General features: G+C 70.3%; 52 protein-coding genes and 2 tRNA genes (2 of these 54 running past the window's edge). 38 read left to right on the top strand and 16 right to left on the bottom strand.

The genetic code is table 11. The features are described from left to right. The 8 genes in view from MTS1_RS13995 to MTS1_RS13960 are tightly spaced (at most 55 nt apart) and all read left to right on the top strand, a layout consistent with a single transcriptional unit that may run on beyond the window. Positions 1–307, top strand: partial view of a Gfo/Idh/MocA family protein gene (locus MTS1_RS13995; RefSeq protein ID WP_036305895.1) — the 3' end only. 878 nt of this gene lie to the left of the window's left edge; the window shows 307 of its 1,185 coding nt (coding positions 879–1,185); the start codon falls outside the window, past its left edge; its stop codon occupies positions 305–307. Beyond that, the gene (locus tag MTS1_RS13990; RefSeq protein ID WP_023955099.1) at positions 304–1,011 is read left to right on the top strand and encodes a ThuA domain-containing protein; all 708 of its coding nucleotides are present in this window, start codon (positions 304–306) and stop codon (positions 1,009–1,011) included. Before MTS1_RS13995 ends, MTS1_RS13990 begins: the two co-directional genes overlap by 4 nt. Then, on the top strand, positions 984–2,078 hold the full coding sequence (locus MTS1_RS13985; protein ID WP_023955097.1) for a Gfo/Idh/MocA family protein: 1,095 nt from the start codon (positions 984–986) through the stop codon (positions 2,076–2,078). Before MTS1_RS13990 ends, MTS1_RS13985 begins: the two co-directional genes overlap by 28 nt. After that, positions 2,075–3,592: an alpha-N-arabinofuranosidase gene (locus MTS1_RS13980; RefSeq protein WP_023955095.1), complete on the top strand. Its 1,518-nt coding sequence runs from the start codon at positions 2,075–2,077 to the stop codon at positions 3,590–3,592. Before MTS1_RS13985 ends, MTS1_RS13980 begins: the two co-directional genes overlap by 4 nt. Before the next feature lie 42 nt (positions 3,593–3,634). After that, positions 3,635–4,570, top strand: a complete 936-nt coding sequence (gene truB, locus MTS1_RS13975) for a tRNA pseudouridine(55) synthase TruB (protein ID WP_023955093.1) — start codon at positions 3,635–3,637, stop codon at positions 4,568–4,570. Beyond that, positions 4,567–4,935, top strand: a complete 369-nt coding sequence (locus MTS1_RS13970; RefSeq protein WP_023955091.1) for a hypothetical protein — start codon at positions 4,567–4,569, stop codon at positions 4,933–4,935. The genes truB and MTS1_RS13970 overlap by 4 nt, the downstream gene beginning before the upstream one ends. A gap of 55 nt (positions 4,936–4,990) precedes the next feature. Beyond that, on the top strand, positions 4,991–5,422 hold the full coding sequence (locus MTS1_RS13965; RefSeq protein ID WP_023955089.1) for a hypothetical protein: 432 nt from the start codon (positions 4,991–4,993) through the stop codon (positions 5,420–5,422). After that, positions 5,419–6,390, top strand: coding sequence for a bifunctional riboflavin kinase/FAD synthetase (locus tag MTS1_RS13960; RefSeq protein WP_036306095.1), 972 nt, complete (start codon positions 5,419–5,421; stop codon positions 6,388–6,390). The genes MTS1_RS13965 and MTS1_RS13960 overlap by 4 nt, the downstream gene beginning before the upstream one ends. A gap of 42 nt (positions 6,391–6,432) precedes the next feature. Here the strand turns inward: MTS1_RS13960 and deoC are convergent, their stop codons facing one another. Next, the gene (gene deoC / locus MTS1_RS13955; RefSeq protein ID WP_023955085.1) at positions 6,433–7,149 is read right to left on the bottom strand and encodes a deoxyribose-phosphate aldolase; all 717 of its coding nucleotides are present in this window, start codon (positions 7,147–7,149) and stop codon (positions 6,433–6,435) included. A gap of 92 nt (positions 7,150–7,241) precedes the next feature. On the opposite strand from deoC, the gene MTS1_RS13950 reads away from it, so the two are divergent. From MTS1_RS13950 to MTS1_RS13935, 4 genes are all read left to right on the top strand, one after another. Beyond that, positions 7,242–7,454, top strand: a complete 213-nt coding sequence (locus MTS1_RS13950; RefSeq protein WP_023955083.1) for a heavy-metal-associated domain-containing protein — start codon at positions 7,242–7,244, stop codon at positions 7,452–7,454. Beyond that, entirely contained in the window at positions 7,454–9,772 is a 2,319-nt protein-coding gene (locus MTS1_RS13945) for a cation-translocating P-type ATPase (RefSeq protein WP_023955081.1), read from the top strand. The genes MTS1_RS13950 and MTS1_RS13945 overlap by 1 nt, the downstream gene beginning before the upstream one ends. 26 nt (positions 9,773–9,798) lie before the next feature. Next, positions 9,799–10,443, top strand: a complete 645-nt coding sequence (locus MTS1_RS13940) for a hypothetical protein (RefSeq protein WP_023955079.1) — start codon at positions 9,799–9,801, stop codon at positions 10,441–10,443. A gap of 219 nt (positions 10,444–10,662) precedes the next feature. Then, on the top strand, positions 10,663–12,816 hold the full coding sequence (locus tag MTS1_RS13935; RefSeq protein ID WP_023955077.1) for a DEAD/DEAH box helicase: 2,154 nt from the start codon (positions 10,663–10,665) through the stop codon (positions 12,814–12,816). Positions 12,817–12,875: 59 nt separating this feature from the next. Here the strand turns inward: MTS1_RS13935 and MTS1_RS16660 are convergent, their stop codons facing one another. Beyond that, positions 12,876–13,034, bottom strand: coding sequence for a hypothetical protein (locus MTS1_RS16660; protein WP_023955075.1), 159 nt, complete (start codon positions 13,032–13,034; stop codon positions 12,876–12,878). Between the two features lie 185 nt (positions 13,035–13,219). Here MTS1_RS16660 and MTS1_RS13930 point away from each other — a divergent pair, with 185 nt between their 5' ends. Continuing rightward, positions 13,220–14,248: a 6-phosphofructokinase gene (locus MTS1_RS13930; RefSeq protein ID WP_023955073.1), complete on the top strand. Its 1,029-nt coding sequence runs from the start codon at positions 13,220–13,222 to the stop codon at positions 14,246–14,248. A gap of 81 nt (positions 14,249–14,329) precedes the next feature. Here MTS1_RS13930 and MTS1_RS13925 read toward each other — a convergent pair whose 3' ends face one another. Next, entirely contained in the window at positions 14,330–15,721 is a 1,392-nt protein-coding gene (locus tag MTS1_RS13925; RefSeq protein WP_023955070.1) for a threonine/serine exporter ThrE family protein, read from the bottom strand. A 154-nt stretch (positions 15,722–15,875) separates the two neighbouring features. Here MTS1_RS13925 and MTS1_RS13920 point away from each other — a divergent pair, with 154 nt between their 5' ends. Both MTS1_RS13920 and thrC read left to right on the top strand, forming a co-directional pair. After that, entirely contained in the window at positions 15,876–17,162 is a 1,287-nt protein-coding gene (locus tag MTS1_RS13920; RefSeq protein ID WP_036305893.1) for an aspartate kinase, read from the top strand. Between the two features lie 93 nt (positions 17,163–17,255). Then, positions 17,256–18,659, top strand: coding sequence for a threonine synthase (gene thrC / locus MTS1_RS13915; protein WP_023955066.1), 1,404 nt, complete (start codon positions 17,256–17,258; stop codon positions 18,657–18,659). Positions 18,660–18,787: 128 nt separating this feature from the next. On the opposite strand, the gene coaBC is transcribed toward thrC, so the two are convergent. After that, positions 18,788–19,999, bottom strand: coding sequence for a bifunctional phosphopantothenoylcysteine decarboxylase/phosphopantothenate--cysteine ligase CoaBC (gene coaBC / locus MTS1_RS13910; RefSeq protein ID WP_023955064.1), 1,212 nt, complete (start codon positions 19,997–19,999; stop codon positions 18,788–18,790). Between the two features lie 70 nt (positions 20,000–20,069). Here coaBC and MTS1_RS13905 point away from each other — a divergent pair, with 70 nt between their 5' ends. From MTS1_RS13905 to MTS1_RS13880, 6 genes are all read left to right on the top strand, one after another. Continuing rightward, the gene (locus MTS1_RS13905) at positions 20,070–20,786 is read left to right on the top strand and encodes an NRDE family protein (protein WP_023955062.1); all 717 of its coding nucleotides are present in this window, start codon (positions 20,070–20,072) and stop codon (positions 20,784–20,786) included. Positions 20,787–20,880: 94 nt separating this feature from the next. After that, positions 20,881–21,939 (top strand): aspartate-semialdehyde dehydrogenase, encoded by a 1,059-nt coding sequence (locus MTS1_RS13900; RefSeq protein WP_023955060.1) that lies wholly within the window; start codon positions 20,881–20,883, stop codon positions 21,937–21,939. Positions 21,940–21,960: 21 nt separating this feature from the next. Next, positions 21,961–23,469 (top strand): malate:quinone oxidoreductase, encoded by a 1,509-nt coding sequence (locus tag MTS1_RS13895; RefSeq protein ID WP_023955058.1) that lies wholly within the window; start codon positions 21,961–21,963, stop codon positions 23,467–23,469. A gap of 5 nt (positions 23,470–23,474) precedes the next feature. Beyond that, entirely contained in the window at positions 23,475–24,089 is a 615-nt protein-coding gene (locus MTS1_RS13890) for a thymidine kinase (protein ID WP_023955056.1), read from the top strand. A 101-nt stretch (positions 24,090–24,190) separates the two neighbouring features. Further along, positions 24,191–24,910: a FadR/GntR family transcriptional regulator gene (locus MTS1_RS13885; RefSeq protein WP_023955054.1), complete on the top strand. Its 720-nt coding sequence runs from the start codon at positions 24,191–24,193 to the stop codon at positions 24,908–24,910. 48 nt (positions 24,911–24,958) lie between these two features. After that, positions 24,959–26,242: an alpha-hydroxy acid oxidase gene (locus MTS1_RS13880; RefSeq protein ID WP_023955052.1), complete on the top strand. Its 1,284-nt coding sequence runs from the start codon at positions 24,959–24,961 to the stop codon at positions 26,240–26,242. A gap of 99 nt (positions 26,243–26,341) precedes the next feature. Here MTS1_RS13880 and MTS1_RS13875 read toward each other — a convergent pair whose 3' ends face one another. The 4 genes from MTS1_RS13875 to MTS1_RS13860 all read right to left on the bottom strand — a co-directional run bounded on the left by MTS1_RS13875 (position 26,342) and on the right by MTS1_RS13860 (position 30,759). After that, positions 26,342–27,106 carry an HAD-IIB family hydrolase gene (locus MTS1_RS13875; protein WP_023955050.1) on the bottom strand — a complete coding sequence of 255 codons (765 nt, stop codon included), beginning with the start codon at positions 27,104–27,106 and terminating at the stop codon, positions 26,342–26,344. Between the two features lie 61 nt (positions 27,107–27,167). After that, positions 27,168–27,241: transfer RNA gene (locus MTS1_RS13870), tRNA-Pro, on the bottom strand. A gap of 48 nt (positions 27,242–27,289) precedes the next feature. Next, the gene (locus tag MTS1_RS13865; protein WP_023955048.1) at positions 27,290–28,219 is read right to left on the bottom strand and encodes a metallophosphoesterase; all 930 of its coding nucleotides are present in this window, start codon (positions 28,217–28,219) and stop codon (positions 27,290–27,292) included. After that, entirely contained in the window at positions 28,219–30,759 is a 2,541-nt protein-coding gene (locus MTS1_RS13860) for a transglycosylase domain-containing protein (protein WP_023955046.1), read from the bottom strand. The genes MTS1_RS13865 and MTS1_RS13860 overlap by 1 nt, the downstream gene beginning before the upstream one ends. A gap of 107 nt (positions 30,760–30,866) precedes the next feature. Between MTS1_RS13860 and MTS1_RS13855 the strand changes: the two genes are divergently transcribed. From MTS1_RS13855 to MTS1_RS13845, 3 genes are all read left to right on the top strand, one after another. Then, on the top strand, positions 30,867–31,088 hold the full coding sequence (locus MTS1_RS13855) for a DUF4177 domain-containing protein (protein ID WP_023955044.1): 222 nt from the start codon (positions 30,867–30,869) through the stop codon (positions 31,086–31,088). Then, positions 31,085–31,552, top strand: a complete 468-nt coding sequence (locus MTS1_RS13850; protein WP_023955042.1) for a RidA family protein — start codon at positions 31,085–31,087, stop codon at positions 31,550–31,552. Before MTS1_RS13855 ends, MTS1_RS13850 begins: the two co-directional genes overlap by 4 nt. A 102-nt stretch (positions 31,553–31,654) precedes the next feature. After that, positions 31,655–33,394 (top strand): Na+/H+ antiporter, encoded by a 1,740-nt coding sequence (locus tag MTS1_RS13845; RefSeq protein ID WP_023955040.1) that lies wholly within the window; start codon positions 31,655–31,657, stop codon positions 33,392–33,394. Positions 33,395–33,416: 22 nt separating this feature from the next. Here MTS1_RS13845 and acs read toward each other — a convergent pair whose 3' ends face one another. Next, positions 33,417–35,381, bottom strand: a complete 1,965-nt coding sequence (gene acs, locus MTS1_RS13840) for an acetate--CoA ligase (protein WP_023955038.1) — start codon at positions 35,379–35,381, stop codon at positions 33,417–33,419. Between the two features lie 415 nt (positions 35,382–35,796). On the opposite strand from acs, the gene MTS1_RS13835 reads away from it, so the two are divergent. The 9 genes from MTS1_RS13835 (at position 35,797) to MTS1_RS13795 (ending at position 45,136) form a co-directional block, all read left to right on the top strand. Then, a complete protein-coding gene (locus MTS1_RS13835; protein ID WP_023955036.1) occupies positions 35,797–36,819 on the top strand; it encodes a TadA family conjugal transfer-associated ATPase in 1,023 nt (340 codons plus the stop codon). Beyond that, positions 36,816–37,715 carry a type II secretion system F family protein gene (locus MTS1_RS13830; RefSeq protein ID WP_023955034.1) on the top strand — a complete coding sequence of 300 codons (900 nt, stop codon included), beginning with the start codon at positions 36,816–36,818 and terminating at the stop codon, positions 37,713–37,715. Before MTS1_RS13835 ends, MTS1_RS13830 begins: the two co-directional genes overlap by 4 nt. A 96-nt stretch (positions 37,716–37,811) precedes the next feature. After that, positions 37,812–38,012: a DUF4244 domain-containing protein gene (locus tag MTS1_RS13825; protein ID WP_023955032.1), complete on the top strand. Its 201-nt coding sequence runs from the start codon at positions 37,812–37,814 to the stop codon at positions 38,010–38,012. After that, positions 38,009–38,347, top strand: a complete 339-nt coding sequence (locus MTS1_RS13820) for a TadE family type IV pilus minor pilin (RefSeq protein ID WP_023955030.1) — start codon at positions 38,009–38,011, stop codon at positions 38,345–38,347. Before MTS1_RS13825 ends, MTS1_RS13820 begins: the two co-directional genes overlap by 4 nt. Beyond that, positions 38,347–38,664, top strand: coding sequence for a hypothetical protein (locus MTS1_RS13815; RefSeq protein WP_023955028.1), 318 nt, complete (start codon positions 38,347–38,349; stop codon positions 38,662–38,664). Before MTS1_RS13820 ends, MTS1_RS13815 begins: the two co-directional genes overlap by 1 nt. A 350-nt stretch (positions 38,665–39,014) precedes the next feature. Then, positions 39,015–41,720 (top strand): type I DNA topoisomerase, encoded by a 2,706-nt coding sequence (gene topA, locus MTS1_RS13810; RefSeq protein ID WP_023955026.1) that lies wholly within the window; start codon positions 39,015–39,017, stop codon positions 41,718–41,720. Next, a complete protein-coding gene (tmk, locus tag MTS1_RS13805) occupies positions 41,717–42,355 on the top strand; it encodes a dTMP kinase (protein WP_023955024.1) in 639 nt (212 codons plus the stop codon). Before topA ends, tmk begins: the two co-directional genes overlap by 4 nt. 76 nt (positions 42,356–42,431) lie before the next feature. Next, positions 42,432–43,586, top strand: a complete 1,155-nt coding sequence (locus MTS1_RS13800) for a DNA polymerase III subunit delta' (protein ID WP_023955022.1) — start codon at positions 42,432–42,434, stop codon at positions 43,584–43,586. After that, positions 43,583–45,136: an alpha/beta hydrolase gene (locus tag MTS1_RS13795; RefSeq protein WP_023955020.1), complete on the top strand. Its 1,554-nt coding sequence runs from the start codon at positions 43,583–43,585 to the stop codon at positions 45,134–45,136. Before MTS1_RS13800 ends, MTS1_RS13795 begins: the two co-directional genes overlap by 4 nt. 88 nt (positions 45,137–45,224) lie before the next feature. On the opposite strand, the gene MTS1_RS13790 is transcribed toward MTS1_RS13795, so the two are convergent. From MTS1_RS13790 to MTS1_RS13775, 4 genes are all read right to left on the bottom strand, one after another. Then, on the bottom strand, positions 45,225–46,031 hold the full coding sequence (locus tag MTS1_RS13790) for a nucleotidyltransferase domain-containing protein (protein ID WP_023955018.1): 807 nt from the start codon (positions 46,029–46,031) through the stop codon (positions 45,225–45,227). Between the two features lie 145 nt (positions 46,032–46,176). Continuing rightward, positions 46,177–46,836, bottom strand: a complete 660-nt coding sequence (locus tag MTS1_RS13785) for a methionine ABC transporter permease (protein WP_023955016.1) — start codon at positions 46,834–46,836, stop codon at positions 46,177–46,179. After that, positions 46,829–47,866: a methionine ABC transporter ATP-binding protein gene (locus MTS1_RS13780; RefSeq protein ID WP_023955014.1), complete on the bottom strand. Its 1,038-nt coding sequence runs from the start codon at positions 47,864–47,866 to the stop codon at positions 46,829–46,831. The genes MTS1_RS13785 and MTS1_RS13780 overlap by 8 nt, the downstream gene beginning before the upstream one ends. 68 nt (positions 47,867–47,934) lie before the next feature. Next, entirely contained in the window at positions 47,935–48,831 is an 897-nt protein-coding gene (locus MTS1_RS13775; RefSeq protein ID WP_023955012.1) for a MetQ/NlpA family ABC transporter substrate-binding protein, read from the bottom strand. Positions 48,832–49,061: 230 nt separating this feature from the next. Between MTS1_RS13775 and MTS1_RS13770 the strand changes: the two genes are divergently transcribed. Beyond that, a tRNA-Thr gene (locus MTS1_RS13770) sits at positions 49,062–49,137 on the top strand. Positions 49,138–49,205: 68 nt separating this feature from the next. On the opposite strand, the gene MTS1_RS13765 is transcribed toward MTS1_RS13770, so the two are convergent. Further along, positions 49,206–50,333 carry a Gfo/Idh/MocA family protein gene (locus tag MTS1_RS13765; protein ID WP_023955011.1) on the bottom strand — a complete coding sequence of 376 codons (1,128 nt, stop codon included), beginning with the start codon at positions 50,331–50,333 and terminating at the stop codon, positions 49,206–49,208. Beyond that, positions 50,330–51,094, bottom strand: coding sequence for a sugar phosphate isomerase/epimerase (locus MTS1_RS13760; RefSeq protein ID WP_181405603.1), 765 nt, complete (start codon positions 51,092–51,094; stop codon positions 50,330–50,332). The genes MTS1_RS13765 and MTS1_RS13760 overlap by 4 nt, the downstream gene beginning before the upstream one ends. Positions 51,095–51,282: 188 nt before the next feature. Here MTS1_RS13760 and MTS1_RS13755 point away from each other — a divergent pair, with 188 nt between their 5' ends. Genes MTS1_RS13755 through MTS1_RS13740 form a run of 4 tightly spaced genes read left to right on the top strand, consistent with a single transcriptional unit; the run spans position 51,283 to position 55,172 of the window. Next, entirely contained in the window at positions 51,283–51,861 is a 579-nt protein-coding gene (locus MTS1_RS13755; protein WP_036306088.1) for a TetR/AcrR family transcriptional regulator, read from the top strand. A gap of 27 nt (positions 51,862–51,888) precedes the next feature. Then, positions 51,889–52,326, top strand: a complete 438-nt coding sequence (locus tag MTS1_RS13750) for a hypothetical protein (RefSeq protein WP_023955005.1) — start codon at positions 51,889–51,891, stop codon at positions 52,324–52,326. 60 nt (positions 52,327–52,386) lie between these two features. Next, on the top strand, positions 52,387–54,591 hold the full coding sequence (locus MTS1_RS13745) for an efflux RND transporter permease subunit (RefSeq protein ID WP_023955003.1): 2,205 nt from the start codon (positions 52,387–52,389) through the stop codon (positions 54,589–54,591). After that, positions 54,588–55,172 carry an isochorismatase family protein gene (locus MTS1_RS13740; RefSeq protein ID WP_023955001.1) on the top strand — a complete coding sequence of 195 codons (585 nt, stop codon included), beginning with the start codon at positions 54,588–54,590 and terminating at the stop codon, positions 55,170–55,172. The genes MTS1_RS13745 and MTS1_RS13740 overlap by 4 nt, the downstream gene beginning before the upstream one ends. Before the next feature lie 4 nt (positions 55,173–55,176). On the opposite strand, the gene MTS1_RS16725 is transcribed toward MTS1_RS13740, so the two are convergent. After that, positions 55,177–56,121: the 3' portion of a serine/threonine-protein kinase gene (locus MTS1_RS16725; RefSeq protein WP_023954999.1), read on the bottom strand. Its footprint extends 678 nt past the window's final position; only the last 945 of its 1,623 coding nucleotides appear in the window; the start codon falls outside the window, past its right edge — the gene reads right to left on this strand; it ends in the stop codon at positions 55,177–55,179.

The following is a 56,121-nucleotide window of genomic DNA, read 5'->3' as shown; positions in this document are numbered from 1 at the left end:
CTCGCACCTCAACGACCTGCTCTTCGCCGACGCGACACTCCCCGCCGGCGAGCAGGGCTTCCGGCGCATCGACGCGACCGAGCCCGAGCACCCCTACGCGGGAGCCTGGTGGCCAGCGGGGCACGGGCTCGGCTACGAGCACCTGTTCACGCATCAGAGCGTCGACTTCGTCCGCGCCGTCGCCGGTGAGATCGACGCGCATCCGTCGTTCGCCGAGGCCGCCGGGGTGCAGCGCGTGCTCGCGGCGGTCGAGGAGAGCGCGGCATCCGACAGCAGAAGCATCCGAGTGGAAGGGGTCAGCTCATGACCGCGAGACAGGCGCTCATCGTCCGAGGCGGCTGGGAGGGGCACAAGCCCGTCGAGGCCACCAACCTCTTCGTCCCGTTCCTCGAGGAGAACGGCTTCGAGGTCCGCATCGAAGAGGACAACGAGGTCTACACCGACCGGGAGACGATGGAGCGCACCGATCTGATCGTGCAATCGGTGACGATGTCGAAGATCTCGCGCGAGGCCTTCGCGGGCCTCCGCGACGCGGTCGAGCGTGGAACAGGACTCGCGGGCTGGCACGGCGGCATCGCCGACTCGTACCGCGACAACTCCGACTACCTGCAGCTCATCGGCGGGCAGTTCGCGACGCATCCCGCGAAGCACCCCGATGCCCGGGTCGGCGACGAGACCGATAACTACCTCTGCTACACCGTCGACCTCACCGACGCGGGGCGCCGGTCGCAGATCATGGCCGGTCTCGAGGACTTCACGCTGCGCACGGAGCAGTACTGGGTGCTCTGCGACGACCTCAACGACGTTCTCGCGACGACGACGCACCCCGTGCAGCCGTACCACCCGTGGCACCGCCCCATCACCTCGCCCGCCGTCTGGACGCGCGAGTGGGGACAGGGGCGCATCTTCGTCGCGACGCCGGGGCACAGTCTCGTCGTCCTGCGCGACGTCAACGTCCGCACCATCATCGAGAGGGGGATGCTGTGGGCGAGCCGCACGGCATCGGTGTAGTCGGCCTCGGGGTCATCTCGGGCCAGTATCTGGAGACGCTGGGCGAACACCCCGCCGTCCGTATCGCGGCGACGGCCGACCTCGACGCCGACCGCGCCCGGTCGGTCGCCGAGCGGTTCCCGGGGGCGCGGGCGCTGTCGGTCGCCGAGCTCGTCGCCGACCCGGCGGTGCAGACCGTGGTGAACCTGACGATCCCCGCCGCCCACGGCGAGGTCGCGCGCGCCGCACTCGCCGCGGGCAAGAACGTCTACGGCGAGAAGCCGCTGGCCGCGACCTTCGACGAGGCGCTCGGGGTCATGGCCGGCGCGAACGGTGCCTGGGTCGGCGGGGCTCCCGACACCGTGCTGGGGTCGGGGGTGCAGACCGCGCGCGCGGTCGTCGACGCCGGTGAGATCGGCCGGCCGGTCGCGGCGGTCGCGACGTGGCTGTCGTCGGGACACGAGGCCTGGCACCCGCATCCCGACTTCTACTATCGCGAAGGCGGCGGACCGCTCTACGACATGGGGCCCTACTACCTCACGGCCCTGTTCCATCTGCTGGGGCCCGTCGTGCGCGTATCGGGCGCGTCATCGCGGTCCCGCGACGAGCGCACGATCGGTTCCGGTCCGCGCGCGGGGGAGCGCATCCCCGTCGAGATCGACACGCATGTCACCGGCGTGCTCGAGCACGCCGGCGGTGCCCTGTCGACGGTGACTTTCAGCTTCGACGCCGCCGCGACCCATGCCGCACCGATCGAGGTGCACGGCGAGAGCGCTTCGCTGACCCTGCCCGACCCCAACTTCTTCGACGGCGAGGTGACCATGCGCCGGCCGCGGGCAGCGGAGTGGACCGCGATCGCACCGCGCGCCGGCTACCGAGGCGCGGGCCGCGGCATCGGGGTTCTCGACGTCGTGCGCGGCGGCGCCGGCGCGGGGCGTGCGAGCGGCGAGGTCGCCCTGCACGTCCTGGAGATCATGAGCGCTCTCACCCGGTCGGCGCGAGAGGGCCGCCGCATCACCCTGACCACGACCGCGGAGCGTCCTCCGCTGGTCCCGCTCACCGAGCACGAGCACTGGAGAACCACATGACCTCGTCCGCACGTGCGGTCATCGACCTCGACGTCGTCGGCGATCGCATCAGCCGACACATCTACGGGCACTTCGCCGAGCACCTCGGGCGCTGCATCTACGACGGCTTCTGGGTCGGCGAGAATTCGTCGATCCCCAATATCCGCGGCATCCGCACAGACATCGTCGATGCCCTCCGCGCGCTCGACATCCCGAACCTGCGCTGGCCCGGCGGATGCTTCGCCGACACGTATCACTGGCGCGACGGGATCGGTCCGCGCGAGCAGCGTCCGAAGATCGCGAACACGAACTGGGGCGACGTCGTCGAGAGCAATCACTTCGGAACCCACGAGTTCATGGATCTGTGCGACCTGCTCGGTACCGAGGCGTACGTCAACGGCAACGTCGGCAGTGGCACGGTGCAGGAGATGTCGGAGTGGGTCGAATACCTCACGCGTGACGACGACAGCCCGATGGCGCGGCTGCGCCGTGAGAACGGTCGCGACGAGCCGTGGCGTGTGCCGTTCTGGGGCATCGGCAACGAGCCCTGGGGGTGCGGCGGCAACCTGTCTCCCGAGTTCTACGCGGAAGAAGCACGGCGGTACGCGACCTATTGCCATGATCACGGCGAGAACCGGCTGACGCTCATCGCTGCCGGCGCCAACGAGGATGACTTCGAGTGGACGCGGGTGCTCGTGAAGACACTCGTCGAGTCGCACGCCGCGAACCTGTACGACAAGCATCCGTACCAGGCGATCTCGTTCCACTACTACACGCACACCGGATCGGGCATCAATCGCGAGGACGCGACGACGTTCACCGACGAGCAGTTCTACGACACGATGGCGTACGCTCGCGACTTCGAGCGCGTCGTCCGCGGACACGTCGCGGTCATGGACTCGTACGACCCCGAGAACCGGGTGAGCCTCGTCTGCGACGAGTGGGGCACGTGGTGGAACGCCGAGAAGGGGACCAACCCGGGGTTCCTGTTCCAGCAGAACACGATTCGCGACGCCCTCGTCGCCGGCATCCATTTCGATATCTTCCACCGCTACGCGCGGCGCATCTCGATGGCCAACATCGCCCAGACGGTGAATGTCTTGCAGGCGATGATCCTCACCGACGGTGACAAGCTCGTCCTCACCCCGACGTATCACGTGTTCGAGATGAACAAGGGGCACCAGGACGCCCGTGCGCTCGCCGCCCACGTGCTCGACGCGCCCGCGACGACGGCGCGCGGGGGAGAACTGCCGCTGGTGTCGATGTCCGCCTCGACGAAGGAGGGGGCGGCGCTCATCTCGCTCACCCACCTCTCGACGGACGACGAGTGCGAGGTGCGCATCGACCTCCGAGGCCGCGGCGCGCGCGTCACGCGTGCCCGTGTGCTGGGGGCGGACAGCGCGACGACGTACAACGACGCCGACGTGCCCGACCGTGTCGAGCCGCGGCCCCTCACGACCGCCTTCGAGGGCGGTGAGCTCGTCGTGACGATGCCGCCGCATTCCTTCGCGACCGTTGAGCTGGCGCTGGACTGACCGCGTCCGGGGCCGGCGGGGTGCCGCCGTAGGCTGGGAGGCATGCCCGAAACCGCGCCCCGCGGCATCCTGCTCGTCGACAAGGCGGGCGGGATGACCAGTCATGACGTCGTCGCCCGTGCCCGCCGAGCCCTCGGCACCCGCAAGATCGGTCACGCCGGAACGCTGGACCCGATGGCGACGGGGTTGCTCGTCCTCGGTGTGGGGCCGGCGACTCGCCTGCTGACCTACATCGTGGGGCTCGACAAGACCTACGAGGCGACCATTCGCCTCGGCGTCTCGACCGATTCCGACGACGCAGACGGCACCGTGACGGACCATGCGACGAACGAGGCACTCGCCGCGGTCGACCGCGCCGGCATCGATCGCGGCATCGCGGCGCTCACCGGCGAGATCGACCAGGTGCCCAGCCGGGTGTCGGCGATCAAGGTCGGCGGCAAGCGGGCGTACGACCTCGCGCGCGCGGGCGAAGAGGTCGAGCTGAAGCCACGTCGCGTCACCGTCTCGCGCTTCGACGTGCGCGACGTGCGCGAGGTCGCGCTCGAGGCCGACCCCGGCGCCGCCGAGGGTGGACCATCCCGCGCCGTCGACGTCGATGTCGTCGTCGACTGCACGAGCGGCACGTACATCCGGGCGCTGGCTCGCGATCTCGGTGCCGACCTCGGCGTCGGGGGACACCTCACGGCCCTGCGCCGCACCCGCATCGGACCGTTCGCGGTCTCGGATGCCGCGACCGAGATCGCCCCCGACACGCAGCTGCTGCGCGACGCGGATGTCGCGGCCGCGGTGCTCGGCGCCTTCGACGTGAGCGCCGAGGAGGCGCGCGACCTGCGCCACGGCAAGCGACTCCTCGGAGCGGCGGCGCGCCTGTCGGCGCCGCATCCGGCGGCCATCGATCCCGACGGACGACTCGTCGGCATCGTCGAGCGTCGCGGTGCCGACGTCAAGAGCCTCATGAACATGGCGGAGGACGCATGATCACGGTCTTCACCATCGTGCAGGTGGCGGTGGCGGTCGCCGCGGGCCTGCTCTGCACCGTCCTCGGCCTCGCCAACCGCCGCCCGAGCGATCTCTCGGTCGGGTCGCTCGCTCTCGTCGAGGTGCTCCTGATCGCGCAGGTCGTCGTCGCGATCATCGCGCCGCTCGCGGGGAACGCCCCGTCGGGAAGTCTCCTGGAGTTCTGGGTGTATCTCGTCTCCGCCGTGCTGCTGCCGCCCGCTGCCGTGTTCTGGGCGCTCGTCGAACGCAGTCGCTGGAGCACCGTCATCCTCGGGGTGGCCGCACTGTCGGTCGCGATCATGGTCTGGCGGATGCAGGTGATCTGGACGGTTCAGGTCGTCTGAAGCCGCCCGCGTGCCACCTATCATTGGTGAGGTCATGGATCATCCCCGCCCTCGAATGACCGGCATCGGCCGCGTTCTGGTGGTCGTGTACGCCGTCATGGCACTCGCCGCGACGGGACGCTCGTTCGTCCAGATCGTGGAGGACTTCTCGAACGCACCGCTGGCGTACTCGCTGTCGGCGGCCGCGGCCCTCGTGTACGTGCTCGCCACCGTCGCACTGGTGAAGTCCGGGTCGCGCACCTGGTACGCGATCGCGTGGGTCGCGATCTGCTTCGAGCTGGTGGGTGTCCTCGTCGTCGGCACGCTCAGCCTCGTGCTTCCCGACCTGTTCTCGCACGACGCGACCGTCTGGTCGGGCTACGGCTTCGGCTACTTCTGGGTTCCGCTCGCCCTGCCGTTCGTGGGCATCTGGTGGCTCGTGTCGCACCGCAACGGCGCTGAGGACAGCCGCGAGCGTCCGGCCGTCCTGGAGGGATCGTCATGGTGACCGTCTATCGAGACCCCGCCGAGGTTCCCGCAGACTTCGGCCCGAGCGTCGTGGCCATCGGCAAGTTCGACGGCGTGCACTCGGGGCACCGGGCGGTCATCGACCGGGCCCGGGTCGATGCCGCCGCGCGCGGCGCGCGCGTCGTCGCGGTCACCTTCGACCGCAACCCGCTGAGCCTGCTGCGTCCGGAGCTGTGCCCCGAGCCGCTCGTCGCGCTCGATCAGAAGATCGGCCTCCTCGCGGCGGCGGGGGTGGATGCCGTCCTCGTGCTGCGATTCGACGCGGAGCTCGCCGCGCTCTCGGCACGCGACTTCGTCGAGAGCATCCTCGTTCGCGCGCTCGGCGCCGTCGGGGTCCTCGTCGGCGACGACTTCCGGTTCGGTCGCGGCGGCGAGGGTGATCCCGCGGTACTCGCCGCACTCGGGCGCGAGCACGGGTTCGACGTCGACGTCGTCACGGACGTCCGTGCCCGCGACGCCGGACGGCGCGTCTCATCGACCTGGGTGCGCGATCTGCTCGCGGCCGGCGACGTCGCGGGGGCCGCCCGCCTGCTCGGCCGCCCTCACGCGGTCGAGGCCGAGGTCGTGCACGGACTCAAGCGCGGGCGCGAGCTCGGTTACCCGACCGCGAACCTCGCGACCGATGCCGCGGGGTTCATCCCGGCCGATGGCGTGTACGCCGGATGGCTCATCGACCTCGGGATGCCCGGTGCCGACGGGATGCTGCCGGCAAGCGTCATCCGTTATCCGGCGGCGATCTCGGTGGGCACGAACCCCACGTTCGACGACGTCCCGCAGCGGCAGGTCGAGGCCTATGTGCTCGACGAGACCGACCTCGACCTCTACGGTCACCGCGTCGAGGTCCGTTTCACGGCCCGCATCCGCGGGATGGTGGCCTTCGCGGGCATTCCGGCGCTCATCGAGCAGATGGACGACGACGTCGTCCGGGTGCGCGAGGCCCTCGCCTGAGGCCGGCGCCTCGCGCACCGGAGCGGGCCGCGGCCCGCGTGGTCAGTACGACGACTCGTCGACGGCGCCGGTGGCCTCGCCGCCGGCCTCGAGCCGGCGCGCCTCGCCGAGGATCGTCGCGCTGCCGCTCGTGCCGAGGCGCGTGGCGCCCGCGTCGAGCATGGCGACCGCGTCGGCGAAGCTGCGCACGCCGCCGGAGGCCTTGACCTGAACGGCCTCGCCGACGTTCTCGCGCATCAGGCGGACGTGGGGCACGGTGGCGCCGCCCCCGGCGAAGCCGGTCGAGGTCTTGACGAAGTCGGCTCCGCCGGCCTCGGTCAGGCGGCTGCCGCGGGCGATCTGCTCGTCGTCGAGCAGGCTGGTCTCGAGGATCACCTTGACGATCTTGCCCTCGGCTGCCTCGACCACGGCACGGATGTCGTCGACGACGACGTCGTCGAAGCCCGAACGCAGCGCGGCGATGTTGACGACCATGTCGAACTCGGAGGCACCGTCGGCGGCGGCCTGACGGACCTCGGCGACCTTCGCCGCCGTGGACGTCGTGCCGTGCGGGAAGCCGATGACCGTGCCGACGGCGACGCCGGTGCCGTCGAGTCGCGCGACGGCGTGCGCGATGTCGGAGGGGCGCACGCACACCGAGAAGACCCGCCATTCGGCGGCGATGTCGAGCTCGGCGTCGACCTGCTCGCGGGTCAGCTCGGGCTTGAGGATGGCGTGGTCGAGGGTCGCGGCGAGCTCGCGCTCGGAGATCGTGGACATGGTTTCAGCGTACGCCGTTCGGATGTCCAGGCATCGACGGGAATACCCCTAGGGGGTATCCTGTTGGCGTCCTCGAACGAAGAAGGAGCATCATGACGACTCAGACCTACACCGTCGAAGGCATGACCTGCGGGCACTGCGCCGCAGCGGTGACCCGCGAGCTCGGGCTCGTTCCGGGTGTCTCCGACGTCGCCGTCGACGTCGACGCCGGTACCGTCGCGGTCACGGCCGTGCAGCCGCCCGACGACGACGTCGTCTCGGCCGCTGTGGCCGAGGCCGGTTACACCGTCACCGGACGACGCTGATGAGCGCGGACACCGCCGGGCGGGAGAGCAGCCACGCCGTCCTCGACATCGAGGGGATGACGTGCGCGAGCTGTGTCGCCCGGGTCGAGAAGCGGCTGCAGCGCCTGGACGGTGTCCACGCGACGGTGAACCTCGCGACCGAATCCGCGCGCGTGGAGCATCCCGCCGCGGTCTCGGTCGACGACCTGGTCCAGGCCGTCGGTGAAGCGGGGTACAGCGCTCGGGTCCGCGCGCCGCGGGGGCGCCCGCAGGCGCACCCCTCGGGCGCGCACGACGCACCCGAGGAGCACGACGACCACGGCGCAGCGCACGACCACGGGGCGGGTCACCAGCACGACGTCGAGGACGTGCCGGGCCGGACCACCCTGCGCACCCGGCTGATCTGGGGCATCGTGCTCGCGGCGCCCGTCGTGGTGCTCGGCATGGTGCCGGCATGGCAGTTCCCCGGATGGCAGTGGGTGTCGCTCGTCCTCACCGCGCCGGTGGTGTTCTGGGCCGGCTGGCCCTTCCACCGCGCGACGTTCGCCAACGCGCGCCACGGCGCCCTGACGATGGACACCCTCGTCACGCTCGGCACCTTCGCCGCTTTCGCCTGGAGCCTGTGGGCGGTGCTGTTCGGATCTGCCGGGCGCATCGGTATCCGTCACGATGTCGTCCTCTTCGGCCCCGTGCACGATCCGACGTCGCTCGTCTACTTCGAGGTCGCCGCGGCCGTCACCGTGCTCATCCTGCTCGGCCGCTACATCGAGCAGCGCTCGCGGCGACGCGCGGGAGCCGCCCTGCGCTCCCTGCTCGAGCTGGGAGCCACCGACGTCGAGCTCGCGGACGGTCGCCGCGTCGGCATCGAGGCGCTCCGCGTGGGCGACGAGTTCGTGGTGCGCCCCGGCGAGAAGATCGCGACCGACGGCGTCGTCGTCGACGGCGCGGCCGCCGTCGACGAGAGCATGCTCACGGGCGAGTCGGTACCCGTCGACGTCGGCCCCGGTTCCGAGGTGACCGGCGGGACGATCGCCTCGGGCGGCCGCCTGCGCGTGCGCGCCACGTCGGTCGGCGACGAGACCCGTCTTGCTCACCTGGCGCGTCTGGTGGACGAGGCCCAGTCGGGCAAGAGCCGTGTGCAGCGACTCGCCGACCGCGTCTCCGCGGTGTTCGTCCCCGTCGTCATCGTCGTGGCCGTGCTGACCCTGGTCGGATGGATCATCGCCGGTGCGCCCGTGGCCTCGGGCTTCACGGCCGCCGTCGCCGTCCTCATCATCGCCTGCCCCTGCGCGCTCGGTCTCGCCACGCCCATCGCCGTTCTCGTCGGCACCGGTCGCGGTGCCGAGCTCGGGATCCTCATCACCGGACCCGAGGCCCTCGAAGCGGCCGAGCGCATCGATGTCGTGCTCATGGACAAGACCGGCACCCTCACCGAGGGGCGGATGTCGGTGGCCTCCGTCGTCACCGCGGGCGGGATCGACGGCGACGAGGCGTTGCGCGCGGCCGGCGCCGTCGAGTCGGCCTCCGAGCACCCGATCGCCCGCGCGATCGTCGCGGCAGCGGGCGCCGTTCCTCCGGTGACTGACTTCACCGGGGTTCCCGGCGGCGGCGTCAGCGGGTCCGTCGAGGGGCGCGAGGTCACCGCAGGGAGCGTCGCCTTCGTCGCCCAGCGCCTGGGCGCGCTGAGTGCCGAGCTCGATGCGGCGGCGCGCGAGGCCGCGGCATCCGGAGCGTCCGTCGTCGCCGTCGGCTGGGACGGCGCCGCCCGAGCGGTCATCGCGGTCGCCGACCGTGTCCGCCACGACGCCCGCGAAGCCGTGACGCGGCTGCACCGCACGGGAGCCTCGGTTGTCCTGGTGACCGGAGACAACGCCGGGGCCGCGGCAGCGGTCGCCAGCGAGCTCGGCATCGACGAGGTCGTCGCCGATGTGCGCCCGGAGGGCAAGCTGGACGAGGTGCGACGTCGCCAGGCCGCGGGGGAGCGCGTCGCCATGGTCGGCGACGGCGTCAACGACGCGGCCGCCCTCGCCGCCGCCGACCTCGGCATCGCGATGGGCGGCGGCACGGACGCCGCCAAGCACGCCAGTGACATCACGCTCACCGCAGGCAGCCCCCGGGCGGTGGCCGAGGCGATCGAACTCAGCCGTCGTACCCTCGGCATCATCCGCGGGAACCTCTTCTGGGCGTTCGCGTACAACGTCGCCGCCGTCCCGCTCGCCGTCGCCGGCCTGCTCAACCCGATGGTCGCCGCGGCCGCCATGGCGTTCTCGAGCGTCTTCGTCGTGCTCAACAGCCTGCGGCTGCGATCGGCGCTGCGACCCGCGCGCCGGAGCGCGTAGGGCGAGCGGCTCGTTAGGATCTCGACATGGCCGTCACGCACCGCACCGCTCTCCGCTTCATCCCGGTCGTCGCCGCGGTCGCGCTGCTGGTGACGGCATGCGCGACGCCCGCGGGGGGCACCGCGACCCCCGCTCCCGCGGAGTCGACCGCATCGCCCTCGCTCGATCCGACCCCGTCAGCGACGCCGAGCCCGATCGAGTCCCAGGCGACCGACGACGAGATCAGTCTGCCTTCGTCGTGCGACGAGCTGTTCGCGGGCGACCTGAGGGCGACGCTCGACGCGGAGATCGCACCGCTGAACGACCCCGGGGTGACGATGTACTCGACCGAGAACGCAGAAGCGCTCACGGTGCTCGAGTCCGGCGTGCCGAGCTTGCGGTGCACGTGGGGTACCCCCTCCGACCGCGGAATCGCGACCACCGTGTCGATCGTCTCGCCCGCTCAGTCCGAGCTCATCGTCGACGCACTGACGTCGTCCGGGTTCGGCTCGGAGGAGGCTTCGGGCGGGATGTACTTCCGCACGTCCCAGCGGATGCTCTCGATGGACGAGGAAGTCGTCGACCTGGGGGAGACCCATTTCCTCCGCGGCAACGTGTGGGTTGCGACGCGATGGGTCAACTACGGCCCGGATGCGTACACACCCGGCATCGTCGCCCAGCTCTGGCCCTGAGGTCGGCCCGAGCGCGCCCACCTCGCGGGCCGCGCCGGTCGTGGCATAGAATGGTCGCCGGGGACATCGTCGGGTTCGACGCCGCAGCCCGCTGAAGCGAGTGCCCGCGGCCGGCCGGCGCGATTCGCCCTTCGCTCGCATGACGCTTCGGCGTCCGTTCGAGCGGCACCCGTACGTTTCCGTCACGACGGAACTCCGGCACTCAGGCTCAGGAGGAGCATGCCGACCATGGCCACCGCCGCAGCGACCGCCAACCGCCGACGGAAGTCTTCGTCCGCCCGACGCGACGACGACGCCCCGCTCATCCCGATCCTCGCCCGCAAGGTGCGCGAGGTCGAGGCGAAGGCGCAGCGAGGCAAGCTCGGACCGACCAATCGCGTGAAGTTCCAGGTCATCGCCTTCCTGGTGCGCGAAGAGCGCGCGCGGGTGAAGGCAGACGAGAACGTCTCCGCCGCCGCCCGCGCAGAGCTGCTCAAGCGGCTCGACGGCGTCGCCACCATCCTCGCCAAGACCGCGGCGCGAGACACATCCCTCATCCAGCTGCTCGAGGTCGACCAGGCGACATCGCCGGTCGCCAAGCGGATGCGGCGCGACTGGCTGCTCGAGTCAGGCGCCGAGCTGCCCGAGGACGAGCTGATCATCACCGACGTCGTCCCGGTGCAGGCCCCCGTCGTGCCTCCGGCCCTCGCCGACCGGCAGGTCACGCCTCCGCAGGTCGTGGCTCGCCGCGAGGCGAACCCGTTCCTCGCACCCGATCCCGACCTGCACGCCCCGCACGACACACCGCGTCGTCGACTCGACGGCTGGGAGCTGATGGGGCCGCTCTACAAGGCGTTCGAGTCCGGCGCAGGCGGGGCGGCTGCCTCGATGGACCTTCCTCCCGTGCCCGAGTTCGATCGTCTGTCGCCCAAGGGCCTCGAGATCATGCCGCACCAGTCGCGGTTCCTCGAGTCGGTGCGAGCCGGTCACCGCTCGTTCCTGCTCGCCGACGAGCCGGGTCTGGGAAAGACGGCGCAGTCGGTGCTCGCGGCATCCGTCGCCGGTGCCTATCCGCTGCTGGCCGTCGTGCCGAACGTCGTCAAGATGAACTGGGCCCGCGAGGTCGAGCGCTGGACGCCCCAGCGCCGCGCGACCGTGATCTCGGGCGACGGCGACCAGATCGACGCGTTCGCCGACGTCTTCATCGTCAATTACGAGGTGCTCGACCGCCACCTCTCGTGGCTCGGATCGATCGGCCTGCGCGGCATGGTCGTGGACGAGGCGCACTTCATCAAGAACCTCAGCTCGCAGCGTTCGCAGAACGTGCTCGCCCTCGCGGGCCGCATCCGCGAGCAGGTGCGCGACCCGCTCATGCTCGCGCTGACGGGAACGCCGCTGATCAACGACGTCGAGGACTTCGACGCGATCTGGCGGTTCCTCGGCTGGACCAACGGCGAGAAGCCGGGGCCTGCGCTCATGGAGCGTCTGGACGAGACCGGCCTCACGCCGGCCGACAAGGCGTTCTATCCCGCTGCTCGCGACGCCGTCATCTCGATGGGCATCGTGCGCCGGAAGAAGAAGGACGTCGCCGCCGACCTTCCCGACAAGCTGATCGCCGACCTGCCCGTGCAGCTCGACGACGAGTACGGCCGGTCGATCCGCCAGGCCGAGCACGAGCTCGGTGAGCGTCTGGCCGCCCGGTACCGTCGCATCATCGAGGCGCGCGGCGACCGCGTGCTCATCGGCGAAGCCGACTCCGACATCGTGCGCCTCGTCGCGACGCAGGAGCTCGAGGAATCGAAGGCCGCCGGTGCCGGCGCGGAGAACGTCTTCACGATGGTCCGCCGCATCGGCCAGGCCAAGGCCGTGCTCGCCGCCGACTACGCCGCTCAGCTGCAGCGGTCGGTGGGCAAAGTCGTGTTCTTCGCCAAGCACATCGACGTCATGGACGCCGCGGAGGCCCACTTCGCGGCCGCCGGGCTGCGGACCGTCTCGCTGCGCGGCGATCAGAGCGCGACCGCCCGCCAGGAGGCCATCGACGCCTTCAACAGCGACCCGGATGTCGCCATCGCGGTGTGCTCGCTGACGGCGGCAGGTGTCGGCGTGAACATGCAGGCCGCCTCCAACGTCGTCCTCGCCGAGCTGTCGTGGACCGCAGCCGAGCAGACGCAGGCGATCGACCGCGTGCACCGGATCGGTCAGGAGGAGCCGGTCACCGCCTGGCGGATCATCGCCGCCCACACGATCGACACGAAGATCGCCGAGCTGATCGACTCGAAGCAGGGCCTCGCCGCCCGCGCGCTCGACGGAGAGGCCGTGGACCCGACCTCGAGCGACTCGGTGCAGCTGTCGGCCCTCATGCACCTGCTCCGCCAGGCGCTCGGCGCCGACTGAGCAGCGTTCTTCGGCGACGGCCGGGCCCGGTCATCGAACCGGCGCCCGGCCGTCGTTCGTCAGGGCGCCGCGGGATAGGTCTTCGCGACCGACCAGAACTCGTCCGACGGGCGGATGAAGCGGTAGGACGGGTCGTCGGTGGCCGCGGCGATCTCGGCGACGTAGTCGGGTTCGGCGCCTCCGAAGGCCGCAGCGAGGCGGTCGATGATTCTGCGCATCATCCGATCGTGTCGCAGCCGCAGCTTCCGTGCCAAGCTCGTTCGAGCAGGATGTCGGATGCGCGCGCCCGGGCCCGGCGAGTTCTCCCGGTGGGCTCGCCTGGCAGCACCCGCGCCGCGACGATAGTCTCGACCTGAGGCAGCGTCGCCACACTCCACCTTGAGCAACAACGAAGGATCTCCCCATGAAGATCGGCATCCTCACCAGCGGCGGCGACTGCCCCGGACTCAACGCTGTCATCCGAGGCGTCGTGCTCAAGGGCACCACCTCGTACAACATCGAGTTCGTCGGCATCCGCGACGGCTGGCGCGGCGTCGTCGACGGCGACTTCTTCCCGCTCACGCGCCACGAGGTGAAGGGGCTGTCGAAGGTCGGCGGAACGATCCTGGGCACGAGCCGCACGAACCCGTACGAGGGCCCCCGCGGCGGCGCCGAGAACATCGCGGCGACCCTCGACAAGCACCGCATCGACGGCATCATCGCCATCGGCGGCGAAGGCACGCTCGCTGCGGCCAACCGTCTCGCCAACGACGGCATCAACGTGCTCGGTGTGCCCAAGACGATCGACAACGACCTGAAGGCGACCGACTACTCGTTCGGCTTCGACACCGCCGTCAACATCGCGACCGACGCGATGGACCGGCTGCGCACGACCGGCGACTCGCACCAGCGCTGCATGGTCGCCGAGGTCATGGGCCGTCACGTCGGGTGGATCGCCCTGCACGCCGGCATCGCCGCAGGCGCCCACGTCATCTGCATCCCCGAGGTGCCGATGTCGATCGAGGAGATCACGGCCCAGGTCACCAAGGCCTTCGACCGTGGCCGCGCGCCGCTCGTCGTCGTGTCGGAGGGCTTCAAGCTCAAGGGCCAGGACGAGGCCTACAGCGACAAGGGGCTCGACGCGTTCAACCGTCCCCGCCTCGGCGGCATCAGCGAGGTGCTGGCCCCCGAGATCGAGCGCCTGACCGGCATCGAGACGCGCGCCACCGTGCTCGGCCACATCCAGCGCGGCGGCTCGCCGTCCGCGTTCGACCGTGTTCTCGCGACGCGCCTCGGGCTCGCGGCGGCCGACGCGCTCGTCGACGGTGCATGGGGCCAGATGGTCTCGCTCAAGGGCACCGATATCGTCCGCGTCTCGTTCGACGAGGCCCTCGGCGAGCTGAACACCGTTCCGCTGTACCGCTACGAGGAGGCCGCCGCACTGTTCGGCTGACCTCGCGCTCGCGTCATCTCGGCCGCGTCCGCGGCAGGCTCACAGCCTGCGCGCGGCGCGGCCGTTCCGCTTCTGCCGGTGTCAGCGCACCCGTGCGCGAGCACGGATGACCGACCCCAGCGACGCGCGGAGCGGCTGACCCAGGTAGATGCCGAGCGACGCGCCTACCGCCAGCGCGATGCCGACGGTCGCTGCCGCTGCGAGCGTGCTGAACCCGGTGAGCAGGGTCGCGGGACTGTCGCCCGACTCGACGACTCCGAGGAGTCCGCGGAACACCGCGGCGCCGGGGACCATGGGCAGGATCGCCGCCGTCGTGATCGCGACGGAGGGCACGTGCAGACGATAGGCGGCCAGGATGCCGACGAGGCTGCCGACGAACGCCCCGACGCCGCTCGCCGCAGCCGTCTCGAAGCCGATCGCCGCCGCCGCCACGTAGCCGAGCCACGCGACCACGCTGAGAGCGACGCTGACGACGATGATGCGGAGCCCGGCTCCGTTGATGACGGCGACCGCAAGGGCGATCAGGCCCGCGCCGAGGAACTGCAGCGGCACGGGGCCGAGGGGCAGCGCCTCCGTCGGCGCCTCGAGGCCCAGCCCGATGACCCGGGCGGTCTCGATGCCGGCGAGGATGCCGAGCACGACGCCGAGGGTCTGGGTCACGAGCTCGAGGATGCGGCCCATGGCTGTCAACGCGAACCCGTCGATGGCGTCCTGGGCGGCACCGACCACCGTGAGGCCCGCGAGCATGAGCACGATGCCCGAGGCGACGATGACGGAGGGCCGCATGGTCATCGCGGCCTCCCACCCCGTTGCGCGCAGGAGTGGGGAGGCCGCCGCGACGATCGTGAGCACGAACGCCCCGGCGATCTGGCTGAAGAAGAACGGCACGCGCGCCCGGCCCAGCAGGAACTGCGTGACGGCCGCAGACCCGGCGGCGAGGAACGAGAGCACGATGACGAGCCAGTTCGCGCCGAACATCACCGCGACCCCGACCGCCAGCAGCGCCTGCGCCGAGACGGCGACGGGCTGGTGGTATCGGAACGGTGTGCGACGGATGCCGCGGAAGCGCAGGGCTGCGGCATCCAGGGGGAGTCCCGAGCGGATCTCGGTCACGAGCGCCTGCAATCGCTGCAGACGCGCATGGTCGGGCGCCGCGCCGCGGACCACGCGCATGAGCGTGATGGGCCGGTCCTCACCGCTGCGATGGTGCGCGACGGTGATCGAGTTGTACGTGACGTCGACGTGCACGGGGTCGAGTCCGTACACACCCGCGACCCGCACGATCGTCAGCGTCACCTCGCTCGCGGGCGAACCTGCGACGAGCATCGTCTCCCCGAGCCGGATCGCCAGATCGAGGACCCGTACGGCGAAGGCGTCGTCGATGACCGGAAGCATCTCCGTCGCCGGGCCGCCGGCCGGATCGGAGGTGTGGACGAGCGCGTTCAGCGCCGTGAAGAGCGAGCGGCGTCCCATGCCTTCCAGCCTAGGTCCGTGCGCCCGCAGCCTCGCCCCCGGGCGGGTCGTCACATGGCGCTGCGCGCATGGGACGCTCCGTAAGATGGTCCGGTGGGCGCGGCATCCGGGCGCCCATAGCAATCGCGCCGGCACCGGCATCCGGGAGTCCCACATGGCATTGATCGTGCAGAAGTACGGCGGGTCGTCCGTCGCCGACGCGGAGAGCATCAAGCGGGTCGCGAAGCGCATCGTCGACACCCGTCGCGCCGGTCACGACGTCGTCGTCGCGGTGAGCGCGATGGGCGACACGACCGACGAGCTGCTCGATCTCGCGAACGAGGTCGCCCCGATCCCGGCTCCCCGCGAGCTCGACATGCTCCTCAGCTCGGGCGAGCGCATCTCGATGGCGCTCCTGGCGATGGCGATCCACTCGATGGGCTTCGAAGCCCGGTCGTTCACCGGCAGCCAGGCGGGCATGATCACAGACGCCACGCACGGCGCGGCGCGCATCGTCGACGTCACCCCGGTGCGCCTGCGCGAGGCCCTCGACGAGGGGGCGATCGTCATCGTCGCGGGGTTCCAGGGGTTCAACCGCGACACCCGCGACATCACGACGCTCGGTCGCGGCGGATCCGACACCACGGCCGTGGCGCTCGCCGCCGCCCTCTCGGCCGACGTCTGCGAGATCTACAGCGACGTCGACGGCATCTACACCGCCGACCCGCGCGTCGTGCCCAAGGCTCGCAAGCTCGGCGTCGTCTCGGCGGAGGAGATGCTCGAGCTCGCCGCGAACGGCGCCAAGGTCCTCTACATCCGTGCGGTGGAGTACGCCCGCCGTCACGGCGTCATGATCAACGCCCGGTCGACGTTCAGCTCGGGAACCGGCACGTTCGTGCTCGGTCCCGGCATGACGCTGCCCGAAGGCCGAAAGGAAGAAGAGATGGAAGAGCCGATCGTCGCGGGCGTCGCCACCGACCTCAGCCAGGCCAAGATCACCGTCATCGGCGTGCCCGACGTCCCGGGCAAGGCCGCCGAGATCTTCAAGATCGTGGCGAAGTCGGGTGCGAACGTCGACATGATCGTCCAGAACGTGTCGGCCGCTGCGACGGGACGCACCGACATCTCGTTCACGCTGCCCAAGACGGATGCGACGCTCGCGCTCCGCGCCCTCGCGGGGGAGCAGAACGAGGTCGGGTTCGAGAGCCTCGTGCACGACGACCAGATCGGCAAGCTGTCGGTCGTGGGAGCGGGCATGCGCACGCACTCGGGTGTCTCCGCGACGCTGTTCGAGGCGCTGTCGAACGCCGGCGTCAACCTCGAGATGATCTCGACCTCCGAGATCCGCATCTCGGTCGTGGTCCGCGGCGACGAGCTGGCCGAGGCCGCGCGCGTCGTGCACACCGCCTACGGGCTCGACGGCGACACCGAAGCCGTCGTCTACGCCGGCACCGGTCGCTGACCCCCTCCGATCGTCGGCACCCCGCCGTCGCCGGGCAGGCGCGGCACCTGCGAGAATCGAAAGCCGTCCCCGACCCGTCACCGAGGAGCCCGCGTGCTGTACATCTCGACCCGAGGCGGCGCTGAGCCGCTGCCGTACTGCGACGCGCTCCTCGAAGGTCTCGCGACCGACGGCGGCCTCGCCGTGCCGCAGGAGATGCCGACCGTCTCACCCGAGACGCTCGAGCGCTGGCGGGCGCTGACGTACCCGCAGCTGGCCACCGAGGTGCTCGCGCTCTTCGCGACCGACATCGAGCGCGATGACCTCGCGCGCATGACCGAGGCCGCGTACGCCCCCTTCCCTGACGCGGTCGTCCCGCTGCGCCCGATCGGCGACGGGATGACGCTCGTCGGGCTCTCCGAGGGACCGACGCTCGCCTTCAAGGACCTCGCGATGCAGTTCCTCGGGCAGGTCGTCGAGCATGCGCTGGAGCGCACCGGTTCGGTGCTCAACGTGCTCGGTGCGACATCGGGTGACACCGGCTCGGCGGCGGAGTACGCGCTGCGCGGCAAGGAGCGCATCGCGGTCTTCATGCTCTCGCCGCAGGGGCGCATGAGCCCGTTCCAGCGAGCGCAGATGTTCTCGCTCGACGAGCCCAACATCCACAACATCGCCGTCTCGGGCGTCTTCGACGACTGCCAGAACCTCGTCAAGGAGCTCGCGGGCGACCTCGAGGTGAAGCGCGAGCTGCACCTCGGCGCCGTCAACTCGATCAACCTCGCCCGTATCACCGCCCAGGTCGTCTACTACTTCTGGGCGTGGCTGCGAGCCACCGATGCCGACGGCCACGCCGAGGTCTCGATCACGGTGCCGTCGGGCAACTTCGGCAACATCCTGTCGGGGTTCTACGCCCGCGAGATGGGCCTGCCGATCCGCAGGCTCGTGCTGGCGGCGAACGAGAACAACGTTCTCGACGAGTTCTTCCGCACGGGGATCTACCGCCCGCGTTCGGCGGCGCAGACGCTGCAGACCTCGAGCCCGTCGATGGACATCTCCAAGGCGTCGAACCTCGAGCGCTTCATCTTCGAGCTCGTCGGTCGCGACCCCCAGCGCGTCGTCGCGGCGTGGCGCGAGCTCGAGACTCAGGGCTTCGCCGACTTCTCCGCCGATCTCGCGCGCTTCACGGCCGAGTTCGGCATCGTCAGCGGGACCTCGACCCACGCCGACCGTCTCGCCACCATCCGCTCGGTCCACGAGGGGACGGGCGAGATCATCGACCCGCACACCGCGGACGGCGTCACGGTGGCGCGCGAGTACGTCGAGTCCGGCGAGGTCATGCTCGTCCTCGAGACGGCCAAGCCCGAGAAGTTCGCCGAGACGATCCGCGAGGCCATCGGCGTCGAGCTGACCTACTCCGACGAGCTGCAGGCCATGCTCGATGCGCCCCAGCACGTCGTCGATCTGCCCGACGACGCCGCCGCACTTACGGCCTTCATCCGGGAGCGCGCGCTCCGCTGACACCCCGCATGGTGATACATCGGTCGGACCGGTGAGGCTGGTGAGGCCCACGCACAGCGGCGAGTGCTCAGGGGCACCACGCGTCCGACGGATGTATCGGGCTCGGGCGGGCGTCGCCTGCCGAGCGGTCAGTGCGCGGAGCGGGTGGCGACGATCGCGTCCCAGACCGCGCGGGCGACTGCGCTCTTCGCGCCCGCGGCCTCGGCGACCACCGTCCCGCCCTCACCGATCACGGCGACGGCGTTCTCGCCCGAGCCGAAACCGGCGTCCCACCCGACCTCGTTGACGACGAGGAGGTCGACGCCCTTGCGCTCACGCTTGCGCCGAGCACGCCCGAGCAGGTCGTCGTCGGCGGTCTCGGCGGCGAACCCGACGACGGTCTGACCGTCGCGGCGAGCGGCGGCGAGCCTCGCGAGGATGTCGTCGTTCGGCACGAGCTCGATCGTCTCGAGCGGACCGTCTTCCTTCCGCAGCTTGTGATCCGACACCCGTGCGGCGCGGTAGTCGGCGACGGCCGCGACCATGATGACGACCTCGGCCGCGGCGGCGGCATCCGACATCGCCTCGCCCAGTTCAGCCGCCGTCTCGACATGCCGGATCGTGATGCGCGGGTGCGCGGCGGCGGCGTCGAGGACGCCGGCGTCGACGGATGCCGCGACGAGGGTCACGGCCGCGCCGCGCCGCGCCGCCTCGACGGCGATCTCCGCTCCCTGGCGGCCGCTCGACCGGTTGCCGAGGAAGCGCACGGGGTCGAGCGGCTCTCGCGTTCCGCCGGTCGAGACCGCGACGTGCAGGCCGTCGAGGTCGGCCGGTGCCGGGGACACGAGCGCGAGGGCCGCGGCGACGATGTCCTCCGGCTCGGACATGCGACCCGGGCCGTTGTCGCCGCCGGTCAGTGGGCCGTCCGCGGGACCGACGATCAGCACACCGCGCTCGCGGAGCGTGGCGACGTTGGCGGTGGTCGCCGGGTGCCGCCACATCTCGGTGTGCATCGCCGGGGCGACCACGACGGGCGCCGTCGTGGCGAGAAGCGTGGTGCCGAGAAGATCGGATGCCAGCCCCGCCGTCATCGACGCGATCGTGTTGGCCGTCGCGGGCGCGACGATCACGAGGTCCGCGCTCTGCCCCAGGGCTACGTGCCGCACACGGGCCACGTCGTCGTGAACCGAGGTCGTGACGGGATTGCGGCTGATCGCCTCCCACGTCGTCAGGCCGATGAAGCGCAGCGAGTCGTCCGTCGGGATGACGTGGACCTCGTGCCCCTGCTGCACGAGCAGCCGTACGAGGTGGACGCTCTTGTAGGCGGCGATGCCTCCGGTGACCCCGACTACGATGAACATGCCCCCGATCTTCCCACGGCCCCGGGCGGGTGCGCGGAGCGACCGTCGGGTGCCGAGAGCGAGTGATCCCATGTGCACCGTCGTCATCCAGGTGCCCGCCGATCCGAGCCGTCCGGTTCGGCTGCTGGCCGTGCGCGACGAGGATCCGGCCCGCGCATGGGATCCGGTCGGTCCGTGGTGGCCCGACGCGTACCCCGGTGTCATCGGGGTGCGCGACCGTCGGGCGGGCGGCGCCTGGCTGGCCGCCGACCCCGCCGCGCGCCGCCTCGCGGTCATCCTCAATCGCGCCGACGTGCTGCCCGACGATGCGCCGGCGCTCTCGCGCGGCGGCATCGTGCTCGACGCGGTCGCCGGACAGCCTCCGGTGGGCGCCCCGCCCACCCACGGCTTCAACCTCGTCGATGTCTCCGCCGCGGGGGTCCGCGTGACGATGTGGGATGCCGCGACCCTGCGCACCGTCGACCTGGCTCCCGGAACCCACATGATCGCTCACGACGACGTCGACGATCCACGCACGGCCCGCATCCGTCGCTGGCTCGGCGCCTTCGCTTCGGCCGCGCCCGAGCTCGATCACGCGAACGGGCTGCAGCCCTGGCTCGACGTGCTCCAGGACACCGCGGTCACCCCGGCGACCGACGACGCGGCCATCATCCGCGACAACCGTCCGTACGGCGTGCCGACCCTGTCGCTGCTCGTCTGCACGGCGTCGGTCGGCACGGACGGGGTCGACGTGGCTTACGGCGCGCTGGCCGTGCCGGGGGAGTGGAACCGTCCCGAGATGGCGTGATTCGCACGGTCATCGGCTGTCACGTGCGTCGGCGCGGTATCGCCGCGCCGATAGAATCGCGGAAACCCGATCCCGCTTCACGCAAGGAACAGCTATGACCCGCATCTCCGATTCCGGACTCTCCGTCGCCGTCGTCGGCGCCACCGGCCAGGTCGGAAAGGTGATGCGCGAGATTCTCATCGAGCGGAACTTCCCGATCCGCGAGCTGCGCCTGTTCGCGACCGCTCGCTCGGCGGGAACCTCGATCGAGTTCGCCGGCCACGACGTGATCGTCGAGGATGTCGCCACGGCCGATCCCGCCGGCATCGACATCGCCCTCTTCTCGGCCGGTGCGACCGGATCGCGTGCGCACGCCCCGCGCTTCGCCGAGGCGGGCGCCGTCGTCATCGACAACTCCAGCGCCTGGCGCATGGACCCCGAGGTCCCGCTCGTCGTGAGCGAGGTCAACCCCCACGCGACCGTGAACCCGCCCAAGGGCATCATCGCGAACCCGAATTGCACCACGATGGCCGCGATGCCGGTGCTGAAGGTGCTCGACACCGAGGCCGGTCTCGAACGCCTCATCGTCTCGACGTACCAGGCGGTCTCGGGCTCGGGTCTCGCGGGTGCGGAGGAGCTCCTCGGTCAGGTCGAGGGGGTCCTCGCTCAGGGGCACACGCTCGATCTCGTGCACGACGGCTCGGCGGTCGACTTCCCGCAGCCCGAGAAGTACGTCGCCCCGATCGCGTTCGACGTCATCCCGTTCGCCGGCAACCTCGTGGACGACGGCGACAACGAGACCGACGAAGAGAAGAAGCTCCGCAACGAGAGCCGCAAGATCCTCGAGCTGCCCGACCTGCGGGTGGCCGGGACCTGCGTGCGCGTCCCGGTCTTCACGGGCCACTCGCTGTCGATCCACGCCGAGTTCGCGCGCGACATCACGCCCGAGCGGGCGCGGGAGGTTCTGGCCGCGGCGCCCGGCGTCGTGCTCGAGGAGGTGCCGACGCCCCTGCAGGCCGCCGGCAACGACCCGAGCTATGTCGGCCGCATCCGTGCCGATCAGTCCGCACCCGAGGGCAAGGGGCTCGTCCTGTTCATCAGCAACGACAACCTGCGCAAGGGCGCCGCGCTGAACGCCGTGCAGATCGCGGAGATCGTCGCCGAGCGCCTCTGACCCGACCACGGTGGCGGCGGGATGCCGCGCGCCGCCACCGGGATAGACTGGTGCATCGTGAGTGAAAAGGTCGACGTCGTCCTGATCGGCGGGGGCATCATGAGTGCCACGCTCGGTGTGCTGCTGAAGCAGCTCCAGCCCGATTGGAAGATCGAGGTGCACGAGCGCCTGTCGGATCTGGCGCAGGAGAGCTCGAACCCGTGGAACAACGCGGGCACGGGCCACGCTGCGCTCTGCGAGCTGAACTACACGCCCGAGGCGCCCGACGGCTCGGTCGATCCCGGCAAGGCGATCACGATCAACGAGCAGTTCCAGCAGAGCCGGCAGCTCTGGGCCTCGCTCATCGAGCGCGGCATCCTGGACGAGCCCTCGACGTTCATCAACGCGACCCCCCACATGACCTTCGTCCGCGGTGAGAAGGACGTCGCCTTCCTCAAGCGCCGCTACGAGGCCCTCAAGGACCAGCCCCTCTTCGCGGGCATCGAGTACTCCGAGGACTCGCGCGTCATCAACCAGTGGGCGCCGCTGCTGATGCAGGAGCGCCGCAAGGGCGAGCCGTTCGCCGCGACGCGGGTTCCCGCGGGCACGGATGTCGACTTCGGATCGCTGACCCGTCAGCTGTTCTCGCACCTGCAGGAGCAGGGCGTCGAGGTCATCACCGACCGCGAGGTGCGCACCCTGCGCCGCCAGAAGGACGGATCGTGGCGGGTCTTCTGGCGCAATCGCCTCGGCAAGACCCCCGGCCACACCGACGCGCGCTTCGTGTTCGTCGGCGCGGGAGGCTGGGCGCTGAAGCTGCTGCAGAAGTCGGGCATCCCCGAGATCAAGGGGTACGGCGTCTTCCCGATCGGCGGGCAGTTCCTCAAGACCACCAACCCCGCCGTCGTGTCGCAGCACAAGGCCAAGGTGTACTCGCAGGCCTCCGTCGGTGCCCCGCCGATGTCGGTTCCCCATCTCGACACGCGTGTGGTCGACGGCGAGGCGTCGCTGCTGTTCGGTCCGTTCGCGACCTTCAGCCCGAAGTTCCTCAAGAACGGGCGCATCACCGACATCGTCGCCCAGGTGCGTCCGCACAACCTGCTGCCGATGCTGAAGGTCGCGGTCGACAATCCGAGCCTCATCTCGTATCTGGTCGGCGAGCTGCTGAAGAACCACCGCAAGAAGGTGGAGTCGCTCCGCGTCTTCATGCCGACCGCGAAGGACGAGGACTGGGAGCTGATCCAGGCCGGCCAGCGTGCTCAGGTCATGAAGAAGGACCCGAAGAAGGGCGGCGTGCTGCAGTTCGGCACCGAGGTCGTGACCTCCGCGGACGGATCGATCGCCGGTCTGCTGGGCGCTTCGCCGGGCGCTTCGACGGCGGCATCCATCATGCTCGGACTTCTCAAGACGTGCTTCCCCGAGCGCATCGCGGGCTGGGAGCCCGAGCTGAAGAAGCTCATCCCCAGCTACGGTCAGCCGCTCAACCCGCGGGCCGAGGCCGCGCGCTCCTCGATCGAGGCGACCGCCGAAGCGCTCGCGATCAATCCCTGACGGGCATGGCCAAGCTCTACTTCCGTTACGGAGCGATGAACTCCGGCAAGTCGACGGCTCTTCTGCAGGCGGCTTACAACTACGAAGAGCGCGGCCAGCACGTTCTCCTCGCCAAGCCCGAGATCGACACGAAGGGCGCGGGGCAGATCGCCAGTCGGCTGGGAGTCGAGCGCGACGTCGACTTCCTCGTCGGCGCGGACGATGACCTGCGGGCCGTCTTCGGCGTTCATCGCGATCGCGTCCGTGCCGAGACCGGTTCGGATGTCGCCTGCCTCCTGATCGACGAAGCGCAGTTCCTGACATCCGACCAGGTCGATGATCTGCTGCGGACCGTCGTCGAGGAGAACGTCCCGGTGCTGGCCTACGGCATCCGTACCGATTTCCAGACCCGGGCCTTTCCCGGTTCCGCTCGGCTGATGGAGCTGGCGCACAGCCTCGAGGAGCTCAAGACGATCTGTCGCTGCGGACGGAAGGCGCTCTTCAACGCCCGTCTGGTCGGTGGACGCTTCGTGTTCGAGGGCGACCAGGTCGCGATCGACGAGCTCGCTCTCGATCGTGTCACCTACGAGTCGATGTGTGCCGAGTGCTACCTCCGCGAGTCGGGTGGTCGCCTCGCCTGACGCGACTCGCGCCTGATACGTTTCACGACGCGCCCGTCCAGCGCTTTGCGCGGTCAGACCACAAGATGTATCGTGGTCCGGCCACCAACGAGAGGGGCGTCATGGCCGACGGAACCCCGGCGCGCGCCTGGCGCGTCGTACTGGAGAAGATCGAGTCCGATCTGCTCGCCGGCAAGCTCGGTCCCGGCGACCGGCTGCCGTCCGAACGCGACCTCGTCGCGCAGCTCGGCGTCGGGCGTTCGAGCGTCCGAGAGGCGTTGCGCGTGCTCGAGGTCATGGGCCTCATCCGCACCGCGACCGGTTCGGGTCCCAGCGCCGGCGCGATCGTGGTCGCGCGGCCGACCGGCGGCATGCAGGCTCTGCTGCGCCTGCAGGTCGCGGCGCAGGGTTTCGCAATCTCGGATGTCGTGAACACGCGTCTCCTGCTCGAGGAGTGGGTCGCCGGCGAGCTCGCCGGCTCGTCCGACGTGGATCTCGAACGGGCCCGCGAGGCGCTCCACGCGATGGACGCCGCTGACCTCAGTCCCGCCGACTTCCTGGCGCTGGACGCCCAGTTTCACGTCGCCCTGGCCGAGGCGTCGGGAAACGAGGTCGTCGCCGCGATGATGGCCGGCCTCCGCTCCTCGATCGAGGACTACGTGCTCGAGGGTGCCGCGCGCATTCCCGACTGGAACAGCGCGGTCGACCGCCTGCGCGACGAGCACAACGCGATCGTGGCCGCGATCGACGAGCGGCGGGTCGCGGATGCCCGCACCGCCGTCCACGACCACATCACGGGGTACTACGCGTCAGCGAACCCCGTCCGCCCCGAATCCACCTGAATCCATCCGACCGACCCCTTCGGCCCCCGGCCGGAACAGAGGAGAGACATGGTCACCCGTCAGCTGCCCAAGATCCCCGAGCTGCTCGAACTGATGCAGTTCAAGGCCCCGGATCTGAACGGTCGTCGCCGCCGGCTCACGTCGGCCCTGACGATCGACGACCTGCGGACCATCGCGAAGCGCCGGACGCCCAAGGCGGCGTTCGACTACACCGACGGCGCTGCCGAGGGCGAGATCTCGCTCGCGCGAGCGCGCCAGGCGTTCCAGGACATCGAGTTCCACCCCGACATCCTGCGTCCGGCAGAGTCGGTCGACATGTCCACGGAGATCCTCGGCGGGCGCTCGGCCCTGCCGTTCGGAATCGCCCCGACGGGATTCACCCGCCTCATGCAGACCGAGGGCGAGAGCGCCGGAGCGTCCGCCGCGGGCGCGGCCGGCATCCCGTTCACCCTCTCGACGCTCGGAACGACCTCGATCGAGGGCGTCCGCGCCGCGAACCCGCACGGACGCAACTGGTTCCAGCTCTACGTCATGCGCGACCGAGAGATCTCGTACGGCCTCGTCAAGCGGGCCGCCGAGGCGGGCTTCGACACCCTGATGTTCACCGTCGACACCCCCGTCGCGGGTGCCCGCCTGCGCGACAAGCGGAACGGATTCTCGATCCCGCCCGCCCTGACCGTCGGCACGATCGTCAACGCCATCCCGCGCCCCTGGTGGTGGATCGACTTCCTGACGACGCCCAAGCTCGAGTTCGCGTCCCTCACGACCACCGGGGGCACCGTCGGCGAGCTGCTCAACGCCGCGATGGATCCCACCATCAGCTACGACGACCTCGAGGTCATCCGTGGCATGTGGCCCGGGAAGATCGTGGTCAAGGGCGTCCAGAACGTCGAGGACTCCAAGCGGCTCATCGACCTCGGGGTCGACGGCATCGTGCTCTCGAACCACGGCGGTCGCCAGCTCGACCGCGCCCCCGTGCCGTTCCATCTCCTGCCGCAGGTCGTGCGCGAGGTGGGCAAGGACGCGACCGTCATGGTCGACACCGGCATCATGAACGGCGCCGACATCGTCGCCTCGATCGCGCAGGGTGCGAAGTTCACGCTGATCGGGCGCGCATACCTCTACGGGCTCATGGCCGGCGGTCGGCAGGGTGTCGACCGCACGATCGCGATCCTCCGCAGCGAGATCGAGCGAACGATGCAGCTGCTCGGCGTCTCGAGCCTCGAGGAGCTCGAGCCCCGTCACGTCACTCAGCTCCAGCGGCTCGTGCCGATCGCAGGCTCAGCCCCGCGTCGCGCCCCGTCGCGCGCCAAAACCGCATCCCGAGCCTGACGACGGGACGCAAAGCAGCGGGCCCCGGTGCCGGCAGCCGATCGGCTGGCCGGCCCGGGGCCCGAGCACGTGTCGTGCGGGGTCGTCCGCTTCAGCGCATCAGCGCAGCGGAAGCGTGGGGATGAGCCGGTCGAGGAAGTCGGCGGTGTCCTCCCAGCCCTCGACCGCGTGGCAGGCCACGCCCATCGCGAGCACGGGGTAGTCGTTGCCGTTCTCGTCGAGACGGTCGCCGACGAACAGGATGTCGTCCTGGGGGATGCCGCTCTGCTCGATGAGACGGGTCATGCCGTATGCCTTGTCGATGCCGCGCTCGGTGATGTCGACCGACGTCGAGCCGCCGGCGCGCACCTCGAGGTCGGGGATGCGGTCCGCGACCGCCGCGCGCAGCGCGTTCTTCTTCTCGCCGGTCGGGTCCCACGCCATCTTCGCGTCGACGGGAGCCTGCTGACCGAGCGCCGAGAAGGTGATCTGCGATCCGCGGTCTTCGAGGATGGGACCCCAGGTCTCGGTCTCCCACAGCCCGAGGCGACGCGCCTCCTCCTCGACAGCGGCGAGGGCGCGGGTCTTCTGGTCGTCGGTCAGCGAGCGGGCGTAGATCGTCTCGATGCCGGCGGGGGAGAGGCGGTAGTACTGGGTGCCGCAGGTCGGAAGCAGGTGGAAGTGCGACAGCAGTTCGGCATCCGTCTCGGGCAGCTGGTCGACGACCTGAGCGGTGAACTGCGCGAGCTGTCCGCCGGAGATGATCGCGACCTCGACGCGGGCCGCGAGCTCGAGCAGCTGGCGTCCGATGCGCGGGTCGATGGCGCTCTTCGAGGGAGCGAGCGTGTCGTCGAGGTCGAAGGCGACCAGGCGGGGGATGGGCATCCGTGCTCCGTTCTCCGGTGGCATGAAAGAGGCCCCGCCTCGCGGCGGAGCCTCTTCGCTGTCGGGGTGACAGGATTTGAACCTGCGGCCTCGTCGTCCCGAACGACGCGCGCTACCAAGCTGCGCCACACCCCGTGGCAACCCTCCAAGCTTACCCCGATCTCGCTCGGAAGACGAATCGGCTCACGCCCGGGCGCGGAGGACGATGACGGATGCCTCCGGGCGGCATCCGAACCGCACGGGCGCGTAGATGGAGTGTCCGAGACCCGCACTGACGTTCAGCGGCACAGACGTCGGGCCCCACGAGCTCAGTCCGCGCGCCTGGTCGAGGGGGACGTCGCAGTTGGCGACGAGGGCGCGGGAGGCGAAGGGGATCCGCACCTGCCCGCCGTGGGTGTGCCCGCCGAAGATCATGTCGGCTCCCAGATCGACGAAACGGTCGAGCACGCGGCGATACGGGGCATGGGTGACCCCGAGGGTCAGGTCGGCGCGCTTGCGGCCTTCCAGGGCTGCCAGAGCGCCGGGGAGCGCGTCGAGGTCGTCCCAGTCGCGGTGAGCGTCGTCGACGCCGATGCCGTCGATCCGCAGGCCGGCCACGCGCACCGTGGCGGCGGCGTTGTCGAGCTCGGACCAGCCGAGGTCGCCTGCGAAGAACGAGTCCATCGCCGCCGTATCGAGCTTCGGCGCCGCCTTGGCGTGCTGCGACGGGCCCGTGAAGTACCGCAGGGGGTTCCGTCCGCTCGGCTCGTACACGTCGTTCGAACCGTGGACGAAGAATCCGGGCACGCCGCGCAGGGGAGCGAAGGCCCGGCGGATGCCGTCGAGGCCTCGGGTGTGGCCGAGGTTGTCGCCCGTGTTGACCACGAGATCGGGCTGCGTCTGCTCGGCGAGGTCTGCGATCCACCGCTGCTTGCGCTGCTGCCACGGCGCCATATGGGCGTCGGAGAGGTGCAGCACGGTGATACTCGGGCTACCGGCCGGCAGCACGGAAACCTCGTGACGCCGGGCGGTGAACAGATAGCGCTCGATTCCGACCCCCCACACGACCGCACCGCCGGCGCCCAAGGCGCCGGCGGTGGCGATCGTGGAGAGCGTCCTGCGGACGCCGGCCATCAGCAGGTCTTCGCGGTGTACTCGATGGTGATCTGCGTCCCGCGGCCGACCGCCTCGCCCGCGGCGGGACTGGTGCCCGTCACCGTCGGCTGCGGCGAATCGTCCTTCTCGGTGCACGCCGTCGTCACGCTGGTGAAGCCTGCCGCTCGCAGTTGGCGTTCCGCCTCCTGCGGGTTGCCCGTCACCGGCGGCACCGTTGCGCCCTGGCCGTTGCTCGGGGTGATGGTCACCGTCGTGCCGCCCGGGGCACGACCCGCACCAGGGTCCTGCGAGACGATCCGGCCCTCGGGTTCGGTCGAGTCGGTGGGCTCGGCGACGTTCACGGCGAAGCCGGCCGCCTCGAGGGTGCCGCGTGCCTCATCGACGTTCTGCCCCACCACGTTCGGCAGATCGGTCAGAACGTTCTTCGTGAGGTTCGTGTCCGGAGTCGGGAAGCGGTCTCCGCCGAACTTGGCGTTCGCCGCGCCCTGCATCTTCGGCCAGATCGCGTTTCGGATCTGATCCAGGCGCCAGCCGTTCACACGGTACTCGTTGAGCTTCGCGAAGCCGTCGACGTTGCCGACCCAGACCACGGTGGCGACCTTGGTGCTCGCGCCGTCCATCCAGGTGTGCTCGTACTCGTGGATACCGGTCTTTCCGAACACCGGCACACCATCGAAGATTCGGGCGCCCTGACCCGTCGCGTTCATGACGCCCTCGAGCGCGAACGCGGCTGTGGCGGCGACGTTGGCCGAGATGGCCTGGTCGCAGCTCGTCTGCGGCGTGATGTCCTCGCCCGCGGAGTTCACGGCGCGGTCGATGACCTTCGGCTCGCACCGCATGCCACCGCCGGCGATCGCGGCGTACGCCTCCGCCATGTCGATGGGAGCGACCGCGGCGGACCCCAGCACGTCGTAAGGGTTGTTGTTGATGTCCAGCGGCTCGCCGTTGGACTGCATGACGCCCATCTTCATCGCGACCTGGTTGGTCGAGCAGACCGAGATGCGCTCGGCCATCGCGAGGAAGCCCGAGTTCAGCGAGTCCTCGGTGAACTTCTTGATCGTGCCGGAGTAGCCGTTGCTGCTCTGGAAGTTGCCGATCTCGTTCGCGCGGCCGCTGTTGCCGGTGCGGACGTTCTGCGTCGCGCCGTCGCAGCTCGTTAGCACCCGCTTGTTCCCGACGCGGCCGTTGAGCACCTCATTGACGGAGTGACCCTGCTCGAGCCAGTTGATGAGGCTGAACACCTTGTAGGTCGAGCCGGCGGAGTGACCGCCGCCGCCGTCCTGGTTGCGCACGTTGTAGTTGACCGGGGTCACTGTGCCCGCTTCGTCCCCCGTGGGCGCGAACGGACGGTTCTGCACCATGGAGAGCACGCGGCCGGTGCCGACCTCGACCTGGACGCCGGAGGCGCCGAGGTTCAGACGGTCGTCGGTCGCGGGCACGACGGACATCGCGTCGAGCGCGGCATCCTGGAGCTGCGGGTCGAGGGTCGTGTAGATCTTCATGCCGCCGCGGCGCAGGTTCTGCTGGCGCTCCTCGAGCGACTCGCCGAAGGCGGGATCATCGAGGACGATGTTGCGCACGTACTCGCAGAAGAACTCGGCGCCGGCGGCGAGCTGGCAGCCCTGCGGGCGCTCCTGGATGTTGGGGGTGATGGGCTCCGCGATGGCGGCATCCCGCTCTTCCTGCGTGATCTTGCCGTCCGAGAACATGCGATTGAGGACGTAGATCTGGCGATCCTTCGTCAGCTCGTAGCCGTTGGCGGCGCCGTTCGACTCGCTGTCGGGCCGATCGAGACGGTAGGTGTTCGGCTCCTGCACCATGCCGGCGATCGCGGCGGCCTGGCCGATCGTGAGCTGCGACGCGGGCACGCCGAAGTAGTACTGCGACGCTGCCCCGATGCCGTAGACGGTGCCACCGAAGTGCGCGATGTTGAGATAGCCGAGCAGGATCTCGTTCTTGGGATACCGCTTCTCGAGCTGGATCGCGTAGCGCATCTCCTGCAGCTTGCGCTCGATGCCGTCGGTGCCGGAGGCGACCGTCGTCGAGCGGAAGCACGCCTCGACCTCCTCCTGCGACTTGGCCTCCTTCTCACAGGCCTGCTGCAGCACGTTCTTGACGTACTGCTGCGTGATCGACGAGCCACCGCGCGTGTCGCTGCCGCGGAGGTTGCCGAGCACCGCGCTGGCCGTGCCGACGAGGTCGACGCCGCCGTGCGTGTAGTAGTTCTTGTCCTCGCTCGAGGTGATCGCGTCGAACATGACCGGCGCGACCTCGTCCCACGTGACGGGGATGCGGTTCTGGTCGTAGAACTGCGTCATGAGGACGTCGTTGCCGTCTGCGTCCTTGCGGTAGAACTCGGTCGGCAGCATGAGCTCGTCGACCTCGAGGTAGCTCGGCATGTTGTCGAAGACGTCGATCGCGCTGGTCGCTGCGTAACCCGACACGGCGATGGCGGGGGTCACGGTCGCGGTGACGAGGATCCCGGCCACAGCGCTCAGGCCGACCAGGCCGGCGAGACCGCCGAGCACACCGGTGGCCGTGCGTTTCTTGTGAGGCATAGGGTGATCGTAAGCGAGATACCTGGGCATCCGCCTCAGGACCACCCCTTGCGCGCGTGCCTCCGCGCATGCCGGCGCGCGAGCGAAAGCCGAAGATCGGAGCCCCGATGACGACGTGGGAGTACCTCACCACGCCCCTGCTGATCCACAACACCGCGGCGATCCTCAACAACTGGGGCAAGCAGGGGTGGGAGCTCGTGCAGGTCGTGCCGGGCCCCGAGGGCGGTCTCGTCGCGTACTTCAAGCGTCCGGTCGGCGGCGGAGCGGCCAACGCCGGTCTCGGCGCCGCCCAGCAGGCCGCTCAGCAGTTCGAGGGGACGGGCGCATGAGCGTCTCTGCACGGCTGACGGAGCTCGGCATCCAGCTTCCGCCCGTCGTTCCGCCCGTCGCGGCATACATCCCCGCGACCGAGCACGACGGACTCGTCTACACGTCGGGGCAGCTGCCCATGGTCGACGGCTCGCTGCCCGCGACCGGCAAGGTCGGCGAGGGCGATGCCCTCGTCGCGCCCGTGACGGCCAAGGACCTCGCTCGCCAGTGCGCGCTCAACGCCGTCGCCGCCGCAGCGGATGTGGCCGGCGGCGTCGACAACCTCGCTCGGGTCGTGAAGGTGACCGGATTCGTTGCCTCCGTCCCCGAGTTCACCGGCCAGCCCGGCGTCATCAACGGCGCGAGCGAAGTGCTGGGCGAGATCTTCGGCGAGGCCGGTCGTCACGCACGGTCGGCGGTCGGGGTGCCGGTGCTGCCGCTCGACTCGCCGGTCGAGGTCGAGGTCGTCTTCGCCCTGGTCTGATCGCCGGGCGCTCCGCCCACCGCGAACCTCGGGCGGAACACCGCCCGTGCCGTGGCTCGCGGCCCTACGCTCTGGTGTGGACCACGCGGAAGGGCGGTAGGGATGCAGGGACTCGAGGTCACGGTTCTGCTGGGCATCGCCCTTCTCGTCGGAACCGTCCTGGCGCCGCGGTTGCGCGTCGCGACGCCGCTGGTGCTGCTCGTGATCGGTCTGCTGCTCGGGTTCATCCCCGAGCTGCGTGCCATCGAGCTGCCGCCGGAGACGGTGCTGCTGCTGTTCCTGCCGGTGCTGCTGTTCCGCGAGGCGTGGACGACGTCGCTGCGTTCGGTCCGCCGGTCGCTCCGCTACATCGTGCCGATGAGCACCCTGCTCGTCGTCGCCTCGGCATTCGCCGTCGCGGCCGTCGCGACGTGGCTGGGTGTGCCGTGGGAGGCCGCCCTCGTGCTCGGCGCGGCCGTCGCGCCGCCCGACGCCACCGCCGTGGCCGCCCTCGGCCGGCTGCTGCCCGCCCGCACCTTCATGAAGCTCAAAGCGGAGAGCCTCACGAACGACGGCACCGCCCTCGTCCTCTACGCCATCGCGGTCTCGCTCCTCCTCGGCGACCAGGTGAGCGCGCTCTCGATCACGGGCATGGTGCTGCTGTCGTACCTCGGCGGGGCGGCGGCCGGCATCGCGGTCGCAGCCCTCGCCTTCCTCGCCCTGCGACGGATGCAGTCGACCCTGACGATCAACCTGACGCTGCTGCTCGTCCCGTTCGTCGCCTTCCTGGTCGCCGAGCTGATCGAGGCGTCCGGGGTGCTCGCCGTCGTCTTCGCGGGGCTCATCGTCGCCTGGGTGTCGCCGCGCATCACGACGGCGATGTCGCGCCGGGCCGCCGATGCCACCTGGCCGTTCGGGGTGTATCTGCTCAACGGTGCGCTGTTCGTGCTGATCGGCCTCGAGGTGCAGCTGGTTCTGCACGAGATCTCGCCGTCGGAGATCGGCATCCTGCTTCTCGTCACCGTCGCGGCATGGGTGGCGCTGTTCGTCGTGCGCTACCTGTTCCAGTGGCTGTTCTCGCCCTTCTCGCGTCCGGCGGCCGGGTCGAGCAGGTCGCTCCGGCACCGTTCGCGCGTCGTCAGCACCGTGTCGGGGTTCCGCGGGGCCGTCTCGCTCGCCATCGCACTGTCGGTGCCGATCACGACGGCGTCGGGTGAGCCGGTCGAGGGGCGCGACTCGATCGTGTTCGTCACGGCGGGCGTCATCGTGCTCACGCTGCTCGTGCAGGGGCCGCTGCTCCCCGTCGTCATCCGCTGGGCGAAGCTGCCCGCCGACGATGCGGCGATCGAGGAGTACGAGCTCGCCCAGCGGGCCATTTCGGGCGCCGCCCTCGCAGCTCTCGACGACCTCGCCGCAGAGCACGGGGTCAGCGATCGTGTTCGCGACCGTGCCCGTCACGAGGGCTACGAACGCCTCGAGCTCGCGAACGCCCGCGCCGTCGCGCGTCAGCGGGCGGCCGAGGAACGCGATTCGGATGCCGACATCGACGACGACTCGTCCGACGAGGATGCCTCGCGCATGGGCCCGGTGCCGCCCGGGCCATCGGACGGGGACGGGCACCGGCCTGCGCCGCAGCTCGAGATGCTCGCCGTCAGCGACGACATCGACCTGACGCAGCGCTCGCCGCTCATCCGGCACCGGGAGGCGACGCGGCTGCGGCTGGCGATGCTCGACCGCAAGCGCGAGGTGCTGCTGCGCCTGCGGCGCGACGGCACGATCGACGACCTCGTGGCGAGGCGCATCCTTGCCGACCTCGACATCGAGGAGATCCGGGCGCGCGGCCTCGACCGCGACGCCGAGTGACGCGATCGAGGCCGGTCGCGAGCTACTTCAGCTGAGCGCTGATGACCGACATCACCGCGGTGTCGGCCAGCGTCGTGGTGTCGCCGACCTCACGGCCCTCGGCGACATCCCGCAGCAGACGACGCATGATCTTGCCCGAGCGGGTCTTCGGCAGCTCGCCGACGATGTAGACGTCGCGGGGCCGTGCAATGGGGCCGATCTGCTCGCCGACCCACTGCCGGAGCGACGTCGCGAGACCGTCGGGGGAGTGCGCGTCGAGGTAGCTCTGCTTGATGATGACGAAGGCTACGACGGCCTGGCCCGTGGTCTCGTCCGATGCTCCGACGACCGCGGCCTCGGCGGTCGACTCGTGCGCGACGAGCGCGGATTCGATCTCGGTCGTCGACAGACGGTGGCCCGAGACGTTCATGACGTCGTCGACGCGGCCCATGAGCCAGATGTCGCCGTCGTCGTCGAGGCGGGCACCGTCGCCTGCGAAGTAGTAGCCCTGCTTCTGGAACTTCTCCCAGTAGGTCTCGACGAAGCGGTCGGGGTCGCCCCAGATGCCGCGCAGCATGCTCGGCCAGGGCTCGGTGATGACGAGCAGTCCGCCGTTGCCCTCGCCCACGCGGTTGCCCTCCTCGTCGACGACGTCGATCGAGATGCCGGGGAGTGCGACCTGCGCCGATCCGGGCTTCGTCTCGGTGACGCCCGGCAGCGCGGAGATCATGATGGCGCCGGTCTCCGTCTGCCACCACGTGTCGACGATCGGGGCCTTCTTGCCGCCGATGACCTTGCGGTACCACATCCACGCTTCGGGGTTGATGGGCTCGCCCACCGAACCGAGCAGGCGGATGCTCGACAGGTCGTACTGCGCCGGAACCTGGCGGCCGACCTTCATGAAGGACCGGATCGCGGTGGGGGCGGTGTAGTAGATCGTCACGCCGTACTTCTGGATGATCTCCCACGAGCGGCCCGAGTGGGGCGTGTCGGGGGTTCCCTCGTAGAGCACCTGCGTCGCGCCGTTGGCGAGCGGGCCGTACGTGACGTAGCTGTGGCCGGTGACCCAGCCGATGTCGGCGGTGCACCAGTAGACGTCCGTCTCGGCGTGCAGGTCGTGCACGACGCGGTTGGTGAACGCGGCCTGCGTCAGGTAGCCGCCCGAGGTGTGCAGGATGCCCTTCGGCTTTCCGGTCGTGCCCGAGGTGTAAAGGATGAACAGCGGGTTCTCGGCGGGGAACGCCTGCGCTTCGTGATCGGGGGAGGCTGCGGGCACGACGTCGTGCCACCACAGGTCGCGCTCGTCATTCCACTCGATGTCGTTGCCGCCGCGCCGCACGACGATGACGTGCTCGACGGTGAGCTGCGGGCCGGCGCCCCGGTCGGCCAGCGCCTGGTCGACGGCGGGCTTGAGCGGCGAGACCTTGCCCTTGCGATAGCCGCCGTCGGCGGTGATCACCAGCTTGGCGCCGGCGTCGTCGATGCGGGTCCGCAGGCTGTCGGCCGAGAACCCGCCGAAGACGACGGAGTGGACGGCGCCGACGCGGGCGACGGCGAGCATCGCGGCGACGGCCTCGGGGATCATCGGCATGTAGATCGCGACACGGTCGCCCTGCTCGATCCCGAGCCCGGTCAGGACGTTGGCGAGGCGCTTCACCTCGTCGGTGAGCTCGCCGTAGGTCACGGCGCGGTCATCACCCGGCTCGCCCTCCCACAGCAGCGCCACACGGTCGCCGAGACCCGCCTCGACGTGGCGGTCGAGGCAGTTGTACGCGACATTCAGCTCACCGTCGGCGAACCACTCCGCGAACGGGGGGTTGGACCAGTCGAGCACCTGCGTGAAGGGCTTGTGCCAGTGCAGCTCCCGGGCCTGGTCGGCCCAGAAGCCCTCGCGGTCGGCTGCCGCGCGCTCGTAGAGCTCGGCGGTGCCGACGGCGGATGCGGCGAACTCCGGCGACGGCGCGAAACGCCGGGTCTCGGTCAGCAGGTGGTCGATCTGGCTGCTCATACGGCGCGCTCCTTCGCGGTCGATGGCGCCGCGCACGGCGGCGTGCGGTCAATCTAGACCGCGGCGAGATCAGGAGACTACCGCCGATAGTGGGTGGTCGTGCCGAGAGTGGCGCGGCGGTGCGGTGATTGGGTCGCAGCGGGTTCGACAGCGTAAGCTGATCCGTGGCTGCGACATCGATCGCGCCCGTGGCGGCCCGACCTACCCCCCAAGCGGCGGGACGTTGCGTGGACGGCACCCCTATCCCCCAATGTGGGGTGCCGTCCTTCTTCTTTTTCTCGGGCTGGACCGCCGCGCACAGCCGCGCGGCGGCGTTGCTCGTCGCGTCTTCTCCCCACCGGGCCACCGACGCCGATTGTCCAGCATCTGGGACCGCGGAGCGGTTGATGATCCCGACGATTCCTAGTGTCGGGGCATGGCATCAGCATTCGTCGTCGTACCGCGCCGAGAGTCTGGTGGGGCCGCGCGTCCGAAACCCCCTGCGGCGCCGACTCCGGCGCCGCAGCGCAAGCTTCCCGACGATGCTGCGCTCGATCCACTGCGCGAGCATCTGATCGACCCGGCCGTCACGGACGTCTTCGTCAACGGAGAGCGCGGCGTCTTCGTCGACCGCGGGCGCGGCGCCGAGCACGTGGGCCGGTGGCGGCCCAGCGATGGCGAGGTCCGCGCTCTTGCTGTCGCGCTGATCGCCCTCGGCGGACGACATATCGACGATGCGACACCCTGTGCCGACGTGCGTTGGGCCGGCGGCATCCGGGTGCACGCCGTGCTTTCGCCGGTGGCCTGCGGGGGTTCGGTGATCTCGATCCGGCTCCCGGCGATCGAGCAGCTGAGTCTTGCCGATCTCGAGCAGCGCGGGATGTTCGACGCCGCGGTCGCGACAGACCTTCGTCGGCTCGTCGCGGACCGCACCAATCTCCTCGTCACGGGGGCCACGGGCGCCGGGAAGACGACGCTCCTCGCAGCGCTCCTGTCCGCCGCGAGCCCGACTGACCGGATCGTCACGATCGAGGATGTCGCCGAGCTGAGGCTCGATCACCCCCATCACGTGCGACTCGAAGCCCGTCAGCCGAATCTCGAGGGGGCCGGGGCGGTACCGCTGGCCCGTCTGGTGCGAGAGGCGCTGCGCATGCGACCCGATCGGCTCGTGGTGGGGGAGTGCCGCGGCGAGGAGGTTCGCGAGCTGCTCACCGCCCTGAACACGGGGCACCACGGCGGCGCCGGCACCGTGCATGCCAGCGGTCTCGCCGACGTGCCGGCGCGGCTCGAGGCGCTCGGTGCGCTGGCGGGCCTCGACGATCACGGCGTCGCCCGACAGGTGGTGAGCGCGATCGGTGCGATCGTCCACGTCAGGAACGTCGACGGCGTTCGCCGGGTCGAGGGAATCGCCCGCCCGGTCCTGCGAGACGGGCGCCTCGGGATCGAGGAGCCGGAATGAGATTCCCGTGGCACTCGCGCCGTCCTCCGGTCGAGACGGATGCCGCGGCAGCGGAGGCGGCGCCCGTCCTGCACCGTCTCGCCGTGCTGCTCGAAGCCGGAATCGCACCCGATGCGGCTTGGGAGCACCTGGCCGCCTCGGGCGACTCCGCATCCCGGCGGGTGCACGAACGACGACGGGCGGGTGAGCCCCTCACCGACGCCATCGCTGCGGAACCCGGCGCGTGGCGCGAGGTCGCGGCGGCCTGGCATGTCGCCACGACCGTGGGCGCTCCGCTGGCGAGCACGCTGCGCGGGATGGCCGAGGCTCTGCGTGACGCCCAACAGGCTCGCGATGACATCCGTGTCGCGCTCGCCGAACCCACGGCGACGGCCCGGCTTGTCGGGTGGCTCCCGCTCGTCGCCGTGGCGCTCGCACTGCTGCTCGGTTTCGACGTGCTCGCCACCCTGCGGCATCCCGTGGGTGCGGCATGCCTCGTCGTCGGGGCGCTGCTGATGGTGGGAGCGCAGGTGTGGACGCGTCGGCTCGTGGCGCGCGCCCGATCGGTCGACGGTGTTCCCGGTATGTCGGCCGAACTGCTTGCGATCGCCCTGTCGAGCGGCGTCTCGATCGGCCGGGCGGAAGAGGTGCTGGCCTCCGTCGACGTCGCGGCTGCGGCTGCAGACCGCGAGGTGCTCGACCTCTCGACATCCGCAGGGGTGCCCGCAGTGGACCTTCTGCGCGCCACCGCGGAGCTCGAGCGCCACCGCGCCCGGATCGAGGGGCGGATGCGTGCGGCGCAGCTGACATCGCGGCTGCTGCTGCCGCTCGGGGTCTGCACCCTGCCCGCGTTCCTCCTGATCGGCGTCGCACCGATGCTCCTCAGCGCGATGACGAGCGCCTCGGTGACGCTGTGACGCGGCCACCCCTGCGCGAGCTCGATCGCGTCCGACCAGACCCAGACCGTGCCCACCGTGCCCGATCCGAACACGCATCCACAGAACGGAGCAGACATGAACCGATCCTTTCCTCGATTGACGCGGGCGCGCGCCGCGAAGCTGTTCGCCGACGAGTCCGGCGCCGCGACGGCGGAATACGCCATCGCGACGATGGCCGCCGTGGCCTTCGCCGGTTTGCTGGTGGTGATCATGCGCAGCGACGAGGTGCGCGGCATCCTCACCGATCTCGTACGACGGGCGTTGACCGTCGAATGAGGTTCCGCCGTGACGATCGCGGCTCGGCCGCCGCCGAGTTCGCGGTCGTCGTGCCGGCGGCGATGCTTCTGGTGCTGCTCGCCGTCGCCGCGCTGGCGGCGGCGGGCACGCAGATTCGTCTCGAGCACGCGGCGGCTCAGGCGGCACGGCTCGTCGCGCGGGGCGAGGACGCCGGGAGGGCATCAGCGGTCGTGCAGACAGCGGTCGGGGGCGCGGCGCTCGAGCTCCGGTCCGACGCGGATCTCACCTGTGCGATCGCGACGGCCCATCACGGCATCCCGTTGCCGTTGCCAGCGCTGCGGGCGGAGTCCTGCGCGCTCTCCGGAGGGCTCTGATGGCCGGCGTCGCGACGGCCATCGGTGTTCTCGCGGTGACGGCGACGGTCTCCGCGGGCTGCGTGCTGGCGGGAGTCGCGGCGATCCAGTCGGCGCGGGTGTCTGCGGCCGCCGACACCGCGGCGCTCGCGGCGGCCGATGCTGCGCTCGGGTTCGTCGGGGGAGCGCCGTGCGAACGAGCCGGCCAGGTCGTCGCGCACGCCGGGCTGGCGTTCGCCGCGTGCGAGGTGGACGGCGTGACCGTGACCGTCGTCGTCGCCTCGCCGGCCGGCGTGTTCAGCGTTCAGGCGCGCTCTCGAGCAGGTCCGCCGGAGTGACTCAGGGGTGGCGAGCTACCCTCGCCGATCTACTACCCCGGGGAGCGGCTCGGTCGCCTCAGCCACCGGGCCTGGCCGAGTGGGACTGATCAGGAACCGCCGGCTTGCGGCGATCGTGAGGGGGCGCCCGGCATCCCGCGCGTGCCGGTCGTCCGCAATGCGTGATCGACCGCTGCACCGCTTCGCATCGCGTCGTCGCAGACGGGCCTGTGGAGGGTGTATTCCGCGTGCGTGCGCGCGCCCGCGCGGCCCTCGCGGCCTGGCATGCCGACGGAAGGATATGGCGCGCCGTTCCCAGCGTCCTCCATCGTGTGGCGCGTGTATGGTGTGCGCTGGAGAAAGGAAGACTCGTGGCAGGCGGCAAGAAACTCGTCATCGTCGAGTCCCCGACCAAGATGAAGTCGATCCAGGGCTACCTGGGCGACGAGTACGAAGTGCTCAGCTCGGTCGGGCACATCCGGGATCTCGCTAAGAAAGAGGACATCCCGGCCGACAAGAAGCAGGCGTACGGCAAGTACTCCATCGACGTCGAGAACGGCTTCGATGCGTATTACGTGGTCAGCGATCGCAAGACCAAGACCGTTGCCGAGCTCAAGCGCGCCCTGAAGGACGCCGACGAAGTCCTGCTCGCCACCGATGAAGACCGCGAGGGCGAGGCGATCGCCTGGCACCTGCTCGAGGTGCTCAAGCCCAAGGTCCCCGTCAAGCGCATGGTCTTCCACGAGATCACCAAGGACGCCATCCGCGCGGCCGCCGACAACACCCGCGAGCTCGACCTCGCGCTCGTCAACGCGCAAGAGACCCGCCGCGTCCTCGACCGGCTCTACGGGTGGGATGTCTCGCCCGTGCTCTGGCGCAAGATCGGTTCCGGCCGCGACGGTCAGGCGCTGAGCGCCGGCCGCGTGCAGTCCGCCGCGACCCGCATGGTCGTCGAGCGTGAGCGCGAGCGGATGTCGTTCGTCTCGGCGTCGTACTGGGACATCGAGGCCCACGCGGCGAAGGACGGCGGCTCGTTCTCGACGCGCCTGGCGCGGCTCGACGGTGCTCCGCTGGCCCGGGGCACCGACTTCGACGACGCCGGCGCGCTGAAGAAGGCCGTCGTCGTCCTCAGCGAGAAGGACGCCCGCGAGCTCGCGACCGCGATCGAGAAGGCGGCCACCGCAGCCGTCACCGCGGTCGAGGCCAAGCCCGGAACCCGCAGCCCCAAGCCTCCGTTCACGACCTCCACGATGCAGCAGGAGGCCGGCCGCAAGCTCTCGATGAGCGCCAAGCACGCGATGAGCGTCGCCCAGCGTCTCTACGAGAAGGGCTACATCACCTATATGCGCACTGACTCGACCGCGCTCTCGGCGCAGGCCGTGACGGCGGCGCGCACGCAGGCGGTCGCGCTCTATGGCGACCGCGCGGTTCCTGCGAGCCCGCGCTCGTACCGCAACAACGCCAAGAACGCCCAGGAGGCCCACGAGGCGATCCGCCCCTCGGGCGAGGAGTTCCGCACGCCCGCATCCGTCGCCTCCGGTCTCGACCGCGACGAGCAGCGCCTGTATGACCTCATCTGGAAGCGCACCGTCGCCAGCCAGATGTCGGACGCGAAGTACGAGACCACGACCGTCACGCTCGAGGTCGATGCCGGCGGCAAGCGCGCAGCGTTCACGGCATCCGGCACCGTCTACACCTTCAAGGGCTTCCTCGAGGCGTACGAAGAGGGCAACGACGAGAAGCGCGGCGACAACGACCGCTCCGCAGACCAGTCGCTGCCACCGGTCGCCGTGGGCGACGAACTCGCGCTGTCGGATGTCGAGCCCAAGGGCCACGCGACGAGCCCGAAGCCCCGCTACACCGAGGCGAGCCTCGTCAAGGCGCTCGAGGAGAAGGGCATCGGTCGTCCGTCGACCTTCGCGAGCATCATCGACGTCATCCTCGAGCGCGGCTACGTCACCAAGCGGGGGCAGGCGCTCGTGCCCAGCTGGCTCTCGTTCAGTGTCGTCCGGCTGCTCGAACAGCACTTCTCCGACCTCGTCGACTACGACTTCACGGCCGCGCTCGAGGACGACCTCGACGCCATCGCCCGGGGCGAGCAGGCGCGCGAGGCGTGGCTGAAGGAGTTCTACTTCGGCTCCGACAACCACGTGGGCCTGCGCAACATCGTCGAGAACCTCGGCGACATCGACGCCCGCGAGCTGAACGCGACGCCCATCGGCGACGTCGCGACGCTGCGGTTCGGCAAATACGGCCCGTACCTCGACGTTCCGGTCGGTGACGGCGAGACGCGCATCGTCAACGTGCCCGACGACCTCGCGCCCGACGAGCTGACGCCCGAGAAGGCGCAGGAACTCATCGACGCTCCTGTCGCCGGCGACCGCGTTCTCGGCGAGAACCCCGAGAACGGCAAGCTCATCGTCGTCAAGGACGGACGCTTCGGTCCCTACGTGCAGGAGCTCGAGCCCGAGCCCGAGGAGACCGTCGACGAGGCGACCGGCGAGGTCGCCCCCGCCAAGAAGAAGACGACCAAGAAGAAGGAAGCGGCTCCCAAACCGCGCACCGCGTCGCTGTTCAAGTCGATGAGCGTCGACACGGTCGACCTCGAGCAGGCGCTCAAGCTGCTGTCGCTTCCCCGCGTCGTGGGCGTCGACCCCGAGTCGGGCAACGAGATCACGGCCCAGAACGGCCGCTACGGTCCGTACCTGAAGAAGGGCACCGACTCGCGCACCCTCGCGAGCGAGCAGCAGCTGTTCGACATCACGCTCGAGGAGGCCCTCGCCGTCTACGCGCAGCCCAAGTACGGGGCTCGCGCCGCATCGAGCGCGCTCAAGGAGTTCGAGGCCGACCCCACCAGCGGCAAGCCGATCAAGCTGAAGGACGGCCGCTTCGGGCCCTATGTCACCGACGGTGAGACCAACGCGACGATCCCGCGCGGTGAGAACGCCGAAGAGGTCACGTTCGAACGCGCCGTTCAGCTGCTCGCCGACAAGCGCGCCAAGGGCCCCGCGCCCAAGCGCAAGACGGCGGCACGCAAGACCACGACGACGCGCAAGCCCGCGGCAAAGAAGAAGTGACCGGCACCGCGGACCGCGGGCTCTGGATCACCCTCGAGGGCGGCGACGGGTCGGGGAAGACGACGCAGGCGACCGCCCTCGAGGCCTGGCTCCGCGAGAGCGGCCGAGAGGTCGTGCGCACGCGCGAGCCGGGCGGCAGCGACGTGGGCGTGCTCATCCGTGACATCGTTCTGCACCACCGTGGCGATATCGCTCCGCGTGCCGAGGCCCTGCTGTACGCCGCCGACCGCGCTCACCACGTCGCGACCGTGGTCCGTCCGGCCCTCGAGCGCGGCGCCGTCGTCGTGCAGGACCGGTACCTCGACTCATCCGTCGCCTATCAGGGCGCCGGACGCGTGCTGGACGCCGGCGAGGTGCGCGACCTGTCGCTGTGGGCCACCGACGGCGCGCTGCCCGACATCACCGTGCTGCTCGACCTCGACCCCGCCGCGGCTCGGGCACGGCTCGACGCCGACGACAAACCGTTCGATCGGCTCGAGGCCGAGAAGGCCGACTTCCACGAGCGCGTCCGCACCGCTTTCCTCGGGCTCGCCGCCGCGGAGCCCGAGCGGTTCCTCGTGCTCGACGCGTCCCGTCCGCCCGTCGACCTGTCCGTCGAGATCCGGGCGCGGGTCGAGCGTTCGTTGGGCGGCTGAGCTGCGTCGCCGCCGGTCCACTCGGCCGTGCGCCCGCGGGGTAACCGAGGTCGGAGGCTCCCCGTAGGCTGGACCCATGACCGCCTCCGCTCCGCTCGCACCACCGTGGGGCGAGGTCTGGGGTCAGGACTCGGCCGTCGCAGCGCTGCAGGCCGCGGCCTCCGATCCCGCGCAGCTCGCGCACGCCTGGCTCATCACGGGCCCACCCGGCTCGGGGCGCTCGACGCTCGCGCACGCCTTCGCGGCCGCCCTGATCGCCGAGCCCGGTGACGAGGCTGCGATGCGGCAGGTGCTCGCCGGCACGCATCCCGATCTCACGGCGCTCCGCACCGAGGGCGTCGTCATCTCCATCCGCGATGCCCGGGCCCTCGTCGAACGGTCGTACTTCTCGCCCTCACTGGGGCGGTACCGCGTCATCGTCGTCGAAGACGCCGACCGGATGGTCGAGCGCACGAGCAATGTTCTGCTCAAGGCCCTCGAAGAGCCCCCGGAGCGGACGGTCTGGGTGCTGTGCGCGCCGAGCGACGCCGATCTGCTGCCGACGATCCGCTCCCGCGTGCGGACGCTGCGCCTGCGTGAGCCCGACGTGGCGGATGTCGCACGCCTCATCTCCGCGCGCACGGGGGTCGACGAGGCGGTGGCCGAGCAGTCCGCCCGTCTCGCCCAGCGCCACATCGGCATGGCCCAGCGTCTCGCGACGGATGCCGCCTCCCGTGAGCGCCGCGACGCGACGCTGCGCGCCGTGCTGGCGGTGCGCGGCGTGTCCGACGCCGTCGAGACGGCTGGCCGCATCGTGAGCGCCGCGACGGAAGATGCCAAGGCTCTGACGGCCGAACGCGACGAGTCCGAGCGCGAGGCGTTGCGGCGCACGCTCGGGGTCGCTCCGGGGGCACCCGTGCCGCCCGCCGTGCGCGGTCAGCTCAGTGCGCTCGAGGACGAGCAGAAGCGTCGCGCCACACGGAGCCTGCGCGACGGCATCGACCGCGTCCTCACCGATCTCGAGTCGATGTACCGCGACACGCTGATGCTGCAGTTCGGCCGCGAGGGTGACCTGATCAATCGTGAGCTGACGAGCGAACTCGCTGCTCTCGCGTCGGCGTGGACGCCCGACCGCACGCTCGTCGTGCTCGACCGCATCTCGGCCACCCGCAGCGCCCTCGAAGGCAATGCGGCCCCCCTGCTCGCCCTCGAGAGCATGCTCATCACCGTCGCCAGCGGAAGGACACCGTGAAAGCTCCTCGTCGTCTGATCACCGTCGTCGCCATCGCCGCGGCCACGGTGACGGTTCTCACCGGATGCGTGTTCAAGGGAGGCCCCGATCAGGCATCGCCGGCGCCGAGCCGGACACCTGTCACCGACGGCGTCTCGGAAGACCTGATGCCGTTCTATGGTCAGGAACTCGAGTGGGAGTCCTGCAAGGGGGCCGACTCCGGCTCGTACGACTGCACGACGGTGCGCGCGCCGCGCGACTGGAACGATCCGTCCGCGGGTGAGATCGAGCTCGCGGTCGTGCGGCGGGCGGCGGGATCGGGAGACGCGCTCGGGTCGCTGCTGGTCAACCCCGGCGGTCCCGGCGCGAGCGGATACGACCTCATCGCCGACAGCGCCCGGTTCGCGGTGGGTTCCGTCCTGGCTGACGCGTACGACGTCATCGGGTTCGACCCGCGCGGCGTGGGCCGATCGAGCGCCGTGGCCTGCTTCGACGCCGCGGGCACCGACGCGTACTTCTTCGACATCCCGGCGGCGCCTCGCGGAACGCCGGAGTGGGAGGCCGAGCTGACGGCGCGCAACGAGCAGTTCGCCGCCGCGTGCGACGAGAACAGTGGCGGCATCCTGCCCTTCATCACGACCGAGTTCGCCGCGCGCGACATGGATCTGCTGCGCGCGGTGCTCGGCGACGAGAAGCTCAACTACCTCGGCTACTCCTACGGGACCTTCCTCGGCGCGACCTACGCCAAGCTCTATCCCGAGAACGTCGGCCGGCTCGTGCTCGACGGCGCGATCGACCCCAGCGTGTCGTCGCTCGATGTCAGCGCCACCCAGGCGGTCGGCTTCGAGTCGGCGCTGCGCGCGTTCATGGCTGCCTGCCTCGAAGAGGAGGACTGCCCGTTCCGCGGATCCGTCGACGACGCGATGACCGACCTCGGGACGCTGCTCGCGAGCGTCGATGCGTCGCCGCTGCCGGCATCCGATGGCCGGCGCCTCGGCGCGGACTCGCTCATGACCGCGATCATCGCCGCGCTGTACTCGCAGGACAACTGGCCGATCCTGAGGCAGGCTCTCTCGCAAACGCTGGCGGGCGACCCGCAGACGGCGTTCCTGCTCGCCGACTTCTACTACGCGCGCACGCCCGACGGGCAGTACTCGGACAACTCGTCCGAGGCGTTCCGCGCGTACAACTGCATGGACTATCCGGTCGAGAACGACCCCGAAGCCGAGGCCGCGTCGAAGGCCCGCCTCGCGGTGGAAGCGCCGACGGTCGCGCCGTACTGGGAGGGCGTCGACGCGTGCGCCGTCTGGCCCTATCCGCCGACCGGTACCCGTGGCGAGATCACGGCTGACGGCGCCGCGCCGATCGTCGTGGTGGGCACGACCAACGATCCCGCCACGCCATACGAATGGTCCGAGTCGCTCGCCGATCAGCTTGCCTCGGGTGTGCTCGTCACGCGAGAGGGTGAGGGGCACACGGGGTTCCAGAAGGGCAACTCGTGCGTGGACGACGCAGTCGAGGCCTTCTTCATCGACGACACGGTGCCCGAGGACGGCCTCGTCTGCCGCTAGGCCCCTGCCCGTCTGCCTCCCGCGCGAGGTCCCACTTGGGCCGGGAATGCTGAGGCCATACCCGGCCCAAGTGGGACCTCGGCGGCGCTCAGGACGGGCGAGGCAGGGCGCGCAGCAGGTCGGTCGCTGTCCGAGCGCCCTCGGGTGACGCGTCGACCGCGCTGAGGGCCGCGGCGACCTGAACATCGAAGTCCGCGGGCGCGGATGGGAGATGCGTCACGCCGCTGACGATGCCTTTCTCGTTGATGGCCCAGGTTCTGGCCTGGGCATGCCAGGCGTACGCCAGCCGCACTGCTGCATTGCTGAGGCAGAGGCCGACGTAGGCGGTGTCGCCGCGATCGGTGACTTTGGCCGCGGCGTCGACGAGGAAGTCCACCTGCCACAGGTCGTCGAGGAAGGCCCGCCGCAGTGGCTCAGGGTAGGGGGCGACGGCGTCGGCGTGGTCGCGCAGGAAACCCGCGCCGTCGACGAGGGGCTTCGCGAGCGCGACCTCGCCGGCGTACGCGACATCCAGGAACCCGAGCGGATGTCCCGGCTGCGAGTGGAAGGCGAATTCGCCCCGACGAGCCCTCTCGACCTGAGCTCGAACGCGGTCCACGTCGCGGATGATGACGTCGACGGGCATGCCGGCGATCGTCGCCCACGCGCCACTGTCCACCCACGGGCCCCAGCTTCCGGCTGGTCCGATTCTGACCGAGGTCGTTGCCCAGCGAGACACCGCCGCCGAGAGAGCATCGCGGTCGATTGTTCGCCCGTCGACGTACACACCCAGGTCGACGTCCGAGTCGGGGGAGTGCGTCCCGCGCGCTCGACTGCCCCCCAGCGCCACCGCGATGACACCGGGAGTCGCCGCGAGATCGCGCGCGATTCGCACCAGATCGCCGTCCGAAAGCATGCCGCCAGGCTAGCCCCCTGCGAGGTCCCAGTTCGGCCGGGAACGGTGCTGTCATACCCGGCCGAACTGGGACCTCGGCGGGCACGAGCCCGGCCCAAGTGGGACCTCGACCGCGGGCGTCGAGACCCCTCGACGCGGCGGGCCGTCAGCGCCGCAGAATGCGGCGCGCGAGGGCGTTGCCGAGGAACTGCACCCCCTGCACGAGCAGGATGATGATGATCACGGCGGCCCAGGTGACCCAGGGGTTGAACTGGCGGAAGCCGTTCACGAGCGCGAACTGGCCGAGGCCACCCGCGGCGATCGCGCCCGCGACGGCGGTCATGTCGACGAGTGCGACCACGATGAAGGTGTAGCCGAGCACGAGCGGGCCGAGCGACTCGCGCGGGACCAGCCGGAACAGGATGCGCGAGCGGCTCGCGCCGGCGGCGCGGGCGGCCTCGATCACGCCGGGGCGCACCGTCAGCAGGTTCTGCTCGACGATGCGTCCGATGGCGAACATCGATGCGATCGAGATCGCGAAGACGGCGAACTCGATGCCGATGCCGCGGATGCTGAACGCGCGGGCGAGGGGCTGGACCGCGGCCATGAAGATGATGAACGGGATCGGCCGGAACGTGTTGACGATCACGTTGACGATGCCGAACACGACACGGTTGGGGAACAGGCTGCCGGCCCGCGTGGCGTACAGCGCGAGGCCGATCAAGAAGCCCGCGATGCCGCCGAACAGCAGGCTCAGCGTGATCATGTAGAGCGTCTCGGCCGTCGCCGGCCACAGGTCGGGCAGCAGCTCGATGAGCCTATCCACGGGAGTCCTCCTCGATGAGCGGTGCGTGGGCGGATGCCGCGGCCACGGCGCGATCGACGGCATCCGTCTCTCCCGACAGAGCGAGCGTCAGATGCCCGAAGACGCGCCCACGGATGTCGTTGATGCCGCCGTGGATGAGCTCGAACCGCACCCCATGGGACGACAGCGCCGCGAAGACGTCTGCCTGCGGCGACTCGCCCTCGCGGATGGTGAAGGTGACGATGCGGCCGGGATGCCGCGCGCGCAGCGCCGCGAGCTTCTCGCCGGTGGGCGCTTCGTCGATGATGCTGGCCACGAACCGGCGAGTCGCGGCATGCGACGGTGCCGAGAGCACGTCGAAGACGTCGCCGCTCTCGATGACGCGTCCGTGCTCCATGACGACGACACGGTCGGCGATCGCACGGACGACCTCCATCTCGTGGGTGATGACGAGGATCGTCACGCCGAGCTCGGTGTTGATGCGCTTGAGGAGGGCGAGCACCTCCTGCGTCGTGTCGGGGTCGAGCGCGCTGGTGGCCTCGTCGGCCAGCAGGATGCGGGGACTCGTGGCGAGCGCTCGAGCGATGCCGACGCGCTGCCGCTGTCCGCCCGACAGCTGCTCGGGGTAGTTCTTGGCCTTGCCCGACAGCCCGACGAACTCCAGCAGTTCGGCGACGCGCTGCTTGACCTCGGTGCGTGAGCGTCCGGCGACCTCGAGGGGATACGCAACGTTGCCGGCGACGTTGCGCGAGTCGAACAGGTTGAACTGCTGGAAGATCATGCCGATGTCGCCGCGGAGGGCACGCAGCTCGCGCTCGCGGAGCGCGGTGATGTCGCGGCCATCGATCTCGACGCTGCCGCTCGTGGGCGTCTCCAGAGCGTTGACCAACCGGAGGACCGTGCTCTTGCCCGCGCCGGAGTACCCGACGATGCCGCATACGGATCCGGCCTCGATCTCGAGGTCGACGTCATCGACCGCGACGACCGGGTCACCGCCCTTCGTGGACGGGGGGAAGCGCTTGGTCACGCCGGACAGGCGGATGAGGGTCATGCGGGGGCTCCTCGAACGGGACATGCGTGTGCGGCCCGTCCGGTGGGGCGGGCCGCACACGCATGATGTCACTGGTTGGCGCGGATGTCGTCCTCGACCTGCTTCAGGGCGGAGGCGAGCTCGTCCTTCGGCGTCTTCACGAGCACGGCCGAGCCGCCGGACGCCTCCTGCAGTCCGTCGGTGACCGCCTGGGTGTCCTGGAAGATCTCGACGAGCTTCTGGTAGGTCGGGTTGTCGGCATCCTCGGCCTTGGCGGCGAAGATGTTGATGTACGGCTGCGCGCTCGGGTCGCTGGGGTCGTCGGTCGCGAGCGCGTCGTCGAACTTCAGTCCGGCATCCTCGACGAAGTCGTTGTTGATGATCGCGGCGGCGACATCGGGCAGCGACGTCGCGGTCAGGGCGGCGTCGAGTGCCTCGACCTTGACCTTCGAGCCGGGCTCGACGTCCGCCGTCGTGGAGAACACGGTGCCGCCGTCCTTGAGCTCGATGAGGCCCTGGGCCTGCAGCACGAGCAGGCCGCGGGCCTGGTTGCTCTCGTCGTTGGGGACGGCGACGGTGGCGCCTTCGGGGATGTCGTCGACCGAGTCGTACTGCGTCGAGTACAGGCCCAGCGGGTAGGTCGCGGTCGAGCCGACGGCTACGAGGTCGTCGCCGGCGTTCACGTTGTAGGTCGCGAGGTAGATGATGTGCTGGAACTGGTTGAGGTCCAGCTCGCCCGCCGAGAGCGCGGGGTTGGGCTGGGTGTACTCGGTGAAGTCGACGATGTCGACCTCGATACCCTCGTCGGCCGCGGCCTCCTTGTAGGTCTCCCAGTAGGGGTCGCCCGCGCCGACGACGCCGATGCGCACCGGGCCGTCCTGTGCGGCGTCACCGGCGTCGCCGGAGCCGGCGTCCGACGCGCAGGCGCCGAGCAGCAGGGTCAGGGGGAGGGCCAGGGCGGCCGCGGTCAGAAGTCGCTTGGACATGAGTGGTGCTCCTCGGATCGGGCACCGCGGGGCGGTGACCCGCCCGTGCGCGACCGGGGTCGCGCTCGCCTCATCGCGGTGCCCTCCGACGGTAAGCGCCACGGGTGGACGGGGAGTAATCGTCGCGTAACACGGCGTCTCCCGATATAAGGGCGTCGGCCGCGCCGCCGGTTCGCGACGGGGTCTCCGAGCATGTAACATTGCTGATCGTGCATCGCACAGCGACGCGCGCCGCCTTAGCTCAGACGGCAGAGCGATTCACTCGTAATGAATAGGTCAAGGGTTCGATTCCCTTAGGCGGCTCCACAACGAAAGGCCCGGACTCCGAAGAGTCCGGGCCTTTCGCGTACCCGCTGTGCGGGACGCCGCGCTGCTTACAGCGTCGCGGCGAACGGGTCGAAGTCGACCGGAACGGTGGGTACGGGCGCCACGGTGCTCGCGACCTTGACGAACTCGCCCGAGGCGGCAGACTCCTGCGCCGAGAGCATGACGTCGAGCACGTGGTAGCCGAGCTCGCCGGTGGCGACGTGGGGCCGGTCCTCCGCGATCGCGCGGACCATGTCGAGCAGGCCCAGGCCGCGGCCGGTGAGCTTGCCCTCCTGCTCGATCTCGATCCACTCCTGCTCGCCCCAGTTGCCGTCCGAGATCGACTTCCGCGCCTTGACGTAGGCGATGCGCCCCTCGAACTGGTTGGGGTCGGGGAGCACGATGGAGCCCTCGGTGCCGTGCACCTCGAACACGCCGTGGCGTTCGAGGGCCGAGTCGAAGCTCAGCAGGCTCGCCGCCTGCTGGCCCGCCTCGAAGGCGGTGACGACCTGCATCGTGGTGGGCACCTCGACGGGGAAGACGGTGCCCGCGTTGGGCCCGGCCTGAATGGTGCGTTCCTCGAGCTTCTTGCGTCCGACGGCAGCGACCCGGTCGACCGAGCCGAACAGGCTGACGAGACCGCTGAAGTAGTACGGACCCATGTCGAGCAGCGGTCCGGCGCCCTGGGCGAACAGGAACGCGGGGCTCGGGTGCCAGAGGTCGGGACCGACGGTCTGGAACGTCGTCGACGCGAACATGGGCTCGCCGATGACGCCGCTCTGGATCGCGCGCTTCGCGGTCTGGAAGCCGGGGCCGAGGAGCGTGTCGGGTGCCGAGCCGATGCGCAGGCCGGCGGCATCCGCCTGGCGCAGGAGCTCCGCCGTGCTCTCGCGGTCGAGGCCGAGCGGCTTCTCGGTCCAGACGTGCTTGCCGGCGGCGATCGCGCGCGAGGAGATGTCGACGTGAACGGCGGGGATCGTCAGGTTGACGATGACGTCGACGTCGGGGTGCGCGAGGACGTCATCGGTCGTACCCCATTCGGCGACGCCGTGCTTCTCGGCCTGAGCCTTCGCGCGATCGACGTCGAGGTCGCCGAGGATGACGACGCGCACATCGGGGAAGGAACCCAGGTTCTCGAGGTAGGTGTCGCTGATGACACCGACGCCGACGAAACCGACTCCGACGGGCCCGGTCATGCGCTGACACCGTTCTCGCGCAGGAACGCCAGGCTGGCCGCGACGTCGGCGAAGACGTCACCGGGTGCCTTGTCGTACTCGACGACGGCGTACTTCAGAGCGGTGGCCGCGCGCAGCGACTCGGCGAGGGGCACATCGCCCGTGCCTGCGTGGCGCTGGTCGAGGCTGTCCGAGCCGAACTGCTCGGCGCCCGGAGCCCAGGGGTTGGATGCCGGCACGACGCCGTCCTTGACGTGGACGGCGATGAGCCGGTCGCCGAGGCTCGTCACGAGGGCGGGGACGTCCTGCCCGCCGGTGAGGGCCCAGAAGAGGTCGAGCTCGAGGGTGACCCGCTCGTCGAGGAGCGAGACGAAGCGCTCGTAGGCGCTCTGACCGTCGAACGACGCGACGAACTCCTGCGCGTGGTTGTGGTAGCCGACGCTCAGGCCGAATCCGGCGGCGATCTCGGCCTGCGCGTTGAGGCGCTCGGCGATGTCGGCGACGCCGTCCTCGGTGAGCCAGCGGTCGGGCGCGACGAACGGGTCGATGACCGTCTTCATCCCGATCGTGGCCGCGGCCTCGTAGACGACCTCGGGTGCGGGCGTCGGGATCGAGCCGTCGGGCGTCCAGAGCTCGTCGGTCAGCAGGGGAGCGTGACCGGTGGGGGAGGTGAGGCCGGCGGCATCCAGGGCCGCGCGGATCTCGGTCGGGCGCGAGACGAAGTCGAACGCCTCGACGTGTGCGAATCCGATCTCGGCGAGCTTCGCCAGCGAGCCGGACATGTCGGCGGAGAACTCCTTCGCAAGCGAATAGAGCTGGACGGATGCCTGGACCTGAGTCACAGTCGACCTTCTTTCGTACGTCATCGTGCGGGGTGCCTGTGGTGGCACGACGTCACGCTAACACGTAATACATCCAGGTGGAGGTTTTTTGTTACAGTCGCGGTGTGAGCAACGACGATCGCGCGGAGATGGGGCGTCCGGGCGCCTACGCCAAGGGCGTGGCGCGACGTCAGGAGATCCTCGACCGCGCGATCGAGGTCTTCCAAGAACGTGGCCTGCAGGGAACCTCGCTGCGGCGCATCGCCGAGGCCATCGGGGTCTCGCACGCCGCGCTGCTGCACTACTTCGAGTCGCGAGAGCAGCTGCTCGTCGCGGTCTACGAGCACGCCGAGACGCAGCGCGGCCGGCGCAATCCGGTTCCGCCCGAGACGGCGGTCGGCGTGATGACGCGCGCCGCGGTCGACAACCTCGAGGTCCCGGGTCTCGTCGAGCTCTACTCGATCCTCGTTGCCGGAGCGCTCGAAGCGGGGAGCGAGCACGGCAAGCGGTTCTTCACGGCCCGCTTCGAGCGCATCCGTCGTGAGCTGACCGAGCGCCTGCATTTGGAGCAGCGGGCGGGAACCGTTCGCGACGACGTCCCGGCCGAACAACTCGCGGCCCTGCTCATCGCGGCCTCCGACGGTCTGCAGATCCAGTGGCTCCTCGAGCCCTCGATCGAGCTCGAGCGTACGCTCGCCTCGCTGGCCGTGCTGCTGCGTCCGTCGTGAATCCGCGCCCGGCGTCAACCATACTGAGTGCATGACCCGAGCGACCCGCGTCCCGAGTCGGCGGCGCGCGTGAACGCGATCCTCGACGCGGTGCTCGAGATCCTCAGCTGGGCGGGATTCGGCGGCGCCGCCCTCTTCGCGGTCGCGCTCCTCGTGCTGTGGGCCGCCGACGGCACCTGGCTTCCGGCGGATGCGCTCGTGGACCACGAGCCCGACGGCACCTGGGTGCGCTGGTACGACGACGAGGGTGAAGCGAACAGCGCGCGGGTCGACGACCACACGGCGACGCTCCTCGCGGGCCGCGATCGGGCAGACATCTGGTATCGACACGGATGGCGGGGGAGGATGCGGTTGACCCGGCGACCGCCCGCGCATCGCCTCCTGGTCGGCCTGTCGTCCGGATTCCTCGCCGTGGGTGTGGCCGCGCTCGTCGCGTCGTGGATCGTCCTCTTCGCCCGCGGTTGAATCGGGGCAACGTCGGCCATCGGACTGGTGCATCCACATTTAGCTAGATAAGCTACCTACGTGAAGAGCGAACGAAATGTCCCGCGCTGGCTGCGCATCGGCATCCCCGCCCTGCTCGTGCTCGTGTGGCTCGTCGGCGGGTCGGTGGGCGGACCGTACTTCGGTCGCGTCAGCGAGGTGGCCACGAACGATCAGTCCTCGTTCCTTCCCGCCAGCGCCGACGCGACGAAGGTCAGCGAGCGGCTGACCGACTTCACCGGCGGCGATGAGATTCCGGCGGTCGTGGTGGCCGCGGCTTCCGATCCGCTCGACGAGACGCAGCTCGCAGCGCTCGGCGAACTCGGAACCGCCATCAGTCAGCTCGAGGGGGTCGGCGAGGTGTCGCCGCCCATCCCATCCGAAGACGGTCTCGCCGTGCAGGTCTTCGTGCCGATCGACGCCTCGGGGGAGGTGCGCGACATCGTCGAAGAGATCCGCGGGCTCGTCCAGCAGGACCTGCCCGCGGGTGTCGAGGCGTGGGTCACCGGCCCGGCGGGGTTCACGGCCGATCTCGCGGAGGGATTCCTCGGTATCGACGGATTGCTCCTGATCGTCGCGCTCGCGGCTGTGTTCGTCATCCTGGTCGTCGTCTACCGTTCGCCGCTGCTGCCGATCCTGGTCCTGCTCACGTCGGTGTTCGCGCTATGCGTCGCGCTGCTGACGGTCTGGTGGCTCGCGAAGGCCGACATCGTCGTGCTCAACGGGCAGGTCCAAGGCATCCTGTTCATCCTGGTCATCGGCGCGGCGACCGACTATGCCCTGCTCTACACGGCCCGATATCGCGAGGCGATCGGGTCGGGCGCGTCGCGCTGGGAGGCGACGCTGCGCGCTTGGAAGGGTGCGGTCGAGCCGATCCTCGCCTCGGGAGGAACCGTGATCGCGGGTCTGCTCTGCCTGCTGCTGAGCGACCTCGCGAGCAACAAGGCGCTCGGGCCCATCGCCTCGATCGGAATCGCCTTCTCGATGCTGTCGGCGCTGACCTTCCTGCCCGCGCTTCTGGCGCTGTTCGGTCGGGCCGCGTTCTGGCCGTTCATCCCGCGCACCGGCGCGATCGACCTTCCCGACGACCCGCGCGAACCGGTCCGCGGTCTCTGGCCGCGCCAAGCGCGCTTCGTCGCACGTCGCGCTCGGTCGGTCTGGATCGCCAGCACGGTCGTCCTCCTCGTCGGTGCAGCGGGGGTCCTGCAGCTCAACGCGAACGGCGTCCCCTCGAGCGATCTCGTGCTGGGCGCTTCGGAAGCGCGCGACGGTCAGGCGGCTCTCGCCGAACACTTCCCCGCGGGCTCGGGCAGCCCGGCGTCCGTCATCGTTTCGCAGGACCGTCTCGCCGACGCGCTCACCGTGCTCGACGCGAATCCCGGCATCTCGTCGGTCGCCGCCGTCGCAGCGGATTCGCCCACGGGACAGGTCTCGGTGGCGCTCGAGGACGGCGAGCCGGTCTTCGCCGCCGCTGGGCCGCCGGGCGCACCGGCGCCCGAGCCGACGGTGTCGGAGGGCGACGTTCTGCTGTCGGTGACGCTGGCCGATCCGGCCGACTCGCTCGAGGCCGAGCAGACCGTGCGCGATCTACGGGCCGCCTTCGCCGATGAGGTCCCCGACGTCCTCGTGGGCGGGACGACCGCGACGAACGTCGACACCAACGACACCTCGATCCGCGACCGGACCGTCATCATCCCGGTCATCCTGGTCGTGATCCTGCTCATCCTGATGCTGCTGCTGCGCTCGATCCTCGCGCCGGTTCTGCTGATCCTGAGCACGATCCTGTCGTTCGGCACGGCGCTGGGCGTCAGCGCTCTCGTGTTCAACCACGTGTTCGATTTCCCAGGCGGCGATCCCGCCGTCCCGCTGTACGGCTTCGTGTTCCTCGTGGCGCTCGGGGTCGACTACAACATCTTCCTCATGTCGCGCGTGCGTGAGGAGACGCTTGCGCACGGCACCCGTCGGGGCATCGCGCGGGGCCTCGTGGCCACAGGAGGGGTCATCACGTCGGCGGGTCTCGTGCTCGCCGCGACGTTCGCCGCCCTCGGCGTCATCCCCATCCTGTTCCTCGCCCAGATCGCCTTCATCGTGGCGTTCGGGGTCCTGCTCGACACCTTCGTCGTGCGCTCGCTCCTCGTTCCGGCCCTCGCCCACGACATCGGCCCCGCCATCTGGTGGCCGTCGAAGCAGTGGCGTCGCGAAAGGGCCGTGCGGGCCGCTGAGACGGAGCGTACCCTCGACGCATGACCCGTGCCCTGTTCATCGTCGATGTCCAGAACGACTTCACCGAAGGTGGAGCGCTCGGTGTGACCGGGGGTGACGCGGTCGCTGCGGCGATCACGCGTCATCTCCGCGAGCACGCCGGCGACTACGAGATCATCGTCGCCTCGCGCGACTGGCATCACGGCGATCATGACAACGGCGGGCACTTCGCCGACGGCGAGCCCGACTACGTCGACACCTGGCCGGTGCACTGCGTCGCCGACACGGCGGGCGCCGAGTACGACCCCGAGCTCGACGTCTCCGCCGTGACCCATCACGTCAAGAAGGGGCAGGGCGTACCCGCGTACTCGCTCTTCGAAGGGACGACCGAGGAGGGGGATGTCGTCGCCGACCTGCTGACCCGTCACGGCGTCGTCGACGTCGACATCGTCGGCATCGCCACCGACTACTGCGTCCGTGCATCGGCGCTCGACGCGATCGCCCACGGTCGCCGCGTGCGCATCCTCACCGACCTCGTGGCCGGTGTCGCCGAGGAGTCCAGCGCGGCCGCCCTTGCCGAGCTCGCGCATGCGGGAGCCGAGCTCGCCGCCGGTTCCGGTCGCTGAGGCCTCAGCCGCCCGGGTTCTCCGGCTTGCCCGAGCCCGGCGACGATGGTCCCTTGCCGCTGTTGGCACCGGGCCCGTTCCGGTTGCCGCTGTTGGAGCCCCGGGCCGAACCGTTCTTCTCGGCGGGGCCGGCGGGCGGGTCGACCGTCGTGGCCCCGACGGGCACGGTCTCGGCCGGGATGGTCTCCAGCGGTGTGGTGTCGGCAGGCGCGATCTCGGCAGGCGTGGTGTCAGCAGGCGGCGTGGTGCCGGCGACGTCGCCCGTGTCCGACGAGACGACCGTCTCGGTCGCCGTCGTCACCTCGTCCGGTGGCGACTCGACGCCACCTGTGTCTTCCGTCGGGCTGCCTGCGGGGGTCTCGACCACCGCAGGCACGGGGACGTCCGTCGTCGGAGGAGTGGGCGGCGGTGCCAGCATCAGGTGCGCGGCGAGCGCCACCCCGATCGCTCCGATCGAGACGGCGCCGACGGTGATCGCCGTCCGCTGACGTCGGCGACGGCGTGACCGGGGCCGACGCTCGGATGCCCGTGCTGCAGCGGCCGGAACACTCGGGCCCACGAACATCGGCTCGGTCCCCGATTCCACGCTCGGGCCGCGTGCCTGCACGGCGGCGGACGCTGGGACCGGCGCGTCGAGGGCCCTGACGTCGATCGCTCGCGAGGCGGTGACGGGCCATGTCGCCGTCGCGACATCGGCCTGAGCGGCTCGGGATGCGGCCTGCGTCTCGTGCCCGCTCATTTCCGCCGCGCCAGCAACCAGCGCCGCGCCGACCGGCGTGCCGGGCGCGCGCCGGCTCAGGCTCGACATCACCTCGAGGGCGGTCGGGCGGTCCTCCGGTCGGCGCGACGTCATCGCGCACAGCAGATCGCGCCAGCGGTGGTCGAGAAGCATGGGCATGTCGGGGTCGCGCGACAGTCGCGCGAGCAGCTGTCCGCGATTGCCGTCGGA

This window comes from Microbacterium sp. TS-1, from assembly GCF_000509385.1.
GTDB classification, from domain to species: Bacteria; Actinomycetota; Actinomycetes; order Actinomycetales; family Microbacteriaceae; genus Microbacterium; species Microbacterium arborescens.
The sequence above is the reverse complement of the archived record's forward strand: the minus strand, read 5'-3'. Positions and strand labels throughout refer to the sequence as shown.

What these genes read in the sequence shown, in the direction of transcription:
- acs (WP_023955038.1), bottom strand. Translation starts at nt 35,381, where the DNA reads ATGAGCAGCCAGATCGACCACCTGCTGACCGAGACCCGGCGTTTCGCG.
- truB (WP_023955093.1), top strand. Translation starts at nt 3,635, where the DNA reads ATGCCCGAAACCGCGCCCCGCGGCATCCTGCTCGTCGACAAGGCGGGC.
- MTS1_RS13900 (WP_023955060.1), top strand. Translation starts at nt 20,881, where the DNA reads ATGACCCGCATCTCCGATTCCGGACTCTCCGTCGCCGTCGTCGGCGCC.
- MTS1_RS13765 (WP_023955011.1), bottom strand. Translation starts at nt 50,333, where the DNA reads ATGACCGGGCCCGTCGGAGTCGGTTTCGTCGGCGTCGGTGTCATCAGC.
- MTS1_RS13845 (WP_023955040.1), top strand. Translation starts at nt 31,655, where the DNA reads ATGCAGGGACTCGAGGTCACGGTTCTGCTGGGCATCGCCCTTCTCGTC.
- deoC (WP_023955085.1), bottom strand. Translation starts at nt 7,149, where the DNA reads ATGTCCACGATCTCCGAGCGCGAGCTCGCCGCGACCCTCGACCACGCC.
- MTS1_RS13965 (WP_023955089.1), top strand. Translation starts at nt 4,991, where the DNA reads ATGACCGGCATCGGCCGCGTTCTGGTGGTCGTGTACGCCGTCATGGCA.
- MTS1_RS13835 (WP_023955036.1), top strand. Translation starts at nt 35,797, where the DNA reads ATGGCATCAGCATTCGTCGTCGTACCGCGCCGAGAGTCTGGTGGGGCC.
- MTS1_RS13990 (WP_023955099.1), top strand. Translation starts at nt 304, where the DNA reads ATGACCGCGAGACAGGCGCTCATCGTCCGAGGCGGCTGGGAGGGGCAC.
- MTS1_RS13800 (WP_023955022.1), top strand. Translation starts at nt 42,432, where the DNA reads ATGACCGCCTCCGCTCCGCTCGCACCACCGTGGGGCGAGGTCTGGGGT.
- MTS1_RS13945 (WP_023955081.1), top strand. Translation starts at nt 7,454, where the DNA reads ATGAGCGCGGACACCGCCGGGCGGGAGAGCAGCCACGCCGTCCTCGAC.
- MTS1_RS13930 (WP_023955073.1), top strand. Translation starts at nt 13,220, where the DNA reads ATGAAGATCGGCATCCTCACCAGCGGCGGCGACTGCCCCGGACTCAAC.
- MTS1_RS13880 (WP_023955052.1), top strand. Translation starts at nt 24,959, where the DNA reads ATGGTCACCCGTCAGCTGCCCAAGATCCCCGAGCTGCTCGAACTGATG.
- MTS1_RS13905 (WP_023955062.1), top strand. Translation starts at nt 20,070, where the DNA reads ATGTGCACCGTCGTCATCCAGGTGCCCGCCGATCCGAGCCGTCCGGTT.
- coaBC (WP_023955064.1), bottom strand. Translation starts at nt 19,999, where the DNA reads ATGTTCATCGTAGTCGGGGTCACCGGAGGCATCGCCGCCTACAAGAGC.
- MTS1_RS13825 (WP_023955032.1), top strand. Translation starts at nt 37,812, where the DNA reads ATGAACCGATCCTTTCCTCGATTGACGCGGGCGCGCGCCGCGAAGCTG.
- MTS1_RS13920 (WP_036305893.1), top strand. Translation starts at nt 15,876, where the DNA reads ATGGCATTGATCGTGCAGAAGTACGGCGGGTCGTCCGTCGCCGACGCG.
- MTS1_RS13855 (WP_023955044.1), top strand. Translation starts at nt 30,867, where the DNA reads ATGACGACGTGGGAGTACCTCACCACGCCCCTGCTGATCCACAACACC.
- MTS1_RS13935 (WP_023955077.1), top strand. Translation starts at nt 10,663, where the DNA reads ATGCCGACCATGGCCACCGCCGCAGCGACCGCCAACCGCCGACGGAAG.
- MTS1_RS13775 (WP_023955012.1), bottom strand. Translation starts at nt 48,831, where the DNA reads ATGTCCAAGCGACTTCTGACCGCGGCCGCCCTGGCCCTCCCCCTGACC.
- MTS1_RS13740 (WP_023955001.1), top strand. Translation starts at nt 54,588, where the DNA reads ATGACCCGTGCCCTGTTCATCGTCGATGTCCAGAACGACTTCACCGAA.
- MTS1_RS13790 (WP_023955018.1), bottom strand. Translation starts at nt 46,031, where the DNA reads ATGCTTTCGGACGGCGATCTGGTGCGAATCGCGCGCGATCTCGCGGCG.
- MTS1_RS13760 (WP_181405603.1), bottom strand. Translation starts at nt 51,094, where the DNA reads ATGTCCGGCTCGCTGGCGAAGCTCGCCGAGATCGGATTCGCACACGTC.
- MTS1_RS13815 (WP_023955028.1), top strand. Translation starts at nt 38,347, where the DNA reads ATGGCCGGCGTCGCGACGGCCATCGGTGTTCTCGCGGTGACGGCGACG.
- MTS1_RS13875 (WP_023955050.1), bottom strand. Translation starts at nt 27,106, where the DNA reads ATGCCCATCCCCCGCCTGGTCGCCTTCGACCTCGACGACACGCTCGCT.
- MTS1_RS13830 (WP_023955034.1), top strand. Translation starts at nt 36,816, where the DNA reads ATGAGATTCCCGTGGCACTCGCGCCGTCCTCCGGTCGAGACGGATGCC.
- MTS1_RS13885 (WP_023955054.1), top strand. Translation starts at nt 24,191, where the DNA reads ATGGCCGACGGAACCCCGGCGCGCGCCTGGCGCGTCGTACTGGAGAAG.
- MTS1_RS13970 (WP_023955091.1), top strand. Translation starts at nt 4,567, where the DNA reads ATGATCACGGTCTTCACCATCGTGCAGGTGGCGGTGGCGGTCGCCGCG.
- MTS1_RS13950 (WP_023955083.1), top strand. Translation starts at nt 7,242, where the DNA reads ATGACGACTCAGACCTACACCGTCGAAGGCATGACCTGCGGGCACTGC.
- MTS1_RS13890 (WP_023955056.1), top strand. Translation starts at nt 23,475, where the DNA reads ATGGCCAAGCTCTACTTCCGTTACGGAGCGATGAACTCCGGCAAGTCG.
- MTS1_RS13850 (WP_023955042.1), top strand. Translation starts at nt 31,085, where the DNA reads ATGAGCGTCTCTGCACGGCTGACGGAGCTCGGCATCCAGCTTCCGCCC.
- MTS1_RS13925 (WP_023955070.1), bottom strand. Translation starts at nt 15,721, where the DNA reads ATGGGACGCCGCTCGCTCTTCACGGCGCTGAACGCGCTCGTCCACACC.
- MTS1_RS13820 (WP_023955030.1), top strand. Translation starts at nt 38,009, where the DNA reads ATGAGGTTCCGCCGTGACGATCGCGGCTCGGCCGCCGCCGAGTTCGCG.
- MTS1_RS13865 (WP_023955048.1), bottom strand. Translation starts at nt 28,219, where the DNA reads ATGGCCGGCGTCCGCAGGACGCTCTCCACGATCGCCACCGCCGGCGCC.
- MTS1_RS13780 (WP_023955014.1), bottom strand. Translation starts at nt 47,866, where the DNA reads ATGACCCTCATCCGCCTGTCCGGCGTGACCAAGCGCTTCCCCCCGTCC.
- MTS1_RS13895 (WP_023955058.1), top strand. Translation starts at nt 21,961, where the DNA reads ATGCCGCGCGCCGCCACCGGGATAGACTGGTGCATCGTGAGTGAAAAG.
- MTS1_RS13980 (WP_023955095.1), top strand. Translation starts at nt 2,075, where the DNA reads ATGACCTCGTCCGCACGTGCGGTCATCGACCTCGACGTCGTCGGCGAT.
- MTS1_RS13940 (WP_023955079.1), top strand. Translation starts at nt 9,799, where the DNA reads ATGGCCGTCACGCACCGCACCGCTCTCCGCTTCATCCCGGTCGTCGCC.
- MTS1_RS13860 (WP_023955046.1), bottom strand. Translation starts at nt 30,759, where the DNA reads ATGCCTCACAAGAAACGCACGGCCACCGGTGTGCTCGGCGGTCTCGCC.
- MTS1_RS16660 (WP_023955075.1), bottom strand. Translation starts at nt 13,034, where the DNA reads ATGCGCAGAATCATCGACCGCCTCGCTGCGGCCTTCGGAGGCGCCGAA.
- MTS1_RS13755 (WP_036306088.1), top strand. Translation starts at nt 51,283, where the DNA reads ATGGGGCGTCCGGGCGCCTACGCCAAGGGCGTGGCGCGACGTCAGGAG.